General features: G+C 59.0%; 61 protein-coding genes, 1 tRNA gene, 2 pseudogenes and 1 riboswitch (1 of these 65 running past the window's edge). Of the genes and pseudogenes, 15 read left to right on the top strand and 49 right to left on the bottom strand.

Annotated elements, in window-relative coordinates:
* The 11 genes from NUH19_RS12010 to NUH19_RS11960 all read right to left on the bottom strand — a co-directional run.
* Nucleotides 1–447, bottom strand: partial view of a GNAT family N-acetyltransferase gene (locus NUH19_RS12010; RefSeq protein WP_262316789.1) — the start only. The gene continues 768 nt to the left of window position 1, outside the view; the window shows 447 of its 1,215 coding nt (coding positions 1–447); its start codon is at nucleotides 445–447; its stop codon lies off the left edge, out of view.
* Between the two features lie 19 nt (nucleotides 448–466).
* Complete coding sequence (gene recD2 / locus NUH19_RS12005; RefSeq protein ID WP_262316788.1) at nucleotides 467–2,953, bottom strand: SF1B family DNA helicase RecD2; 2,487 nt, start codon at nucleotides 2,951–2,953, stop codon at nucleotides 467–469.
* On the bottom strand, nucleotides 2,946–3,599 hold the full coding sequence (locus NUH19_RS12000; protein ID WP_262316787.1) for a tetratricopeptide repeat protein: 654 nt from the start codon (nucleotides 3,597–3,599) through the stop codon (nucleotides 2,946–2,948). The genes recD2 and NUH19_RS12000 overlap by 8 nt, the downstream gene beginning before the upstream one ends.
* Before the next feature lie 8 nt (nucleotides 3,600–3,607).
* Nucleotides 3,608–4,267 carry a histidine phosphatase family protein gene (locus tag NUH19_RS11995; protein WP_262316786.1) on the bottom strand — a complete coding sequence of 220 codons (660 nt, stop codon included), beginning with the start codon at nucleotides 4,265–4,267 and terminating at the stop codon, nucleotides 3,608–3,610.
* Between the two features lie 93 nt (nucleotides 4,268–4,360).
* Nucleotides 4,361–4,867 (bottom strand): methylated-DNA--[protein]-cysteine S-methyltransferase, encoded by a 507-nt coding sequence (locus NUH19_RS11990; protein WP_262316785.1) that lies wholly within the window; start codon nucleotides 4,865–4,867, stop codon nucleotides 4,361–4,363.
* An 85-nt stretch (nucleotides 4,868–4,952) separates the two neighbouring features.
* Nucleotides 4,953–6,083, bottom strand: a complete 1,131-nt coding sequence (gene mnmA / locus NUH19_RS11985) for a tRNA 2-thiouridine(34) synthase MnmA (protein WP_262316800.1) — start codon at nucleotides 6,081–6,083, stop codon at nucleotides 4,953–4,955.
* A gap of 612 nt (nucleotides 6,084–6,695) precedes the next feature.
* Entirely contained in the window at nucleotides 6,696–7,037 is a 342-nt protein-coding gene (locus NUH19_RS11980; RefSeq protein ID WP_262316784.1) for a DUF1831 domain-containing protein, read from the bottom strand.
* 59 nt (nucleotides 7,038–7,096) lie between these two features.
* Nucleotides 7,097–8,257: a cysteine desulfurase family protein gene (locus tag NUH19_RS11975; protein ID WP_262316783.1), complete on the bottom strand. Its 1,161-nt coding sequence runs from the start codon at nucleotides 8,255–8,257 to the stop codon at nucleotides 7,097–7,099.
* A 23-nt stretch (nucleotides 8,258–8,280) separates the two neighbouring features.
* Nucleotides 8,281–8,976, bottom strand: a complete 696-nt coding sequence (locus NUH19_RS11970) for a 5'-methylthioadenosine/adenosylhomocysteine nucleosidase (protein WP_262316782.1) — start codon at nucleotides 8,974–8,976, stop codon at nucleotides 8,281–8,283.
* Between the two features lie 83 nt (nucleotides 8,977–9,059).
* Nucleotides 9,060–9,329 carry a hypothetical protein gene (locus NUH19_RS11965; RefSeq protein ID WP_262316781.1) on the bottom strand — a complete coding sequence of 90 codons (270 nt, stop codon included), beginning with the start codon at nucleotides 9,327–9,329 and terminating at the stop codon, nucleotides 9,060–9,062.
* Nucleotides 9,322–9,858: an NUDIX domain-containing protein gene (locus NUH19_RS11960; protein WP_262316780.1), complete on the bottom strand. Its 537-nt coding sequence runs from the start codon at nucleotides 9,856–9,858 to the stop codon at nucleotides 9,322–9,324. Before NUH19_RS11960 ends, NUH19_RS11965 begins: the two co-directional genes overlap by 8 nt.
* 149 nt (nucleotides 9,859–10,007) lie before the next feature.
* On the opposite strand from NUH19_RS11960, the gene NUH19_RS11955 reads away from it, so the two are divergent.
* Together NUH19_RS11955 and NUH19_RS11950 are read left to right on the top strand one after the other, a co-directional pair.
* Nucleotides 10,008–10,766 (top strand): 5-bromo-4-chloroindolyl phosphate hydrolysis family protein, encoded by a 759-nt coding sequence (locus tag NUH19_RS11955; RefSeq protein ID WP_262316779.1) that lies wholly within the window; start codon nucleotides 10,008–10,010, stop codon nucleotides 10,764–10,766.
* Nucleotides 10,759–11,937, top strand: coding sequence for a toxic anion resistance protein (locus NUH19_RS11950; RefSeq protein ID WP_262316778.1), 1,179 nt, complete (start codon nucleotides 10,759–10,761; stop codon nucleotides 11,935–11,937). The genes NUH19_RS11955 and NUH19_RS11950 overlap by 8 nt, the downstream gene beginning before the upstream one ends.
* 124 nt (nucleotides 11,938–12,061) lie before the next feature.
* On the opposite strand, the gene NUH19_RS11945 is transcribed toward NUH19_RS11950, so the two are convergent.
* A complete protein-coding gene (locus tag NUH19_RS11945; protein ID WP_262316777.1) occupies nucleotides 12,062–13,489 on the bottom strand; it encodes an MFS transporter in 1,428 nt (475 codons plus the stop codon).
* Nucleotides 13,490–13,671: 182 nt separating this feature from the next.
* On the opposite strand from NUH19_RS11945, the gene NUH19_RS11940 reads away from it, so the two are divergent.
* Nucleotides 13,672–14,565, top strand: coding sequence for a phosphate ABC transporter substrate-binding protein PstS family protein (locus tag NUH19_RS11940; protein ID WP_262316776.1), 894 nt, complete (start codon nucleotides 13,672–13,674; stop codon nucleotides 14,563–14,565).
* A gap of 194 nt (nucleotides 14,566–14,759) precedes the next feature.
* Here the strand turns inward: NUH19_RS11940 and NUH19_RS11935 are convergent, their stop codons facing one another.
* The 19 genes and pseudogenes from NUH19_RS11935 to NUH19_RS11850 form a co-directional block, all read right to left on the bottom strand.
* A complete protein-coding gene (locus NUH19_RS11935; RefSeq protein ID WP_262316775.1) occupies nucleotides 14,760–15,266 on the bottom strand; it encodes a 2'-5' RNA ligase family protein in 507 nt (168 codons plus the stop codon).
* A gap of 49 nt (nucleotides 15,267–15,315) precedes the next feature.
* A complete protein-coding gene (locus tag NUH19_RS11930) occupies nucleotides 15,316–15,516 on the bottom strand; it encodes a cold-shock protein (protein ID WP_262316774.1) in 201 nt (66 codons plus the stop codon).
* Between the two features lies 1 nt (nucleotide 15,517).
* Nucleotides 15,518–18,304, bottom strand: a complete 2,787-nt coding sequence (ileS, locus tag NUH19_RS11925; RefSeq protein WP_262316773.1) for an isoleucine--tRNA ligase — start codon at nucleotides 18,302–18,304, stop codon at nucleotides 15,518–15,520.
* A 244-nt stretch (nucleotides 18,305–18,548) separates the two neighbouring features.
* Entirely contained in the window at nucleotides 18,549–19,247 is a 699-nt protein-coding gene (locus NUH19_RS11920) for a DivIVA domain-containing protein (RefSeq protein WP_262316772.1), read from the bottom strand.
* A 17-nt stretch (nucleotides 19,248–19,264) separates the two neighbouring features.
* Nucleotides 19,265–20,044 (bottom strand): YlmH family RNA-binding protein, encoded by a 780-nt coding sequence (locus tag NUH19_RS11915; RefSeq protein ID WP_262316771.1) that lies wholly within the window; start codon nucleotides 20,042–20,044, stop codon nucleotides 19,265–19,267.
* A complete protein-coding gene (locus NUH19_RS11910; protein WP_262316770.1) occupies nucleotides 20,041–20,316 on the bottom strand; it encodes a YggT family protein in 276 nt (91 codons plus the stop codon). The genes NUH19_RS11915 and NUH19_RS11910 overlap by 4 nt, the downstream gene beginning before the upstream one ends.
* Nucleotides 20,317–20,325: 9 nt before the next feature.
* Nucleotides 20,326–20,799, bottom strand: coding sequence for a cell division protein SepF (locus NUH19_RS11905; protein ID WP_262316769.1), 474 nt, complete (start codon nucleotides 20,797–20,799; stop codon nucleotides 20,326–20,328).
* A gap of 21 nt (nucleotides 20,800–20,820) precedes the next feature.
* Nucleotides 20,821–21,003: pseudogene (locus tag NUH19_RS13215) on the bottom strand (cell division protein FtsZ); the annotation flags it as partial.
* 84 nt (nucleotides 21,004–21,087) lie between these two features.
* A pseudogene (gene ftsZ, locus NUH19_RS11900) lies at nucleotides 21,088–22,038 on the bottom strand (cell division protein FtsZ); the annotation flags it as partial.
* A gap of 27 nt (nucleotides 22,039–22,065) precedes the next feature.
* A complete protein-coding gene (gene ftsA / locus NUH19_RS11895) occupies nucleotides 22,066–23,385 on the bottom strand; it encodes a cell division protein FtsA (protein ID WP_262316767.1) in 1,320 nt (439 codons plus the stop codon).
* Nucleotides 23,386–23,516: 131 nt separating this feature from the next.
* Nucleotides 23,517–24,323, bottom strand: coding sequence for a cell division protein FtsQ/DivIB (locus NUH19_RS11890; protein ID WP_262316766.1), 807 nt, complete (start codon nucleotides 24,321–24,323; stop codon nucleotides 23,517–23,519).
* A 10-nt stretch (nucleotides 24,324–24,333) separates the two neighbouring features.
* A complete protein-coding gene (gene murG, locus NUH19_RS11885; protein WP_262316765.1) occupies nucleotides 24,334–25,416 on the bottom strand; it encodes an undecaprenyldiphospho-muramoylpentapeptide beta-N-acetylglucosaminyltransferase in 1,083 nt (360 codons plus the stop codon).
* A 1-nt stretch (nucleotide 25,417) separates the two neighbouring features.
* The gene (murD, locus tag NUH19_RS11880) at nucleotides 25,418–26,788 is read right to left on the bottom strand and encodes a UDP-N-acetylmuramoyl-L-alanine--D-glutamate ligase (RefSeq protein ID WP_262316764.1); all 1,371 of its coding nucleotides are present in this window, start codon (nucleotides 26,786–26,788) and stop codon (nucleotides 25,418–25,420) included.
* A gap of 19 nt (nucleotides 26,789–26,807) precedes the next feature.
* On the bottom strand, nucleotides 26,808–27,773 hold the full coding sequence (gene mraY, locus NUH19_RS11875; RefSeq protein WP_262316763.1) for a phospho-N-acetylmuramoyl-pentapeptide-transferase: 966 nt from the start codon (nucleotides 27,771–27,773) through the stop codon (nucleotides 26,808–26,810).
* Between the two features lie 12 nt (nucleotides 27,774–27,785).
* Nucleotides 27,786–29,963: a penicillin-binding protein gene (locus NUH19_RS11870; protein WP_262316762.1), complete on the bottom strand. Its 2,178-nt coding sequence runs from the start codon at nucleotides 29,961–29,963 to the stop codon at nucleotides 27,786–27,788.
* The gene (gene ftsL, locus NUH19_RS11865) at nucleotides 29,960–30,358 is read right to left on the bottom strand and encodes a cell division protein FtsL (RefSeq protein WP_262316761.1); all 399 of its coding nucleotides are present in this window, start codon (nucleotides 30,356–30,358) and stop codon (nucleotides 29,960–29,962) included. Before ftsL ends, NUH19_RS11870 begins: the two co-directional genes overlap by 4 nt.
* Nucleotides 30,348–31,307: a 16S rRNA (cytosine(1402)-N(4))-methyltransferase RsmH gene (gene rsmH / locus NUH19_RS11860; protein WP_262316760.1), complete on the bottom strand. Its 960-nt coding sequence runs from the start codon at nucleotides 31,305–31,307 to the stop codon at nucleotides 30,348–30,350. Before rsmH ends, ftsL begins: the two co-directional genes overlap by 11 nt.
* Before the next feature lies 1 nt (nucleotide 31,308).
* Nucleotides 31,309–31,740, bottom strand: coding sequence for a division/cell wall cluster transcriptional repressor MraZ (gene mraZ, locus NUH19_RS11855; RefSeq protein WP_262316759.1), 432 nt, complete (start codon nucleotides 31,738–31,740; stop codon nucleotides 31,309–31,311).
* 239 nt (nucleotides 31,741–31,979) lie between these two features.
* The gene (locus tag NUH19_RS11850; protein ID WP_262316758.1) at nucleotides 31,980–32,303 is read right to left on the bottom strand and encodes a hypothetical protein; all 324 of its coding nucleotides are present in this window, start codon (nucleotides 32,301–32,303) and stop codon (nucleotides 31,980–31,982) included.
* Nucleotides 32,304–32,433: 130 nt separating this feature from the next.
* Between NUH19_RS11850 and NUH19_RS11845 the strand changes: the two genes are divergently transcribed.
* Nucleotides 32,434–32,541 carry a DUF4044 domain-containing protein gene (locus NUH19_RS11845; protein WP_262316757.1) on the top strand — a complete coding sequence of 36 codons (108 nt, stop codon included), beginning with the start codon at nucleotides 32,434–32,436 and terminating at the stop codon, nucleotides 32,539–32,541.
* Nucleotides 32,542–32,597: 56 nt separating this feature from the next.
* Here NUH19_RS11845 and thiT read toward each other — a convergent pair whose 3' ends face one another.
* The 10 genes from thiT to NUH19_RS11795 all read right to left on the bottom strand — a co-directional run bounded on the left by thiT (nucleotide 32,598) and on the right by NUH19_RS11795 (nucleotide 41,395).
* Entirely contained in the window at nucleotides 32,598–33,203 is a 606-nt protein-coding gene (gene thiT / locus NUH19_RS11840) for an energy-coupled thiamine transporter ThiT (RefSeq protein ID WP_262316756.1), read from the bottom strand.
* A gap of 44 nt (nucleotides 33,204–33,247) precedes the next feature.
* A riboswitch (TPP riboswitch) is annotated at nucleotides 33,248–33,344 on the bottom strand.
* 94 nt (nucleotides 33,345–33,438) lie between these two features.
* Nucleotides 33,439–34,875 carry a cardiolipin synthase gene (gene cls / locus NUH19_RS11835; protein ID WP_262316755.1) on the bottom strand — a complete coding sequence of 479 codons (1,437 nt, stop codon included), beginning with the start codon at nucleotides 34,873–34,875 and terminating at the stop codon, nucleotides 33,439–33,441.
* 374 nt (nucleotides 34,876–35,249) lie between these two features.
* Nucleotides 35,250–36,053 carry an amino acid ABC transporter substrate-binding protein gene (locus tag NUH19_RS11830; protein ID WP_262316799.1) on the bottom strand — a complete coding sequence of 268 codons (804 nt, stop codon included), beginning with the start codon at nucleotides 36,051–36,053 and terminating at the stop codon, nucleotides 35,250–35,252.
* Nucleotides 36,053–36,694 (bottom strand): amino acid ABC transporter ATP-binding protein, encoded by a 642-nt coding sequence (locus NUH19_RS11825; RefSeq protein WP_262316754.1) that lies wholly within the window; start codon nucleotides 36,692–36,694, stop codon nucleotides 36,053–36,055. The genes NUH19_RS11830 and NUH19_RS11825 overlap by 1 nt, the downstream gene beginning before the upstream one ends.
* A gap of 19 nt (nucleotides 36,695–36,713) precedes the next feature.
* Nucleotides 36,714–37,391 carry an amino acid ABC transporter permease gene (locus NUH19_RS11820; protein WP_262316753.1) on the bottom strand — a complete coding sequence of 226 codons (678 nt, stop codon included), beginning with the start codon at nucleotides 37,389–37,391 and terminating at the stop codon, nucleotides 36,714–36,716.
* A 464-nt stretch (nucleotides 37,392–37,855) separates the two neighbouring features.
* Nucleotides 37,856–38,653, bottom strand: a complete 798-nt coding sequence (gene minD / locus NUH19_RS11815; RefSeq protein WP_262316752.1) for a septum site-determining protein MinD — start codon at nucleotides 38,651–38,653, stop codon at nucleotides 37,856–37,858.
* The gene (locus NUH19_RS11810; RefSeq protein ID WP_262316751.1) at nucleotides 38,653–39,309 is read right to left on the bottom strand and encodes a septum site-determining protein MinC; all 657 of its coding nucleotides are present in this window, start codon (nucleotides 39,307–39,309) and stop codon (nucleotides 38,653–38,655) included. Before NUH19_RS11810 ends, minD begins: the two co-directional genes overlap by 1 nt.
* Nucleotides 39,310–39,448: 139 nt before the next feature.
* Entirely contained in the window at nucleotides 39,449–39,772 is a 324-nt protein-coding gene (locus NUH19_RS11805) for a hypothetical protein (RefSeq protein ID WP_262316750.1), read from the bottom strand.
* Between the two features lie 201 nt (nucleotides 39,773–39,973).
* On the bottom strand, nucleotides 39,974–40,882 hold the full coding sequence (gene prmA, locus NUH19_RS11800) for a 50S ribosomal protein L11 methyltransferase (protein ID WP_262316749.1): 909 nt from the start codon (nucleotides 40,880–40,882) through the stop codon (nucleotides 39,974–39,976).
* Nucleotides 40,883–40,891: 9 nt separating this feature from the next.
* Entirely contained in the window at nucleotides 40,892–41,395 is a 504-nt protein-coding gene (locus tag NUH19_RS11795) for a DUF3013 family protein (RefSeq protein WP_262316748.1), read from the bottom strand.
* A 159-nt stretch (nucleotides 41,396–41,554) separates the two neighbouring features.
* On the opposite strand from NUH19_RS11795, the gene NUH19_RS11790 reads away from it, so the two are divergent.
* Nucleotides 41,555–41,782: a hypothetical protein gene (locus NUH19_RS11790; protein ID WP_262316747.1), complete on the top strand. Its 228-nt coding sequence runs from the start codon at nucleotides 41,555–41,557 to the stop codon at nucleotides 41,780–41,782.
* 64 nt (nucleotides 41,783–41,846) lie between these two features.
* On the opposite strand, the gene NUH19_RS11785 is transcribed toward NUH19_RS11790, so the two are convergent.
* The 3 genes from NUH19_RS11785 to NUH19_RS11775 form a co-directional block, all read right to left on the bottom strand.
* Entirely contained in the window at nucleotides 41,847–42,257 is a 411-nt protein-coding gene (locus NUH19_RS11785) for a hypothetical protein (RefSeq protein WP_262316746.1), read from the bottom strand.
* A gap of 348 nt (nucleotides 42,258–42,605) precedes the next feature.
* Complete coding sequence (locus NUH19_RS11780; protein WP_262316745.1) at nucleotides 42,606–42,764, bottom strand: hypothetical protein; 159 nt, start codon at nucleotides 42,762–42,764, stop codon at nucleotides 42,606–42,608.
* A complete protein-coding gene (locus NUH19_RS11775) occupies nucleotides 42,761–43,144 on the bottom strand; it encodes a hypothetical protein (RefSeq protein ID WP_262316744.1) in 384 nt (127 codons plus the stop codon). The genes NUH19_RS11780 and NUH19_RS11775 overlap by 4 nt, the downstream gene beginning before the upstream one ends.
* A gap of 116 nt (nucleotides 43,145–43,260) precedes the next feature.
* On the opposite strand from NUH19_RS11775, the gene NUH19_RS11770 reads away from it, so the two are divergent.
* Nucleotides 43,261–43,348: transfer RNA gene (locus NUH19_RS11770), tRNA-Ser, on the top strand.
* Nucleotides 43,349–43,529: 181 nt separating this feature from the next.
* Here NUH19_RS11770 and NUH19_RS11765 read toward each other — a convergent pair.
* From NUH19_RS11765 to NUH19_RS11755, 3 genes are all read right to left on the bottom strand, one after another.
* Nucleotides 43,530–44,648, bottom strand: a complete 1,119-nt coding sequence (locus NUH19_RS11765; protein ID WP_253613430.1) for a tyrosine-type recombinase/integrase — start codon at nucleotides 44,646–44,648, stop codon at nucleotides 43,530–43,532.
* A gap of 98 nt (nucleotides 44,649–44,746) precedes the next feature.
* Complete coding sequence (locus tag NUH19_RS11760) at nucleotides 44,747–45,973, bottom strand: replication initiation factor domain-containing protein (protein WP_253613429.1); 1,227 nt, start codon at nucleotides 45,971–45,973, stop codon at nucleotides 44,747–44,749.
* A gap of 213 nt (nucleotides 45,974–46,186) precedes the next feature.
* Complete coding sequence (locus NUH19_RS11755; protein WP_253613428.1) at nucleotides 46,187–46,387, bottom strand: DUF3173 family protein; 201 nt, start codon at nucleotides 46,385–46,387, stop codon at nucleotides 46,187–46,189.
* A gap of 192 nt (nucleotides 46,388–46,579) precedes the next feature.
* Between NUH19_RS11755 and NUH19_RS11750 the strand changes: the two genes are divergently transcribed.
* The 9 genes from NUH19_RS11750 to NUH19_RS11710 all read left to right on the top strand — a co-directional run bounded on the left by NUH19_RS11750 (nucleotide 46,580) and on the right by NUH19_RS11710 (nucleotide 53,096).
* A complete protein-coding gene (locus tag NUH19_RS11750; protein ID WP_021354117.1) occupies nucleotides 46,580–47,098 on the top strand; it encodes a helix-turn-helix domain-containing protein in 519 nt (172 codons plus the stop codon).
* A gap of 88 nt (nucleotides 47,099–47,186) precedes the next feature.
* Nucleotides 47,187–47,558, top strand: coding sequence for a type II toxin-antitoxin system RelE/ParE family toxin (locus NUH19_RS11745; protein WP_024129350.1), 372 nt, complete (start codon nucleotides 47,187–47,189; stop codon nucleotides 47,556–47,558).
* Nucleotides 47,555–47,875, top strand: a complete 321-nt coding sequence (locus NUH19_RS11740; RefSeq protein WP_021354119.1) for a helix-turn-helix transcriptional regulator — start codon at nucleotides 47,555–47,557, stop codon at nucleotides 47,873–47,875. Before NUH19_RS11745 ends, NUH19_RS11740 begins: the two co-directional genes overlap by 4 nt.
* A gap of 155 nt (nucleotides 47,876–48,030) precedes the next feature.
* A complete protein-coding gene (locus NUH19_RS11735; RefSeq protein WP_262316798.1) occupies nucleotides 48,031–49,053 on the top strand; it encodes an IS30 family transposase in 1,023 nt (340 codons plus the stop codon).
* 209 nt (nucleotides 49,054–49,262) lie between these two features.
* The gene (locus NUH19_RS11730; RefSeq protein ID WP_225047397.1) at nucleotides 49,263–49,550 is read left to right on the top strand and encodes a hypothetical protein; all 288 of its coding nucleotides are present in this window, start codon (nucleotides 49,263–49,265) and stop codon (nucleotides 49,548–49,550) included.
* Between the two features lie 68 nt (nucleotides 49,551–49,618).
* Entirely contained in the window at nucleotides 49,619–50,704 is a 1,086-nt protein-coding gene (locus NUH19_RS11725) for an IS30 family transposase (protein ID WP_155287937.1), read from the top strand.
* A 114-nt stretch (nucleotides 50,705–50,818) separates the two neighbouring features.
* Complete coding sequence (locus NUH19_RS11720; RefSeq protein ID WP_003678450.1) at nucleotides 50,819–51,187, top strand: ArsR/SmtB family transcription factor; 369 nt, start codon at nucleotides 50,819–50,821, stop codon at nucleotides 51,185–51,187.
* A 1-nt stretch (nucleotide 51,188) separates the two neighbouring features.
* Nucleotides 51,189–51,803: a CadD family cadmium resistance transporter gene (locus tag NUH19_RS11715; protein WP_262316742.1), complete on the top strand. Its 615-nt coding sequence runs from the start codon at nucleotides 51,189–51,191 to the stop codon at nucleotides 51,801–51,803.
* Between the two features lie 222 nt (nucleotides 51,804–52,025).
* The gene (locus NUH19_RS11710) at nucleotides 52,026–53,096 is read left to right on the top strand and encodes an IS30 family transposase (protein ID WP_262316797.1); all 1,071 of its coding nucleotides are present in this window, start codon (nucleotides 52,026–52,028) and stop codon (nucleotides 53,094–53,096) included.
* 601 nt (nucleotides 53,097–53,697) lie between these two features.
* Here the strand turns inward: NUH19_RS11710 and NUH19_RS11705 are convergent.
* On the bottom strand, nucleotides 53,698–54,594 hold the full coding sequence (locus NUH19_RS11705; protein ID WP_262316741.1) for an N-acetylmuramoyl-L-alanine amidase: 897 nt from the start codon (nucleotides 54,592–54,594) through the stop codon (nucleotides 53,698–53,700).
* Nucleotides 54,578–54,818: phage holin family protein (locus tag NUH19_RS11700; protein ID WP_262316740.1), on the bottom strand; the 241-nt coding region annotated here is incomplete at its 5' end. The genes NUH19_RS11705 and NUH19_RS11700, both read right to left, overlap by 17 nt.

Below are 54,818 nucleotides of genomic sequence, written 5' to 3'. Positions count from 1 at the left end.
GAAGGTCAGGTGGTCGGACATGATCTCCCAGCCCTTTTTGCGGTAAAAGGGAATGCTGTACGGGTAAAGGTAAGAGATCCACTGCCGGTGGTCGCGCATGTGCCGCAGCCCCAGCTTCACCAAATCGTGCATCAGGCCGTGACCGGCGTATTCGGGGTAGGTGCCGACCCCGGTCAGCCCCGCCATGTCGTAGATGGTGCCGTGAATGTTCACCCGGCACGGGTAAATCGCCAGCTGCGAGATCAGCTCGCCGTCGTGGAACCAGCCGAACACGTCGGATTTCTCCAGCACCGGCCGCTTCGCCCGTTCGAGCTCACCTTCCTCGTAGCCGCCTTCCTCCATGTCCTTGGCGGTCACTTGAAACACATAGGCCAGTAAGTCGTTGAACTGCTCCAGATCCGCCGGGGTGACCTGGCGAATCTCAAGTTCGGAACGTATGTCTGCCATAAAAACCTCTTTCTTCTTGCTACTTGCTTGCGGCTTGCGCGTAAGGGGTGATGCCGGTCATGCCGATCATCGGGTCAATGGTGTTGGCGGCGACCAGCGCCGGGGTCAGGCGGTAGGACGCGGGGGCGGCTGTCGATTCGGCGGTTGTAGCCGGCTGGTCCGGTGCTTTTGTGGGCGCGGCCGCCGCTACGGGGGCAGCCGGCGCTGGTGTCACCGGCGCCGATTCACCTTGCGGGGCGGCCGTTGCGGGTTGCGCGACTAAGGCAGCGGCGGCGGGATTGGCCGCAAGCACCGCCTGGAGCCGCGCCACCAGCGCGGTTTGGCGGTTGTCCGCCACTGCCGACACCGCCAGTTCGAAGGCCCGCGGGTCGCCCATCAGAATCAGGAAGTCCTTGGCCCGGGTAATCGCCGTGTACAACAGGTTGCGCCGCAGCATGCGGCGGCTGCCTAGGGTCAGCGGCAGAATCACCACCGAGAACTCGCTGCCCTGCGCCTTGTGAATCGAGGTCGCGTAGGCCAGGGTCAGCTTGCCCCAGTCACTGCGCTGGTAAGACAGCTCGTTGCCGTCAAAATCCAGCGTCAGCTCGTCGGTTTTGCTGTCGGCCTGCTTGGCCTCGGTGATGCCGACCACCTCGCCAAGCTCGCCGTTGTAGACGTTGGCCTCGGGGTTGTTGACCAGCTGCAGCACCTTGTCGCCGATGCGGTAGACGCCGAACGGCCCGGTGACCTCCTTGGTCCGGGCGTCGCGCCGCGGGTTGAGGATGTCTTGAATCAGCGGGTTGAGCTGGTCGATGCCGGCCACCCCACGGTACATCGGGGCCAGCACCTGCAGTTCGCTTTTGGCGAACTTGCGCGAGGCCTTTTGGACCACCTGCCCCACCGCCGTCGCCAGCTGGTTGGGGGGGCAGAGAATGAAGGAGCGGTCCGGCCGGTTTTGCTGCCAGTCGGCCGGTAGCTTGCCGGCGTTGATCGCATGGGCCAGCGGAATGATCGAGCTTGTCGCGTCTTGGCGGTGAATGTGGCTGAGCTCGAGGCTCGGCAGCGTCCGGCTGCGCAGCAGGTCGGCGAAGACCTGGCCGGGCCCGACACTTGGCAGCTGGTCCTTGTCCCCCACCAGAATCAGGTGGATACCCGGGTGAACCGAGGTCAAAAGCGTCCGGAACAGGTACGTGTCGACCATCGACATCTCATCGACGATCAAAAGCCCGTCCGGCAGGTCCTTGGGCTCAAAGTCCTGGCTGTCAACGGCAAGCCCCAGCAGCCGGTGAATCGTGCTGGCCGGCAGTCCGGTGGTTTCCATCATTCGCTTGGCGGCGCGACCGGTCGGCGCGGCGAGCATGAACGGGAACGGCTCGTCCTTGTACGAATTGGGGTCAAGCGACAGGTCGTGCAGCGCCGCAAAGACGCGAACGATGCCGTTGACCACCGTGGTTTTGCCCGTGCCCGGGCCGCCGGTCAAAAGAAACAGCTGATCTTGCATCGCCGTTTGAATCGCCTGCGTCTGAGTCTCGTCGTACTGGATGCCTGCCGACTTGGCCACGGCCTTGATCGCCTTTTGGATCGCCTTGGACTTGGGGGCCGGCGTGCTTGCGCGAAGCAGCAGCTTCAGCCGGTCGGCGATCACCCGCTCGGCGTCGTACAACCGCTTGGGAAACACGTGCTGGTCCTCGACGAACAGCTCGCCCTTTTGCGTCAGCGAAAGCATCGCGTCTGCGACCTGATCCGGCTGGATGGCGACGTTTCTGGCCCCTTCCAGCATGTTGACGGTGTCCTTCAGCAAGGTTGGCAACAGCGCGTAGGTGTCGCCGGTGCCTTCCGTCAGGCTGGCCAGCACGTCCAAGACCGCCCCGGCCAGGCGCATCGGGGCGTCGGCCGCCACGTTCAGGTGGGCGGCGATTGCGTCGGCGCGTTTGAAGCCGATGCCTTCGACGTCGGCGATCAGCTGGTAAGGGTTCTCCTCAATCACGTGCATCGCGTCGGTGCCGTACAGCTGGTAAATCCGGGCGGCCATGTTGCTGGTGAAGCCCAGGTCGTTGAGGCCGATAATCACCTGCTCCATGCCGAGGTTGGCGGTCAAATTGTCGACCAAAACCGCCTGCTTTTGGGCGTTGAGACCCAGCGGTGCCAGCACCTTTGCGTCCTTGAGAATTTTGTCGATCGCGCCCATGCCCAGGGCGTCAACGATGCGTTCGGCGGTTTTGGCCCCGATGCCCGGGAACTTGTCGGAGCTCAGGTAGTTGATCAGCCCCTGCTTGGAGGTCGGTTTGGCCACCGAGTAGTTGTTGGCGGCGAACTGGCCGCCGTACTTGGGGTGATTGACTAGGCTGCCGACGAAGCCGTAGCTCTCTTCTTCCTTGATGTCGCCGAAGCTGCCGGTGACCACAATCTCTTTTTCCGGCCAGTCGAAGTCCTTTTGGGTGATGCCGACCAGCAGAATCTTGAAGAAATTGCTGGCGTTCTCAAAGAAAATGGCCTTCACCCGCCCGGTCAGGTGACACTCAGTCATGGTTTTGAACCTTCAAGAAGCCGGCGATGTCCCGCACCCGCCCGGCCTGCTCCTGGTAGCCCTTGGGATCGAGCGCCTTGGCCTTCGTCAGCCAGGCGCTGCCGTCGCGCCCGGCGCCGGTTTCGGCCATGCCATAGGTGAACAGCACCTTGGCGTCTTGAACCTGCGCGAACGGCCGCAACAGCGCCGCCGCCTGCTCGAAGACCCCAAGCCCCAGCAGCAGCTCGGCGCAAAGCAGCGCCGCGTCCAGCCGGGTGCGGTCGGCCTCATGCGCCGTCAGCGCAAAGGCCAACGCCCGTTGTGCCTGGCCCATGCGCTGGTAAGACAGCGCCAGCATGTACTGGGCATCGGCCTGCAAGGGTCCTTGGGTCAGCTGAAGGAAGTAGCGAACCGCCAGCTGGTCGTTCTCCTGCGCGTGGGCCAACAGCCCCGCGTCGTAGGTCAGCTCGGCGTCGTTGGGGAATAACCCCAGCGCCTTGACCAAAAGCTGGCTGGCCTGATCGAAGGCCTTGATGCCGATCAGCATCGTCGCCAGGGTGGCGTAGCGCTTGGGGTCGGTCGGCTTCTCATCGATGCGCCGCACCGCCTCTTGAATCGCCGCGTCGTGTTCGCCGCGGTTGAACTGTGCGATCATTTTGTCTGCCATGATTCCTCCTAGATCGTGTCGGTCGGGTCAAGCCGCTTGGTCAAAAAATCCGTGTCGTTCCAGCGAATCAACCGGTAAGGCAGCCGCGGCCGCGCCTCCAGGATGGTCACGCTGGAATTGGTCAGGCCGCCGTCCTTGCGCATGTCGGCAATCGGGGTGCCCAACAGGCTTTGAATCAGTGCCACCAGGGCCGCACCGTGGCTGACGAACAGCAGGTTGGCCGCACCGGTGGCATCGGCCGCCACCGCATCAAACACCACCGGCTGCATCCGCTTGATTAAGGCGGGAAAGCTCTCGCCGCCGATGGCCGTCGGGTCGTAGTCGGCCGGCGCGTGGCGGAAGGCCTGAAGCGCTTGCGGGTACTTCTCCTGCACCGCGGCGAAGGTCATGCCTTCCATCTTCCCCAGGTCGAATTCGCGCATCCCCACCGTGGTGGTCACCGGAATCGTCTGGCCCAGATCGGCCAACAGCACCCGCGCGGTTTCCTGGGCGCGAGGCAAGGGACTCACGTAGGCGTGAGCGAAGGCCACGCCCTGCAAGGCCCCGGCCAGCTGATGAATCTGCTCGTAACTTTCGGGCAGCAAGGGCGAGTCCCCCTTGGCCCCCTGGTAGCGCCCCGCCAGGTTCCATTCCGTCTTTCCGTGTCGCACAAAGTATAACCGCGTCAAACCGTGACCCCCTTAGTGATAACCTTAATTATCGCGATTTCACCGCGGGATTTCAAGGGGCGCCGGCCGCAAACGCCGAAAGCACGCCTTTGCTCACCCCTTGGCCAGCGCGTGACCGCGTACCGCCACGCCCTCAAGCGTCAAAAGCGCGACTTTGCGTTCCAGTCCCCCCGCGTAACCCGTCAGGTCGCCGCTGACGGCAACCACGCGGTGGCACGGGACGAACAGCGACAGCGGGTTGTGCCCCACCGCGTTGCCAACGGCCCGGGGGCTGGTCGAGGCCCCCAACGCCTGCCCCAAGTCGCGGTACGTGATGGTGGTGCCGTAGGGGACCTGTCGCAGCGCCGTCCAAACCGCCTGGCGAAAGGCGGTGCCGCTTGGGTGCAGCGGCACCTCAACGGCCGGCCTGGTGCCGGCGAAGTAGCCGTCGAGCCAGCGCGTGGCCCGGTTCAAAAGCGGCGTGGTCGCGACGCTGGCCTGGGCCAGCGCCACGCCTTGGCCGTAATGCGCCTGACCTTTGAACCAGGCGCCGCACAGCCCCTGGTCGTCGGCCGCCAGCGTCATCGGCCCAAGCGGTGTCTGATAATCGATGCGATTCATAATTGACCTCCGTACGTATGTTTGTCTCCAGTATACCACCCGCCGCCAACAAAAAGACCGCCTCGGCGTGAGGCGGTCTGGTTACTTAGATGTACTGCAGCACCTTGGCGTCGTTGTAGGCCAGATCGATGGTCCCACCGCCCAGGCACTCGGCGCCGTCGTACAGCACCACGGCCTGGCCCGGCGTGATCGCGCGAACCGGCTCGTCGAAGACAATCTTGGCGCGGTCGCCATCCAGCGTGACCGTCACGCCGGTGTCCTTTTGGCGGTAACGGAACTTGGCGGTGCAGTGGAAGCTGGCCGCCGGCGCCGGGCCGGTGAAAAAGCTCATCTGGCTGGCATCCAGGCTGGTGGCCATCAGGGCTGGGTGGTTGAAGCCCTGGCCGACGTACAGCGTGTTGGTCGCAAGGTCCTTACCGACCACGAACCACGGCTCGGAGTTCTGGCTGTTGCCGCCGATGCCCAGGCCGGAGCGCTGGCCGATGGTGTAGTACATCAGCCCGTCGTGGGTCCCCATCTCGACGCCATCCACCGTCATCATCTTGCCGGGCTGCGCCGGCAGGTAGGTGGAAAGGAACTGCTTGAAGTTGCGCTCTCCGATGAAGCAGATGCCGGTGCTGTCCTTCTTGGCCGCGGTGGCCAGGCCGAACTCCTTGGCAATCGCCCGCACCTCGGGCTTTTGCAGGTGGCCGATTGGGAACAGCGACTTCTTCAGCTGGGCCTGAGACAGCTGGCTGAGAAAGTAGGTCTGATCCTTGTTGCCGTCGGCGCCGCGCAGCATGTGAACCACGCCGTTCTCATCGGTGGTGGTCTGGGCGTAATGGCCCATCGCAATGTAATCGGCATCGAGTTCTTCGGCGTAGTCTAAGAAGGCCTTGAACTTAATCTCCTTGTTGCACATCACATCCGGATTCGGAGTGCGGCCGGCCTTGTACTCGTCCAGGAAGTACTGGAACACCCGGTCCCAGTACTCCTTTTCGAAGTTGATCGCGTAGTACGGGATGCCGATTTCGGCGGCCACCTTCGCGACATCCTCGTAGTCGGTCGTCGCGGTGCAGACACCGTTTTCGTCGGTGTCGTCCCAGTTTTTCATGAAGACCCCGACCACGTCGTAGCCCTGCTGCTTGAGTAAAAGCGCGGTGACGGACGAATCCACCCCGCCGGACATCCCCACCACGACGCGCGTGTTGCTATTGTCCAAAAAAATCACCATCATTTCAATCAGATTCTGGAGTTCTCCGATTTGAAGGTCGACAATTCCAGTAGTCACAATTATACCAGTCCGGCCGCGGATTTCAATCCTAACCAAAAGTTAGCAAGTCACGGGACAAAAAGACCCGGCGCGGCCGAAGGCAACGCCGGGCAGGCCGAAGCCACCGCGGGTTGACGCTCGCGGCGGCCTCGGCTATCTTGCTAACTGGTTACAATCTTGCAGGATTGGCCTCGCAGTGGTGCTGCGTTCAAGGCCGCTTGGAACAAGCCACGCGCCGAGCCCCTCCGCAGCTACCTCGCAAGCGAGTAGGAGAGACAGTCAGACTGCGCGTGGGTGGTGGCGCTCGCCCTGGTATTCGGGCCCATCGAGGGGCGCCGTAACGCGAAAACACGTGTGTTGAAAGCCAGGTTCGGCTTGGTATGGGCGGGGGTACTGGAGATGCTTATGCTCCGGCCATTCCCCCTTGGGACAGTGGACGCGCAACGACCAAGGCCTTTGGCCGCCTCCCTGTCCTAGAATAATCATCCACAATCAGTGTAAGCCCTGCCACGGTGAGCGTCAATTTTGAAGCTCACAACCACCAAAAAAAGCCAGCCGCAAGCGGCTGGCCGACGCTCACGCCTCTTCGAGGACGTCGCGCTCAATCAGGTTTTCAATCAAGTACTGGTACTGCTCCACGTTGTCTGCGGTCTTGGCGTCCTTGAAAATGTTCAGGGCCTTCAGGCCGTTGCCGGTGGTGACCCCCATCTGGAAGCCGGACAGGTCCTTGGCCACCGTCACCTTCAGCTTGTTGGCCGCGGTGAACGGTGAGTTGGGATCTAGGCTGCGTTCCAGCTGGAAGTTGCCGTTTTTGGTCTGGACGAAGCCCAGATCCATCAGTGTGTAGCGCTTAATGTTGGCGCCGATTTTGTAGGTTTTGGGGTCGCCTTGGGCCGACCCCGTGCTTGCTAATGCCATTGTCTCTCCCCCTCACTGTCTTCTTCATTCTACCATGGCCGCGCCACGGCGCAAAGCGCTTACTTGGCGGCCTTGGCCCGCAGGCGGGTGACGATTTTGATCAGCGCCTGAATGAACTGGGCGATGTCAAGCGTCGTCGTCGCCTTGCCAAACGAGATGCGAATGGACTCGCCGATGCGGGGACTGTCAGCGCCGTACATCGCGGTCAGGACGTGGGACGGCTCGAGGCTGCCGGCGGTGCAGGCCGACCCCCCTGACACCGCAAACCCGGCCAGGTCGAGGTTGGTCTGCAGCGCGTAGGTCGATACGCCGGGGAACCAGAGGTTGAAGACGTGGTTCAACGCGTCGGCCTGCACCGTGCCGTTGACTTCAAAGGCGACGCCGGCGCCACGCAGCGAGTCCTGAATCTGGTGCTTGAAGCCCAGGTACTTGGCCTGGCGATCCGCCTTTTCCTGTGGGGTGATCAAGCTGACCGCCGCCGCGAACCCGGCGATGGCCGGAATGTTCTCGGTGCCGGCGCGGCGCTTGCCCTCCTGCTCGCCGCCCTTAATGAACGACGGGAAGTTCAGGCCGGCGCGGCGGTACAAGAAGCCGATGCCCTTGGGGCCGTTGATTTTGTGGGCGGATACGCTCAGCAGGTCGACCCCCAGCGCATCGACGTCGATGTCGAGCAACCCATAGGCCTGGGTCGCGTCGGTGTGAAACCAGGCCTGATGCGCGGCCAACCGGGCCCCGATGGCGGCGATTGGCAGGTGGCTGCCGACCTCGTTGTTGCCCATCATCACGGACACCAAGATGGTGCGGTCGTCCAGCGCGGCGTCAAAATCCGCCAGGCTGATCTGGCCGTTGGCGTCAACCGGCAGGTAGGTCACCTCAAAGCCTTCCTTTTCAAGCTGCGCCAGCGGCTTCAAGACGCTGGGGTGCTCGATGGCGGTCGTGATGATGTGGTTGCCCAACGCCTGCCTGGCGTGGGCCACCTGCACGATGGCCGTGTTGTTGGCCTCGGTGGCGCCGCTGGTGAATTGAATGTTATCCGGCAAGGCGTGGATGCTGGCCGCCATGGTCTGCCGCGCCTGATCCAGCACGGTGTGGGCCTGGCGCCCGAACCAGTGGGTGGAGCTGGCGTTGCCAAAATCGTCTTGCATTTGGGCCGTCATCGTCGCGATGACCTGCTTAGCCATCGGCGTCGTGGCGGCATTGTCGAGGTAAATGTGAGCCATGTTCTGCCTTCTTTTGAAATGAGTTACGCGGCCAGCTGGTGGATGTAGGCCAAAAGCATCGCCGCGCTTTGCTTGCCGGCCTCAATGATGAAGTCGTCGAAGTTGACGCTGGCCTCCTCGTTGCCGCCGTCGCTCATCGCGCGAATCACGACGAACGGCACGTGGAACTGGGTGGCCACCTGACCGATCGCGGCGCCTTCCATCTCGGAGGCCAAGGCATCCGGGTAGATGCCGTGGATGCGCTTGATCGCGTCGGTGCTGTTGATGAACTGGTCCCCGGAGACGATCAACCCGACGTGCGTGGTCAAGGCGACGGTTTCGGCGGCCTTGGCGATGGCCTGGACCAGGCTAGCGTCGGCGGTGAACTTTTGCGGCTGATTCGGCAGCTGCCCCGGCAGGTAGCCAAAGGCCGTCGAGTCGACGTCGTGGTAGGCCACGGCGTCAGCAATCACGACGTCGCCGATGTGCAGGCCAGCGCCGATGCCGCCGGCGGAACCGGTGTTAATCACCACATCCGGGTGGTACTGATTGATCAAAACGGCCGTGGTCATCGCGGATTGCACCTTGCCGATGCCGCATTCGACCATCACCACCTCAACGCCTTCGATGGTGCCTTGGTAGTACTGCTGGCTGGCAAACTGCTGGGCCTGTTCGTTGTTCAATCGGGCCCGAAGCGTCCGGATTTCCTCTTCCATCGCACAGATAACGCCTAATTTCATCTTCACTACTCCATTCTCGCCGGCCGGTGGCCGCATATTTACAAGGAACTATTCTACCTTAACCGCCGGGCGGCCGCAAACCGCTACAGCTTGAACAACACCACGGCGACGATGATCAAAAGCACGACCACAATGCCGATCGCCCAGTTCAGCTTCTTTTTGAGGCTGTTGACCTTGGTGTAGGTCACCGCGTCAAAGCGCGTGTTCGGCTCGGCCTTGCGCTTTTTGGCCGTCCGTTGGGCCGCGGCGTAATCACGCTCGGTTTCGCGGCGCTTGACGTCGCGTTCCGCGGCCGCGCTTTCGGCCTTGGCCTGGGCCTCGCGGTAGGCCTTTCTGGTGGGAATATCAGACATGTTGCGCCTCCTTGAGCTGCCAGTGCAGCAAGCCGATCACCGTTTTGGCGTCGCAGATGACGCCTTGGGCCTGAGCCTCAAGCGCCTCGGCCAAAGTCAGCCACTCGCCGGCCACCGCCTCGCCGACGTCTTGCGACCGCTGGTTGGCCGGCCGGTGCAACCCCGTCGCCGAATACAAGGTGATGGTGGCATCCGAGAAGCCGGCGCTTTGGGCCACCCGCGCGAGGTAGTGCCAGTTGGTCGCAGCCAGCTGCGCCTCTTCGTTGAGCTCGCGCTTGGCGGTGGCCAGCGGCGCCTCGCCGGGTTCGATCCGCCCGGCCGGCAGCTCGAGGGTCTCTTGCCCAAGCGGGGTTCGCCACTGTCGCACGAACAAGACGCGCTCGCCGGATTGCGCCAAGACCCCGGCGGCACCGGTGGTGCGAACCACCTCGCGCAAGGCGGGGGTGCCATCGGGCAGTTGAACGGTCAGCCGGTCCAAGTTGAGAATGCGCCCGGTGTAAAGGCGCGTGGTGTGCATTAATTGTTCCATGAGTCGACTCCTTTTCTGTATCTTACCAATCTCTGGGCCAAACGCCAACGCCTTAACCAAATCTAAACGAAAGTCAATCCTAGGGCCGATATTCCCCCTCCGGTTGTATGGTAAACTAAAGGCACGATAACAATTCAGGAAGTGAGCCCGTGAAAAAAAATGACAAACAGATTCGCTGGCTGCGCGTGGGGCTGTGGACCCTCGGCGGCTTCGTCCTCGGCGCCGTCAGCACCCGCCTGTGGCTGGCCGTTTTCGTCGCCGTGGTCTTCGGCTTCGCCCGAATCCTCGGCGAGCTGAGCCGACCGCGCCCGACCGCCCCGGTGGCGACCCCGCCGATGACCGACAAGATGGCGGCGCATTACGCCGACTCCGGTCTCAATGAAAGTGAAATCGACCTGTTTCGCGAGACCATGGACCAGGTGGCCGCACAGATTCGCCAGTTCGAAAACATCGAAAACCGCGTCCCGAAAATCAAGAGCGTCGCGCTCAACCACGATCTGGACAACGTGATGCACGCCTACTTCAAGGCCGTGGTCAAGACGCCCAAGCAACTGGCAAGCGCCGGCCACTTCGTCTACGAGCAGCTGCCCAACCTGGTCAGCATCGCCCAGAAATACGAGGAAATCAGCCACCACGAGGTCAAGACCCAAGACACCTACGACGTGTTGACCACCGCGGCCAACGCCTTGGGCGACCTGGCCGAGGCGGTCAAAGCCGACTACGCCGCCTTCGTCGAGAACGACCTGGATGACCTGGAGGCCTCGGTGGCCCTGGCCAAGCGGCAGATGCAGCCGCGGCTGAACGAATCGACCGTCCTACCGGGCCACCAAGTCGCTGGCAACCTGGCTCCGGGCCACCAAGTCGCTGGCAACCTGGCTAAAGAAGAAATGGAGAAATCGCATGAGTGAAGAACAGCCGCAAACCGACACGCAAAACCTGGTCAATGACTTGTTGAGCCAGCCATTTTCCGCCACTGCCAACCCGGTGGCCAAAAAAGAGGCGCAGGCCGAGACCCCGACCTTGACCCCCGAGCAGGAGGCCCAGGCCAAGGAGCTGGCCAAGCAGCTGGACGTCAAGAGCCAAGACGCGGTGCTGAGCTACGGCGCCGCCGCCCAAAAGCAGCTCGGCAACTTCTCGCAAACCATGCTGGATCAGGTGCAAAGCCAAGACACCGGCGCCGTCGGGGATGCCCTGTCCAGCCTGATGGCCCGGCTCAACGAGGCCAACCCCGACGAGCTGCGAGCCGAAAACAGCAACATTTTCAAGAAGATGTTCGGCAAGGTTCGCCGCTCGATTTTCGAAATCACGGCTAAGTACCAAAAGATCGGCGCCCAAATCGACGCGATTGCCAGCCGCCTGGAAAAAGAGCAGCAGGGCCTCTTGACCGACAACAAGATGCTCGAGGAGCTGTACGGCCAAAACAAGGCCTACTTTGACGCCTTGAACATCTACATCGCCGCGGCCAAGATGAAGCTGCAAGAACTTGAAACCACCACGATTCCGGTGGCGCTCAAGGAAGCCCAAGACTCCGGTGACCAGATGAAGGTCCAAGAGGTCAACGACCTCAAGCAGTTCCAGGCCCGGCTTGAAAAACGCGCCTACGACCTGCAGCTGGCCCGGCAGATCACCCTGCAACAGGCCCCACAGATTCGCCTGATTCAAAACACCAACCAGGCTCTGGCCGAAAAGATTCAAGCCAGCATCAACACCGCGATTCCGCTGTGGAAGAACCAGGTGGCCATCGCCTTAACCCTGCTGCGGCAAAAGGACGCGGTCACCGCCCAGCGCCAGGTCTCCGAAACCACCAACGACCTGCTGAAGAAGAACGCCTCGATGCTCAAGATTTCGGCCATCGAAACGGCCAAGGAAAACGAGCGCGGCGTGGTCGACATCGAAACCTTGACCCAGACCCAAAACGACCTGGTCGAAACGCTCAAGCAGACCCTGCAGATTCAACAGGACGGTCGCGCCAAGCGCAAGGCCGCAGAAGCGGAGCTCTCCAACATGGAAAACGACCTCAAGAACCACCTGCTCGATTACACCTCCGGTCGCATGGGCGGCGGTACCCCGCAGGCCTGACCGCACCAACCGCAAAAAGCGCATGTCCGCCGCCGCTAACGGCGAGAAGACATGCGCTTTTTTTGTGGCCGCGGCGACCACGCAGTCGCACCAGGGGGCGTTGGCGCCGGTCGGGCCGGCCGCCCTAGTTTCTCGTCTGCTGGCGCATCCGGTAGGCCGTCAGCGCCACCGCCACCAAGCAGATTGCCGCGGCAACGGCGAAGGCCACGTGCATCCCTTGAATGAAGTAGTCGGGATGCTGCGGCAGGTAGGTCGTCACCTTCCGGCCGGCGGTGTGGCTCATAGCCCTGAACAACACGGTGGTGGCCGCCGAAATGCCGACCACCATGCCGAGGTTGCGCGCCAGCGCGTTCAACCCGCCGGCGATGCCCAGGTCCTGCGGCGCCACGGCGCTCATCACCACCGTGTTGTTCGGCGACTGGAAGCTGCCGTTGCCAAAGCCCATCACCCCGATCAGCACGATGACCAGGCCCAGCGGCGTCGCCAGGTTCAAGAAGGCGTAACCCAGCTGGCTGATTAAGATCACCAGGAGGCCGACCAGCGTGATTTTGTACGGCCCGATTTTATCCGACAGGCTGCCGGCCAAAGGCGCGACGATGACCTGGACGATTGGGAAAATCATCAGAATGTAGCCGGCCGTCGTCGCCGACAGCCCCCGTGCGTTTTCGAGGTAAAACGGCGAGATAACATTGAAGAAGAAGTTGGTGACAAAAATCAAGAACCCGGCCAGCAGGCTGATGGTGAACTCGGCGTTTTGAAACAGCTTGAACGACACCAACGGCGCCTTGTGCCGCCGCTCGAGGCGGGTGAATAGCCCAAGCGCCAGAATTGCGACAACGAACAGCGCAAGCACCCGCCAGTCGCCAAAGCCCACCACCTGCCCCAGGTTGACGGCGACGAAGAACGGGACAATCACCGCCACGAAGCTGGCGAAGCCGGCCCAGTCGATCGGCGCATGGGACGGCGCGAGGTCTTTGGGCAGCACCCAGTGGCCGACCGCCATGGTCAACAGGCCGATGGGAATGTTGATCCAAAAAATGTAGCCCCAGGGCAGCTGGCCCAGAATCAGGCCGCCGATGCCGGGCCCGGCAATCGAGCCGACCGAGACGAACGAGCCGATCAACCCCAGCGCCTTGCCGCGTTCCTTCATCGGAAAGACCTCGGTGATGATGCCGTTGTTGTTGGCCATGGTCATCGACGCCCCAAGCGCCTGCACCACCCGGGCGGCTAACAGCAGCCCGAAACTGTGGTTGAAGCCGGCCAAAAGCGAGCCGATCGTGAACAGCACGGTGCCGAGGCGAAAGATGCGAATTTTGCCCAGCGTGTCCCCCAGCTTGCCCATCAGCAGCAGCAAGGCGCAGATCACAATCAGGTAGCTGGACACCACCCACTCGGCCTGGTTCATCGGCACTTTGAGGTCCTTGGCCATCACCGGCAGCGCGATGTTGACAATGGAGCCGTCCAGCGTGGACATGATGGTGAACATCCCCACCGCGGTGATGATCCACCAGCGGTTCTTTTGGACGACCGGGTCGTTGACGTAGCTTTGCATGATTGCCTCCCGCAAGATTGATTACTGATTAGTATACGCCGATGTTTTCTGAAAAGCCAAGTGGCAGGGCCGCCATTTTTTACACACTTTACAGAATCGATACGCAACCGATACAGGAAATTGCCCGAATCTTTACGCGCCGCCGGTACAATGAGCCTATCCTAATTGATGGGGGAAAGATAATGAAGAAAACTGGTTTGTTCACTACCTTAGCACTACTGTTCGTCCTGGCCGGCTGCGGCAGCCAAAACGCGCAAGGCGAGGCCAAGAAGTCAACCTCAAGCAGCGCCACCACCTCAACCAAGATCGTGGCGGTCGGTTCCACCGCCCTGCAGCCGCTGGTCGAGGCCGCGGCCCAAAATTACCAGCAGGCGACCCCTGGCGCCGACATCACGGTGCAAGGTGGCGGCTCCGGCGCCGGCCTCAGCCAGGTGGCTAGCGGCACCGTCACCATCGGCAACTCCGACATTTTCGCCCAGGAAAAAGACGGCGTCGACGCCAACGCCTTGGTCGATCACCAGGTCGCCGTGGTCGGCATCGCCCCGGTGGTTCACCCCGGCACCGGCGTGACCAACCTCACCCACCAGCAGCTGCTGGACATCTTCACCGGCAAGGCGACCAACTGGAAGCAAGTCGGTGGTAAGGACCAAAAAATTGTGGTGATCAACCGCGCCCAAGGCTCCGGCACCCGCGCGACCTTCGAAAACCTCGGCCTGAAGACCACCAAGGTCGTCACCACCCAGGAACAAGACTCCAGCGGCACCGTCATGAAGATGGTCAAGCAGACGCCGGGCGCAATCTCCTACCTCGCCTTCTCCGCTATCCAAGACGGCGTCACGCCGGTCGCCCTGGACAACGTCAAACCAACCGACGCCAACGTGACCACCAACAAGTGGGTGATCTGGGCTTACGAGCACATGTACACCAAGGGCTCGCCGAACGCCGCAACCGCCAAGTTCATCAACTACATCCAATCCGCCAAGGTGCAAGACACCCTGGTGAAGAAGATGGGCTACATCCGCGTCACCGCGATGAAGGTGGCCCGGACCCACGACGGCAAGATCGAAGACAAGTAACGACACCGAATGCTGGGCCATAAGTCGCACTTAGCCCAGAGTACAAGGCGGCCACCGCGTGTTTCCCGAACTTAGGAAACGCGTGGTGGCCGCCTTGTGCGCGTGGGCGTTGACATATGGCCCGCACTGTGATGCAACTTTCGTGTTCAATTCGGGCTGGCCGATCTCTGGCCAACCCTTTTCTTGCGTCTCCCCTAGCGAATCGCCCAGCGGGCAAGCTCTTGGTACGGGTCACAGGCAATCAGCACCAGCCTTGGTTCGACCAGCGTCAGCGGCGTGAACCGCGCCGTCAGCCAGATGAGCGCGGCGTTCAGGTTGGCCGGGCCCAAGTGTGAGGCCAGGGCGACGTGAGGCTGCCACCCATCAGGCGCGTAACGCGATGTCGGCGCTGCGTCGCCCAGCGCGTTGGCCAGCCGGTTCGCCGCAACTAAGCCCGGGGTCCACAGCGGCGCCGCGTACACTACCGCAGGGATGAACGCCCCGAGACTGGCCAGCCGCACCGGCCCGACCGCAAACTGACCCACCGCAGCCGCGACGCGTGCCTGCACCGCCGCCCCGCCTGCGGCGCTGAAGGCGGCCAGCGTCAGGTGCGGCGGCACCCCCGCGGGCTGTCCAATCAGCTGTCCGATCCCGGCGCGCCAGGCGACCAGGGTCTGGGCCGCGTGGTCTTCGAACTGTAGAATCAGGGCGAATTCGGTCATTGAGTCCTCCGATGGCAAACGGCCACCGCGTGTGCGATGACCGTTCGGCTTAATTCTTGACTTGAACGTTGGCTGCCTGCGGACCGCGCGGGCCCTCGACAATCACAAAGTCCACGACGTCGCCGGGGTGCAGCGTCTTGTAGCCCCCGCCGAGAATGGCGGAGAAGTGGACGAACACATCCGGCTGGTTCTCGACTTCGATGAAGCCGAACCCCTTGTCCTCGTTAAAGTTTTTCACGCGTCCCTGCATGTTACGCCTCGAATCCTTCGGCCACTGCCTCCGGGAAGTTTTCGGACACGATCTTGGCGCAGCGTGCGCACAGCGTCGGGAAGTGCGGGTCCTGGCCCACCGTCTCGGTGGTCATGCGGCAGCGCGCGCAGACCTCGCCCTGGGCGTGCTCGACCAAGACGGCCACGTCGTCGAAGGTGACGGCGTCTTCCGGCACCGCGGCCCCAACAGGTGCCACGGTGAAGGCGCTAGTGATCAGAAGCTGCATCACGTTGGCGTCAAGCCCCGCCAGCAGGTCGCGCACCGCCTGGTTCGGGTAGACCGTCACGCTGGCCTCCAGCGACTTGCCGATGACCTTGGCGTCGCGGGCGGTTTCAAGCGCCTTTTGCACGTTGGTCCGGAAGACCATGAACCCGCGCCACTGCGCGAGCAACGCGTCCGAGCCGACGAAGTGCTGAGCCACGGGCATCTCGCTCAAGGCGGCGTATTGGGCCGACTGGTGCAGGTACGGCCAGATTTCCTCCGCGGTGTGCGGCAAAATCGGGGTCAGCAGCTGCGTCAAGGCAACCAAGGCCTGGTACATCACCGTCTGCATCCGGCGGCGCAGCAGCGAATCCGCGCCTTCGATGTACACGACGTCCTTGGCGAAGTCGAGGTAAAAGGCCGACAGGTCGTTGACCAAGAAGCTCGAAATCATCTTGTCGACGGTGGCAAAGTCGTAGCGGTCGTAAGCCGCCTTCACCGCTTCGATCACCTGGTTCAGCCGCACGGCCAGGTACTGATCGACGCTGCCGAGGTTCTCATAGGCCACGGTGTTGGCCGCCGGATCGAAGTCGCTGGTGTTGGCGATCATGAAGCGCAGCGTGTTTCTGATCTTGCGGTAAGCATCGCTGGCCTGGGCGAAGTTGTCCATGGACACGCGAACGTCGGAGCTTGAGTCGACGGTGGCGACCCACAGGCGGATGATTTCGGCACCGTACTGCTTCTCCACCACGTCCGGTGCGATGGTGTTGCCCAGGCTCTTGCTCATCTTGCGCCCTTCGCTGTCAAGCGTGAAGCCCTGAGAGAGCACCTGCTTGTAAGGCGCCTTGCCGTGAGCCGCGACGCTGGTGATCAGGCTTGAGTTGAACCAGCCGCGGTACTGATCGGAGCCTTCCAGGTACAGGTCGGCCGGGTAGGTCAGCTCGGGCCGTGCCTCGCAGACGCCGGCCCAGCTGGAGCCAGAGTCGAACCAGACATCCATGATGTCGGTTTCCTTGGTGAATTCACCGTGCGGCGAGTGGGCATTCGTATAACCCTCAGGCAACAGGTCCTTGGCCTCACGCTGCGACCAGACGATCGAGCCGTACTGGCCGAACAGGTCGGCGACGTGGTCGATGGTGGCCTTTTCCAGAATCGGGGTGCCGTCTTCGGCGTAGAAAATCGGCAGCGGGACGCCCCAGGCACGTTGCCGGGAAATCACCCAGTCGCCGCGGTCCTTGATCATGTTGTGCAGGCGGGTCTTGCCCCAGGCCGGCGAGAAGCTGGCGGTGTCGATGGCGGCAAGAATCTGATCGCGAATCGCGTCGATGGAGGCGAACCACTGGGTCGTGGCCCGGAAAATCACTGGCTTCTTGGTTCGCCAGTCGTGCGGGTAGCTGTGGGTGAAGAAGTCGAGCTTCAGCAGGCTGCCGTTAGCCTTCAAGGCTGCGGTGACCAGCGGGTTGGCCTTGTCGTAGAACACACCGGTGAAGCCCGGGGCGTCTTCGGTCATGAAGCCCTTCTCGTCGACGACGGACAGCACCGGCAGGTCGTACTTCACGCCGCACTTGTAGTCGTCTTCACCATGGCCCGGCGCGGTGTGGACCAGCCCGGTCCCGGCGTCCAGCGTGACGTGGTCGCCCAAGACCACCAGGCTGGTGCGGTCGTACAGCGGGTGCTGGCCGGTCATGTACTCAAGCTGCGTCCCCTTCAAGGTCTGCAGCACGGTGACGTTCTGCCAGCCAAGCGTCGCCTGAATCTTGGTCAACAGCTCACTTGCCACGACGTACTTCTTGCCGTCGGCGTTGACCTGAACGTATTCGAAACGGGGGTTGACGGCGATGCCTTCGTTGGCCGGAATGGTCCAAGGCGTCGTGGTCCAGATGATGAAGCTGGTGTCTTGATCCAGCAGCCCCTTCCCGTCCACGACCTTGAAGGCGACGAACATCGACGGTGACTTGACGTCGTGGTACTCGATTTCGGCCTCGGCCAGGGTGGATTCCGAGGACCAAGACCAGTACACCGGCTTCAGGCCGTGGTAGATGTAGCCCTTTTCGGCCATCTGCCCGAAGACGCGAATCTCTTGCGCCTCGAACTCCGGCTGCAAGGTGATGTACGGGTGGTCCCAGTCGCCCAGCACCCCGAGGCGCTTGAAGTCGGTGCGTTGCTTTTCGATTTCCTTCATCGCGAACTGGCGGCACAGCTCGCGGTACTCGGCCCAAGACATTTCCTTGCGGTGAACGCCTTTTTTGGCCAGCTGCTGCTCGATCGGCAGGCCGTGCGTGTCCCAGCCGGGCACGTAAGGGGCCCGGAAGCCGCTCATCGACTTGTAGCGAACGATGATGTCCTTGGAAATCTTGTTCAAGGCGTGGCCCATGTGAATGTTCCCGTTGGCAAACGGTGGCCCGTCGTGCAGCACGAAGCTCGGCTTGCCGGCGTTGAGCTTTTGGCGCAGCTGGTACAGGTGGTTCTCCTCCCAAGCCGCCTGCATCTGCGGTTCCTTGGTCGGCAGCCCGGCTCGCATCTTGAAGTCGGTCTTGCCCAGGTTCAGCGTATCTTTGACTTTCATAGTCTCCTCCTAAAAATGTCCGGCGGCACAAAAAAAGATTCTCTCCGAATAGGACGAGAATCTCGTGGTACCACCTAGGTTCGGGTCGCAATGACCCCTCAATGCCCGATAACGGTGGTGACCGGTGCGGCCTACATCTCGACTGCACAACTGCGAACTGATACCAAGACGCGCTTGTGGCTCGGGCTTCCACCGTCCCCGATTCGCTGACCTGCCGCCACGCCTGGCTTGTGTTCTGACGTTACTATTCCGCGTCCGGGTTCTCAGGTGCCGGCGTCGCTTCCGCATCGTCCGACGCCGCTGCGTCATCGGTTGGGAACACGATTTCGGTGTACTTGGTCTGCCCGTCGCTTTCTTCACTTGCCTCTGAGTTTACTGAATCCTGGGGGGTGTTGTCAAGCGGTGCCGGTGCGTTGGCCGGATCGAGGTACTCCGCGGCCTCGGTGGTGCTGGCCAGCAGTTCCTTCCACTCCGGGCTCTTGACGACTTCCAGCTGGCTTTCAAGCATCACCTGCAGGCGCTGGCGGAAGACGCGAGTCTGGCGCTTCAGGTCCTCGGTTTGCACCGTGATGGTCTTGGCCTTGTCGGTCGCATCGCCGAGGATGTGGTTGGCCTTGTCGGTCGCATCCGTCAGGAGGTTTTGCGCGTTCTTTTCGGCCTGCTGGGTGATCAGTTCGGCCTCTTGATCCGCGTTCTTCTTGACCTTGTCGGCGGCCTCCTGGGCCACGATGATCGACTGGTTCAGCGCATCCTTGAGGTCGGTGAAGTACTTGATCTTGTCTTGCGTCTCCGCCAGGCTCTTTTCAAGCTCCTCGTTGTGCTTGATTGCGGCGCTGTAATCCTTGATGATCTGCGCCAGAAAATCGTTGACCTCGTCTTTGTCGTAACCGCGCATGCGGCTGGCGAATTCCTTGTTGTGAATGTCTAATGGACTGAGTGCCATAGAAGTTCCTCCCCTACTCATTTGTGAATGATCTCAACGTCGAGCTTTTGCTTGCCTTTCTTGGTGACACCCAACAGTGCCCGCACCCGGACCCGCCCAAAACCCCGCACCGACACGATGTCGGCCACGCTGATGGCCGCATCCGGCGCCGTAGTTTCGGCAAAGTTCAGCCGCACCTTATCAGTGTCAACCAGGTGCTTGGCCCGGGCTCGCGACAGGTTGAAGGCGTGGCCGACCAGGCTGTCCAGCCGCAAGCCGGACATGGTGAGGCTCGCCGCCTCCCAGTCCGTCACCGGTGTCACCAGGTCGCCCAAGTCGATGGGAATCAGCCGCACCGCAATCTTACCGATGCGCGTGATGTTGGTCGCCACCCACTCTGACATACTGGCGGTGGTCACAATCTGCCAGTGGCCGGCCGCCGTCAGAATATCACCGAACTGGGCCCGGGCGATGCCCGAGTTGGCGAGGGTGCCAAGCACCTGGCTGTGATGCAGCTCGGCGAACTTTTGCGGGTACTTGATTTCCATGGCGGCCAAGGCGTAATCCTCAGGCGCCGGTTCGAAGTAGTCAGGCGCAATCAGCGCCCGGCGCCGCTCCGCTTGCGCGATGCCGCCGAACAAGTGCAGCTTGACGCTGTCCGACCGGGCGATCAAAGTCTCTGCGATGTAGGCCTGGCGCGGATCCAAAAAGTCGGTCAGCACCGGCCGGTACTCGGTCGTCGCGGTCTCAATCTGCTCCAACACCGTTGCGATGAACGGCGCCTCATCTTTTCTGAAGTGCTGATCTAAGTCGCTCACAGTGCCGTCACCAAGAGCCCGAACAGCTGCCCAAGCAGGCGCTGAACGAAGCCAAGCACGAAGAACGCGAGCAGCGGCGAGAAGTCCATACCGGCAAAAATCGGCAGGAAGCGAAACAGCCGCAGGTAAGGCTCGCACAACCGGGCCAACAGCCGCCCCAGCGCCGATTCACGGGCCCCGGGGAACCAAGACATCAGCACGTACACCACCAAGGCGAGCATGTAGGCCTCAAGCGCCCAGCTCAAGACGCGATAAAGCCAGAAAATGAACATAGGCACCTCCTAGGGGGTTGCCAGGTCGAAGTCGGCGTCTTGGCCGACCGTGTCGGCCAGACTGCCGTCGATCTGGAAGTTCGCCGGTGTGACCAGGAAAATCATCTCGCCGATGCGCTTGATCTCGCCGTTGATGGCAAAGACGGTGCCGGTCAGAAAGTCGACAATGCGGGTCGCATCGGCCGGTGTGATGCGGTCGAAGTTGACCACCACCGCGCGGTTGTTCAGCAGGTGGTTGCCGATTTCCTTGGCGTCCGAGTAGATGCGGGGCTCGTACACCACAATTTTGGCCGCCTTGGTCGCCGGGTCGCTCATCGCGACCACCTTGTTACCGCGAAACGGTGCCGTGACCGGCCGCGTGTTAGCGCCGTCGGTCGCCGCACTTGGCGTTGGCTGAGCCGTGGCCGGCTCGGGCTGCTCGGTGTCTTCGGGGTCCATGGCGAAGAACTGATTGAATTTGGAAGAAATTTTTTCAAAGGCCATCGCCTTCACCTCCGTTCGGGATTACTGGCGGCGAAACCGGAAGAATGGCGGCTGGTCGTCGCCTTTGTCCCCGTCGTCTGCCTGCGGCTGGCTTTCGAAGATGTCAAAATCCTTCTTCTCGGCCTTATCCAGATTCTGTTCGGCCGGCGCCTGGCGCTGGCTCGGTTCGCGGCGCAGGTCCCAGTTGCCGAAGGGATCGTCGGCCGGCTTGGCCGCTGGCTTGCTGGCCGGAGCGGCCGGGCGGCTAGCAGCACCGCGGCTGCCGCGACTCTGCTCAACGGCGGCCTCGTCGATGCCGGTGGCAATGACGGTCACCACGACCTCATCGCCGAGCTCCTCGTTAATCGAGGTCCCGAAGATGATGTTGACGTCGTTGGTCGCGGCCTGGGCCACGATCTCGCTGGCGTCTTGGGCCTCAAACAAGGACAGGTCCGGACCACCGGTGATGTTCAACAGCACCTGCTTGGCGCCGTCGATCGACACCTCGAGCAGTGGGCTGGAAATCGCCTTCTTGGTGGCCTCGATGGTGCGGTTCTCGCCGGTGGCGGAGCCGATGCCCATCAACGCGCTGCCCTGGTTGGCCATGACGGTCTTGACATCGGCGAAGTCCAAGTTGACGTAGCCGGGGCTGGTGATCAGGTCGGAAATCCCCTGAACGCCTTGGCGCAACACGTTGTCGGCGGCGTGGAAAGCCTCAAGCATCGGGGTCTTCTTGTCGACGATTTCAAGCAACCGGTTGTTGGCGATGATCACCAGCGTGTCGACCACGTCCTTGAGCTGCGAAATGCCTTCGCTGGCGTTCTTGGCGCGGCGCGGGCCCTCGAAGGTGAACGGCCGCGTCACAACGCCGACCGTCAACGCGCCGAGGTCCTTGGCAATCTTGGCCACCACCGGGGCAGCCCCGGTGCCGGTGCCACCGCCCATGCCGCAGGTGACAAAAATCATATCGGCGCCTTCAAGCGCCTGCTGAATCGCCTCTTCGGACTCTTCGGCCGCCTTTTGGCCGATGTCGGCCGTGGCGCCGGCGCCGAGCCCGCGGGTGAGCTTCGGACCGATCTGAATCTTGGTTTCGGCGTTGGAGTTGGCCAGCGCCTGAACATCCGTGTTGGCCGCGATAAACTCCACGCCTTTGACGTCTTCTGCAATCATGCGGTTGACCGCGTTGCCGCCGGCGCCACCGACCCCGATGACCTTGATCACTGCCCCGGTGTCGTTTTGTGCATCAAGTGAGAATTCCATTGTCGTTCCTCCTAGGAAAATCTTTTATTATTCGAAGAAATTGCCGAAGAAGCGACGCAGTGCAGAAGGCTTCTTCTCTTTGGGCGTAGTGGCCTCCGGCTCCGTTGTCGGGGCCGGGGTGGTGGCCAGCTTGGTCACTGTCTCTTGGGCCACCTGACCCGCAATCGGGGTCGGCAGCACGGCGGCGACCAGAATGTCGATGTCGGTCATCTTGGCGGCCGCGGTGATGAGCCCCAGCGCCTGGGTGAACGCCGGGTGGCGCAGCCCCATCTCGTCCGGCATGAAGCGCTTGACGGCCAGGGCCTGGTCGCGACCCTGCCCCAGCACATCCTGGGCCAGCTCGATGATGCCGGGCAAGGCGGTGGTGCCACCGGTGATGACGACCCCGCCGGGCAGGTCCAGCGCATTGGCCTGGGCCAACGCGCTGTGTAGCCGGTCAAAGATCTGGGTCAGCCGCGCCTCGATGATCTCGGCAAGGTACTTCTCGGAGATCATCGCCGGCTCGGTTTTGCCGACCACCGTGACCGGGAAGCGGTTGCCCTCGGCGGCCGCCAGCGAATCGGCGGTACCGTAGTCGCGCTTGAGCTTCTCGGCGTCCTTGAAGTCGGTGTTCAAAACCTGCGAGATGTCCTTGGTGACGTACTCGCCCCCCTCGGGATCCACGGCGGTGAACTTCAGCTTGTGGTCGTGAATCACCGCGGCGGTGGTTTGCCCACCACCCAAGTCAATCAAAACGGTGCCGAAGTCCTGCTCGCCGTCGCTCAGGGCCACCTGCGCCGCCGCCAGCGGGGCGACGACCATGCAGCGAATGGTCAGGCCGGCCTTTTCGATGGCCTTTTTGGTGTTATGTAAAACAGTCTTAGGCACCGTGAACAGCAGCCCGTGCATCTCCAAGCGAACCCCCACCATGTTGCGCGGGTCCTTGATGCCGTCGAAGCCATCCACGATGAATTCCGTTGGCGAAAGCGAGAGAATTTCGCGTTCGGGCGGCAGGTTCCGCACCAAGGCGGCCGCCGCGACGGCTCGCACATCCGCGTCCTGAATCTCCTTGGACTGGTCGCCAACCGCAATCATGCCGGTCACCGGCTCAATCTGCAAGGCGTTGGCCGGCACCCCAGCCACCACCGAAGAGATCTTGATCGATGCCTTCTCCTCCGCCTGGGCCACGGCGCCTTTGATCGCGCCGGCCACCTTGTCGATGTCGACGATCACGCCGCGGGAGAGCCCTTCCGAGCGCTGACTCCCCACCCCGATCACGTTCAATGCGCCTTGCACAGACTCGGCCACAATGACCTTGATCGACGTCGTCCCGATATCAAGACCAACGTATAAGTCGCGATTTCCCATGTCGACCGAACCTCCTTTGCCAATCGTAATTATTCTATGATAAACATGACTAGTCCAAGTTTACCACAGGGGCCTAGACTTCGTACCCCGTCAATTCAGCAAACCCAATGAAAATTTGAATATTATGCATTTCATTTTGAATAAGGGGTGAAAAACGCCCCGACTTCCAAGTCAACGGTGCCTTTTTGCTTCACCTGCGCCACTATCGCGGGGTAATAACTGATTTTCTTCGCAACGGTTCGCGAGTCAGCCACCACGGTGTTGCCGTCGGTCATGGTCATCGTGATCTGGTAGGGGTTGCCCCCACCGCGCGTCGCCTTGACCTCGCTGACCGTTCGCCGCACCGCGCCGGGGAACTTGCGAACCGCGATGGCCATCGCCGCCGCGTCCTTTTTCCCAAAGGCGCTAAACACCGGGTAATTATCCAGCGGCGTGGTGGTGCTAGTCGACATCTCCGCGCCGTTCTCCAAAATCATGCGGTAGCGCCCTTTTTGCAGGACGTACCCCACCGGCGCGTACTCCAAGACGTGGAAGGTGACGCGGTTGAACCCGGCCACGCTCACCGAGGCCGCCTGAAGCTCCGGCACCCGTTGCTTGATGCCGCTCAGCACCTGCCGGCGGTGGACCAAGAGGCCCAGCACCAGCTTGGTTTCGTCCAGCCGGCTGGCATCGATGACGGTTTGAATCGGCACGTTGCGTGTTCCGGTCACGGACACGGTCGCGACCTTGGCGATCGGCGACACCATGTAGCCCAAAAACGCCAGGAGGAGCAGGAGCGGCGTCAAAATCAGCGCCAGGTTGCGATTGCGGTGCCGGGCTCGCAGCCGCTGCACGGTCGGCAGCTTCAGCTTGGCCGGATGCTTGTTGCTTCGCGCCTGCTTGGCCTGGTAGGCCTCCCACGGCGTAAGCGGATCTTGAGTTGGCTTTTGTCTGCCCACGCCGAACACCTCACTTCATGACAGATTGCAGCACTGCAACCAGCGCGTCGCCGGCCGTCGGGGTGCCAAGCGCCTTGGCCGCCTTGGCCATTTGCAACAGCCGCGGATCGTCTTGCATCAGCTCGATGATCGTGTCGGCGAACTGCGCGTCAAGCTCCGGCTCAGTCACCACCAGCGCCGCCCCCTTGACCGCCAGCGCCTGGGCGTTGACGAACTGGTGGTTGTGCGTGACGTTGGGACTTGGAATCAGGACGCTGGGCAGCCCCAGGGCGGTCAGCTCCGCCAGGCTGGTGGCGCCGGAGCGACCGATCACCAGGCTGATGTCCGGCAGGATGCTCGGCATGTCGTCGACGTAAGGCACCACCGCCACGTTGGTGGAAAGCGGCGGCAGCTGGGCCTTGATGCGGTCGTAGTGAACGCTGCCGGTCACAAACAGGGTCTGAAAATCCGCCTGACCGAACGCTGGCAGCGCCGAAAGCGCCGCCTGGTTGATTTTCGGCGCCCCGCGGGAGCCGCCGAAGATCAGAAGTGTCCGGCGCTTAGGGTCGAGACCGAAATCGGCCAGCCGGTCGTTGGGCAACAGCCCGGCCACCTGCTGGGCCCGGGGATTGCCGGTCACGACGACCTTCTTAGCCGGGAAGCTGGCGGCCACCTCGGGAAAGGTGATCGCAATCTTGGTGACAAAATGCGCCAGGAACTTGTTGGTCACGCCGGCCACCGAGTTTTGCTCGTGGATCACGGTTGGAATGTGCAGCTGCGTCGCCGCAAACAGCACCCCGGCCGAGACGTAGCCGCCGGTGCCGACCACGACGTCGGGCTTAAAGTCGCGCAGCAGGCGCCGCGCCTTTTTGAGCGAGCCCAAAAAGAGGCTGACGGTGCGAACGTTCTCGAGCGTCAAGCGGCGCTTGAACCCCTGCAGGCTCAGCGTCTCGAAGGGAATGCCGGCCTTTGGCACGATGCGGCTTTCCAGCCCTTTGGCCGTCCCAACGTACAACACCGCGTCAAGCTGGCCGGTGGCCTTCAGCCGCTCGATCAAGGCCAGTGCCGGATAGATATGGCCGCCGGTGCCGCCACCGGAAATCATCAGGCGCATCTCATTTCTCCTTTTCTGCGTATTGCTCGACCGCCGCGATGAACAGATCGCCGCGGGTCTCGAAGTTCGGGTACTGATCCCAGCTGGCCGCGGCCGGCGAGAGCAAAATCACATCACCGGGCTCGCTGGCAGCAAAGGCCAGCGGCACCGCGGTCTGCACGTCTTGGGTCGCCTCGACCGGAACGCCGGCCGCCTTGGCGACGTCGATCAGCTGCTGGGTGGTTTCGCCAAAGACAATCATCTTGCGAACGTGGGCCTTGACCAGCGGAATCAGCCCGGCCAAGGACAGCTTGCGGTCAAGCCCCCCCGCCAACAGCACCTCGGGCTGCTTGAAGGCCTCGATTGCCACCGTGGCCGCCTCGACGTTGGTGGCCTTGGAGTCGTTGTAAACCTTGCGGCCGTCAACGGTGGCCACGTACTGGATGCGGTGGCGAACGCCGGTGAAGCGGGTCAAAACCGCCCGGATGGCGTCATCCGAAACACCGGACAGCTTGGCCGCAGCGATGGCGGCCAGTGCGTTTTCGATGTTGTGCTCGCCGGGAATCTGCATCAGGTCGGCCGCCATGATGGCGTGGCCGTCAAAGCACAACTGCCCATCCTCAAGCGTCGCCCGGGCGCCGTCAGCGCCAAGGCGGGAGAATGGCACGATGGTGGCCGCACTCTTTTTGGCCAGCTCGTGCATCTCAGGCAGGTCCCAGTTCATGATGAAGTAGTCGTCAGGCGTCTGGTTTTGGGTGATGTGCATCTTGGCCGCGACGTAATGGGCGCGGTCGCCGTGGTAATCCAGGTGAGCCTCGTAGATGTTGGTCAACACCGCGATGTGCGGGTGCAGCGTCCGGGTGCCGACCAGCTGAAAGCTCGACAGCTCAGCGACGATGGTGTCGTCGGGGCCGGCCTTTTGCGCGACGCCGGACACCGGAATGCCGATGTTGCCGGCGTCGTAAGCGTGACCCTTAGCGCGGTCTTCGTTGAGCATCAGGCCGATTAAAGTCGTCGTCGTGGTCTTGCCGTTACTGCCGGTGATGCCGATCCAGTTGGCATCGGAGACCTGAAAGGCCAGCTCCGGCTCGGTGATGATCGGGATGTTCAGTGCCTGGGCACGTTGGACCATCGGGTTGGAGTAAGGAATCCCCGGATTCTTGACCATCAGGGCGAAGTCCTCGTCCAAAAGCGCCACCGGGTGGCTCCCGGTGATCACGCGAATGCCTTCGGCCAACAGCGCCTGGGCGTCCTTGTTGTCGTCGAAGTCCTTCTTGTCGTTGACAGTAACCAAGGCACCGAGGCGGTGCAGGAGCTTGGCGGCGTTCACACCGCTTTTGGCCAGGCCCAAAACCAGGACCTTCTTGTTTTGATACGAGGTGATCTGTTTCATGATTAAACTGATCTTCTTTCTACATGAATAGGAGCAGGTACAGGCCGCCGGCAACCGCGCCGGTCAGCCAAAAGACGATGTCGATGCGCCACTCGGACCAGCCGGACATCTCAAAGCTGTGGTGAATCGGCGTCATCTTGAAGACGCGCCGGTGGAAGAAGTGGTGAACGAACACCTGGATCATCACGCTGGCGGTTTCGCAGACGAACACGATTCCAATCAAAAGCAGCGACCACGGCCGGTTCAGCAGTAAGGCGACCACCGCCAGCATCCCGCCCAAGGCCAGGCTGCCGACGTCGCCCATGAAAATCTGGGCCGGCTTGTGGTTGTACAGCAGAAACCCGATCATCGCGCCGATGGTGACCAGGCAGAGAATCAAGACGTCGGTGCGGGCTTCCTGGACGGCGATGATCGCGTAGGTCCCAAAGGCCACCACGTTCAGCCCGGCACACAGGCCGTCGATGCCGTCGCTGAGGTTGACGGCGTTGGAGAAGCCGACCAGCCACACCACCGCGAAGACGACGTAGACCCAGGCGACGTTGAGGCTGCCGACGAACGGCAGCGCCAGCGTGTGGGGAAAGCCCTCGTGAAAGTACGCGAGCAAAAACACCGCGGCGCCGACAATCTGGCCCAGGAGCTTCTGCCAGGCCTTGAGCCCGAGGTTGCGCTTCATGGCCACCTTGATGAAATCATCGAAGAAGCCCAAGGCGCCGTAAAGCACCAGAATGAACAGGCCGATGAGCAGGCTCAGGGTCAGCTGCCCCTGCCACCAGCCGGCAAACAACGCGCTGGCGACGATGGCGATCACCAAGATCAGGCCGCCCATGGTCGGGGTGCCGTTCTTTTTGGCGTGCCACTTGGGGCCAATCTCGCGAATCGTCTGGCCTTCCTTGCGCATCCGCTGGTAGCCGATGAACAGCGGCAACAAGATCACCGTGATGGCAAAGGCGGCCACCATCGGGATCAACATCTCTGTGAATTGCATTATCCTACCCCATTACTTAGTTTTGGCGAAAGTGACGGTCACGGCCTCATCGCCCAGCAGCGCCCCGCTGGCCAGGCTTTGATGGGTTGCGTAACCCGTGCCGCTCAGTTTGAATTTTTTACCAGTCAATTGCGCTAATTTTAACACATCGCTCTTGGACCAGCCAGACACGTCCGGCATGGTCATCGCGCCGTTGGTCAAAAGCAGCACCCGGGCCCCGGTCAACGCCGCGGTCTTGGCCTGCGGCAGCTGCGCGACCACGCGGTTGCCGGTGCCGACCACCGCAGCGGCGAGCTTGGCCTTGGTCACCGTGGTTTGGGCGGTGGCGACGCGCTGGTTGGTGACCGCCGGCACGGTGGCCCTGCTGGCCGCTCCGCTGGCGGCGGTGCTGGCATCAAGCGCCAGGGCCCGCTTCAACAGCGGCTGGAAAATCTGGTTGATCTTGGTGGCAATCGGCGTTTCCACGTTTTTTTGCGACTGCTGTAAGGTGACGTACACGATGTACTTGGGCGAGCTCGCCGGGGCAATCGCCATCACGCTGTGCAGCGCGTTGTCGCCGGCCGTGACGTAGCCCTTGCCATCGGCCCGGGGAATCTGCGCCGTCCCGGTTTTCATCGCCAGATCCACGCCCTTGATGGCGTATGGCACCCCGGTCCCGTTCTTGTCGGAGACCACCTTCTTCATCGCATCCAGCACCGCCGCCGCCGTGGTCGCCTTGATCGGCTGACCGACGACGCGGCGCTTGTAGTTGGTCACCTTGCCGGTCTTGGAGACCGTCTGCTTAATCAGTCGCGGCTGAATCATGGTGCCGCCGTTGGCGATGGCGGTGGTGGCCTGAAGCATCTGCATCACGTTGACCGAAATCCCCTGACCAAAGGAGATGTTCAGCCGCTGCAGTGGGTTTTTGAGGGAGTAGGTGCCGGCGTTTTCGTTGGGCAGCGCCACCCCGGTTGCCTCGGCGAAGTGGAAGGCCTTGAGGTACTTGGCCTCGTTGGCCTCGCCCAGCTCCTGTTCGATGCGCACCATCCCAGTGTTGCTCGACCGCGTGAAGGCCTCGCTCAGGGGAATGGACCCCCAGCCGACCCCGTCGTTCCAGTCGGCGACGGTGCCACCAGCCACCTTGATGCGCCCGGACTTGTAGTACTCGTTGGGTTGGTAGGTGCCGGCGTCGATGGCGCTGGCCAGCGTGACGATTTTCATCACCGACCCCGGCTCGTAGACGTCTTCGACCAAGGCGTTGCGCCAGGTCGTCAGGCCCTCTCTGGTGCTTGGGTCGAAGGTCGGCCGCGAGCTTGCGGCCAGGATTTCGCCGGTTTTGGCGTTCATCAGGACCGCGTTGAGCACCTTGGGCCGGTAAGCGGTGGCCACCTTGGTCATTAGGGTCTCCAGGTACGACTGCAAGCTGGCATCAAGTGTCGTGGTGACGGAGCCGCCGTTCACGGCGCGTTGGATCTTGGTCTTGGCCTGCGGCAGCTTGAAGCCGTAGACGTCGTACTGGGAGCTGGTGTAGCCGTTGGTGCCCGTCAGGAGCTTGTCGAACTGCTTTTCAAGCCCCATCACCCCGAGCAGCGGGTTGGCGGTGTTGGACTGCGGCGTCGCCAACCCGATGGTGTAGCTGGCAAAATCCCCGTTGGGGTACAGGCGCGACGGGCTGTCGGTGAAACCGATGCCAGATAGGTGCTGCGCCTCGATTTGCTTTTTGATGGCCAGCGACAGCCCGGACCCCGCCTTGCCGAACTCGACCTGGTAGGGATTGCCCTTGGGGTTCAAGTAGGTCAACAGCTGCTTGACCGTCAGCGGCAGGTACTTGGCCAAAACCGCCGCGGTGTGCGGCTTGTCGGTGACGTACAGCTTCTTTTTGCCGTCCACATTGGGCTTGCCATCGGTGGTTTTGGTGCTGACCACGGCGTAAAGGGTGTAGGTGTTGGCGTCTTCGGCAATCACGCTGCCGTGGCGGTCGTAGATGGTGCCGCGCTTGGCGGTCAGCACCGAATCGCGGTGGTACTGCTGGACGCGGTAGGCCTTGAGGTCCTTGGAATCGACCGTGCCGCCCAGCGCCACATACGCAAAACGACAAACGAACCCAAGCCCCACCAAAGCCGTCACCGCAATCAGCAGAATGCCGAAAAGCTTGCGGTTGCGTTCAGGATGTCTCGCATTCGTTTGTCGTTTGGGAGTCATGTTTTTCATTTATTCGTCACACGCTTGATGTTGCCCTCGATCACGGTGAAGCCGTGGGCCTTGGCAAAGTTCTCGAGGCGGCTGGAGTTGGACAGCTCCCCCACCGTCTGCTTGGCGTCGGCGACACCTTGCTGCTGGACGGTGGTTTCGCGCTGCACGGTTTGAAAGCTCCGGTTCAGCCCCGCCAGCTGCATCTGAGTGGCCAAGTAGCCCATGGCGAAAATCACCACGGCCACCCCGCAGACGCAGGTCAACAGGCGTTCAAGCGGGCTGAGGGCCAGGTGACGGCGTGGCTTCGCCTGCGGCTTTGGCGCAGGCGCCGGGGTTGGCACCGCGGCCGGCTTGGGGGCCGGCCGGAACGCGGGTTGCGCGTAATCGAGCTGTCTTGCGGTGTTATCCTGCATCAACGTCGCCTTCCTTCATCACTTTTTCAATCACGCGCAGCTTGGCGCTGTGGGCCCGGTGGTTCGCCGCAAGCTCCGCGGCACCGGGCAGAATCGGCTTGCGGTTGGGCAAACGAAAGTCCGGGGCGAGCCCCGCCGGCACCACCGGCAGGTCGCGCGGCAGGTCCGGCAGCGTGGTGGCCTCGCGAAACATGGTCTTGACCAGCCGGTCTTCAAGCGACTGGAACGTGATCACGCTGATGCGACCGCCCGGAGCCAGCAGGCGCAAGGCCTGGGTCAGCGAGTCCTCAAGCGCCGACAGCTCATCGTTGACCGCGATGCGAACCGCCTGAAACACCCGCTTAGCGGGGTGACCGCCGGTGCGACGCGCCGCGGCCGGGATGCCGGCCTTGATCAGCTCAACCAGCTCGAAGGTGGTCTCGATCGGCTTTTCCGCCCGCGCCCGTTCGATCTGCCGGGCAATCGGCTTGGCGAACTTCTCCTCACCGTAGCGGCTGAAGATTCGCACGAGCTCCTGAAAGGACCACTCGTTGATCACCACCCGGGCAGACAAGGCCTGGCTTTGGTCCATGCGCATGTCAAGCGGGGCATCGAAGCGGTAGCTGAAGCCCCGCTTGGAGTCGTCGAACTGCGGCGACGACACGCCGAGGTCGTACAAAATGCCATCGACGGTCGTCAGGCCACTGGCCCCCAAAGCCGTCTCAAGCTGACGAAAGTTCTTATGTATGAGGTGTAGATTGGCCCGGTCGCCCAGGGTGGCCTGGACCGCCGTGATGGCGGCGGCGTCTTGGTCGAAGGCGTAAAGCTGACCCGTGGTCAGCTGACTCAAAATGCGCTTGGTGTGACCGCCGCGGCCGAGGGTGCAATCGACGTAGGTGCCGGCCGGCTTGATGGCCAAGGCATCGGTCGCCTCCTGGAGCAGGACGGTTTCGTGTTTGAATTCTGTCATATTAAAGTCCAAAGTCCATTAGATTTTCGGAAATGTCGTCGAAGTTGTCCTCGGCGTCGGCCGCAAAGCTGGCCCACTTGTCGTCGCTCCAGATTTCAATGCGGTTGGCCACCCCCACCAGCGTGCAGCCTTTGGCGAGGCCGGCGTGTTCGATCAAGGGCTTGGGAATGTTGATGCGGCCCTGGCGATCCAGCTCGCACTCGGTGGCCGCCGAGTAGAGAAAGCGGGTGAAGGTTCGCGCGTCCTTCTTGGTCAAGGGCAGCGTGGCGACCTTCTCTTGCAGCTTCTCCCACTCGGCCTCAGGGTAGCCGAACAGGCAGCCGTCCATGCCGCGGGTGAGCACAAAACTCGCACCCAGCTGCTCGCGAAACTTGGCCGGAATGATCAGCCGGCCCTTCGCATCGATGCTGTGATGAAACTCACCCATCAACATGGCGACACCTCCCCTGATATTGTTATTTTCAGTCTACCACATCCCCCCACAATCCACCACCAAACTCCCCAAAATGGCCGCACGAAACTGTTGTTCGCCCATTGTTTGGCGCGGCGGCACAAAAAAACCTTGCGCCGCCAAGCAGCGCAAGGTCGTTATTCTGAAAGACGAGTGGGGACTCAGCCCATTTAATGCGAATTGGGCCACCCGGTGGGGCCAAGGTGGGGACCAAAACCGCCTCAGCGGAAAATCAGGGCCGCTACCCACCACGCGGTGGTGGCGAGCAGCCAGGTGCGGCTCAGCCAGTGGGCGTAAACCGGCACGATCAGGTCGTAGTCCCGGGCGACGCGGTCGATCACCAGCAGAATGGCGATCGCCACCGCGCAAAACAGTGCCAGCCAGATCTGGTTGGGCGCGGCCTGAGTGCGAGCCGCCCACAGCCCCAGCAGGTTGAAGCCGGTGGCGGTGAAGTAAAACAGGTTGTTCGAAAAGCGAAAGACCATGCTGGCCAGCACGAAGGCCCAGCCGACCAGTGGCAAAATGTAGATCAGCAGCGGTTGCATGTCGCCCTCCCAGACTGCCTTCACCGCCAACGCGACGGCGAAAGCCATTTCTTCCTATCTTACCAGATTTTGATTTGCCCCACGCCCCAAAAACGGGTAAACTGAGAAAAAAGACAAAGGTGGTGGGACCGTGAAGCAGAAGAAAACCAAGTTTTGGTACATTACCCACATCGCCGCTTGGGCCATGCTGATTGTCACCGTTTTCGGCGCTATCGCGATGGCATTCTCCGCGATGTAACCGCGTCACACCAACCAAAAAGGTCCTGCCTCGACTCGAGGCAGGACCTTTTTGCGTTAAGCGGCGTGACCCAGGCCAACCGTTCGCTTCGGCAGGAACAGCTGCTTGACGCTGGTGACCAGAACCGAGATGACGATCAGCCCCAACAGACCGGACGCGATGGCCGAACCGCCGTTAATCACCAGCGAGTACAGCCAAGCCGGCATCCCCTTGGGTGCGTATGAGCCCCAAAACACCCAGCCGGCCAGGAAGTGGCAGAAGTACTTGGCTAGGGTGCCCAGCAAAATGCCACCCCAGGCGTAAAGGAACACGCGGCGCAGTTGGCCGCCCTTCAAGGCCGCCTGCAGCCGCCCGGCAAAGACGCCGCCGAGCCCGGCCACGCCGAACGCGATTGGGTACTCCAGCACCCCTTGGACCACGTTCAGGAACGACCCTTCGCTAAAGCCGATCAGCAAGAGGTCCAAGACCCCCCAGGTCAACCCCGCGGCCATGCCGGCGCCGGGGCCGCGCCGAAGTGCCAAGACGGTGACGGGAATGATGCCGTAGCTCATTTCCACCGACGAAATGCCGGTTTTGTGCGGCACGTACTCCAGCGCCATCGCGAACGCCGCAATCACGGCGATTTCAACCAGGATCAACAACTTGTCAGAATTCTTAGACAACAAAAAGACCTCCTAGGTGATTTCCCTACCACAAAGAAGGTCGACAAGTCGACGTTCACAATCCCTACGCTCGTATTAACGAACAGGTTCGAAGGGTCTGGGTTTCCCCACTCTCAGCCAATGGCTCCCCTTTGTGACGGTTCCTCACAGATTTAATTGACTTCTTAATAGTAGCATCTGCCGCTAAAAATGCAAATTTTAGCCTATCTGAAAACGCATCCGCTTTAGTCGTCAATCACAGAATCGGGGCCAAAAGCCGCGACAGCTCCTCGGCCAGCCGGGTGCGGCGCGGCTTGACCTTGGCCATCGCGTGGGTGTAGCGCAACGACGCCGCACAGTCCTTGGTGAACTGGGCGGCCGCCGCCTTGGCGAGGTCGGTCGAATAGACAAAGGCGGCGATTTCGAAGTTCAGGCTGAAGCTTCGGATGTCCAGGTTCGCCGTGCCGGTGACCAGGTACCGGCCGTCGACCACCATCACCTTGTTGTGCAAGAAGCCGGCCTGGTAAAAGTAGACCTGGGCCCCCACCCGCACCAGCCGGTCAAGGTAAAACCGCGTCGCCTTGGCCATCAGCGGCTGAGCCGTCACCCGCGGGACCATGATTCGCACGTCGATGCCGGCGTTGATGGCAATGGTCAGCGCATCCAGCAGGCTTTCGTCCGGCACGAAGTAGGGGCTTTGCAGCCACACGCTGTGCTTGGCCATCGCAATCAGTCGTAGGTACCCCAGCTTGATTGCCTCAAGCGGCTGCTCGGGGCCACCGGACACGATTTGGAGCGTGACCTGCCCGTTCGCCCGAGGCTTTGGGAAGTAGGTGTCGGCCATCGCCACTCGTTGGGCCTTGGCCGCGGTGTTCCAGTCCATCAGAAATCGCGCCTGCAGCACGGCCACGGCCGAGCCACGCAGGGCAAGGGCCGTGTCGCGCGTGATTGCGACGCGCTTGGGCGAGCTGCCGATGTCAAAACCGCCGAGAAAGCCGAGGGAACCGTCAATCACCGCCAGTTTGCGGTGGTTGCGGAAGTTGATGCGCGGGTTGGCCCGGGCCAGCCGCCCGGCGATGAACGGTGTCACCTGGCCGCCGGCATCGCGCAGCGGCTGCCAGAACGCCTGGGTCAGCCGGTGGGAGCCGAAGGGGTCGTACAAAATCCGCACCAAGACGCCGGCCGCGGCCCTTTGGGTTAGCAGATCGCGCAACGCCTGGCCGGTCGCATCCGGCTCGATGGTGTAGGCCTCGATGTGAACGTGTTGCCGCGCCGCCCGAACCGCGGTGAACAGGCGGTCGTTGAAGGCCGGCCGAGTGGTGATGAGCGTCGCCTGGTTCAGCGTCGTGACCAGCGCCCCGTCGGCCTGCAGCAGCGTTCGCACCAGCTCCGGCACCCCGGCCTCGGCGGTGGCGCGACCGATCAGCCCCGCCCCTAGCGCCACCGCCTCCTGCTGAGCCGCTACCGCGCGGTCGATACCCAGCCGCTGCTGGTTCAACAGCGCGTTGAGCTTGCTGGACGCAATTTTGCGTCCGAACAGCCAGTACAGCCCAAATCCCGCCACCGGAATCAACAGCAGAACCAACAGCCAGCCCCAGGTGGCGGAAATGTCTCTAGGCTGGCGCAAAACCGTCACCATGGCCAATCCGGCGTTCAGCGCCACGATGCCCCCTAACACCAACCCAATCCACATCCCACTCACCTCCGTTTGGCTTCATTATACACGACGGCCTGACTTTTGGCGCCGGCTTCGGGTCAACCGCCACCGGCGAGTCACCTGTCGAGACGCTGGGCCGCCTGAAAAGCGCCCAGCTGCCCTACCGAGACCCTGGTTGCCGGTGAAGGACTCGGCTGGCCTGCGAAGACCGGGCTGCCTGCGAAGGCGCAGGGCTGCCTGACGAAGACCCGGGCCGCCTCGCGAAGACCCGGGCTGTCTCGCGAAGACCTGGGCTGCCTGCGAGGGCGCAGGGCTGCCTGCGAAGACCCGGGCTGCCTGGCGAAGACTCGGGCTGCCTTTGAGACGCAGCAGCGCCGCCCTTGTTCGGGCGGCGCTGCTGGTTGTGCTGATCACTGCTGGACGGCGCCAAACCACTTCTTTTGAAGCTTGGCCACCGTGCCGTTTTGCTTCAAGACCTTGAAGCCGGCATTGATTTTCTCCCGCAAGACGGTGTCGGACTTGCGCATCCCCACCGCGAAGGCCTCGGCGTCAAAGTCGCCGGTCAGGATGCGGTAGGCCTTGGGGTCGGATTGGTGAGCGACGTAGTACCGCGCGTAGACCTCGTCCATGAAGATGCCCTGGATGCGCCCGGCGTTCAGATCCAAGAACGCTTCATTAAAGGTGTCGTACAAAACCGGCGTCTGGTTTTTGATGTAGCGTTTCAAGAGCTTGGGTTGCCCGTCAAGCGCCGCCGCTCCGCTGGAGCCGGTTTGAACCCCCAGGGACTTGCCGGCCATGTCGCTGAGCTTGGTCACGTTGTCTTTGACCTTGGTCACCAGAATTTGGTGGTTGACCAGGTAGTCATCCGAAAAGGCCACCTGCTTCTTGCGTTCCGGCGTGACCGAGTACCCGTTCCAGATCAGATCGATGGTCTGATTCTTCATCTCGGTTTCCTTCATCGACCACTCGATCGGCTGAAAGTCGGCCTTCACGCCGTACAGCTTGAACACGGCCTTGGCCAGGTCGATGTCGTAGCCGGCCAGCTGCCCGTTCTTTTGGCGAAAACCCATCGGGACGAAGGTGTCATCCAGGCCGATCACCACCTTCTTGTCCTGCTTGATGCGCGGCCAGGATTCGGCCGCCTTAGTCCTGGCACAGCCGGCGGCCAGCCCGACGGCCAGCACCAGCACCAGGAAGGTCCACAGACGCTTCATCATTGGGCGTCACCTCCGAACTTCGCGACCGTGAAGGTGGTGTCGGCCACGCTTTGGGCAAAGGCCATGTCGTGGGTCACCACCACCTGGGTCATCCCCTGGGCCTTCACGCTGTTAATCAGGTTCGCCACGCTTTGGCGCAGGTTGGGGTCAAGTGCCGAGGTCGGCTCATCGTACAGCAGAATTTGCGGGTTCAAGGCCAGCGCCCGGGCGATGGCCACGCGCTGCTTTTGGCCGCCGGACAAGGCATCCGGGTAGGCCTGGGCCTGATCGCTCAGGTCAAGCTGGGCCAACAGCGCCTGGGCCTTCGCCTCGGCCTGAGCCACGGCTTGGCCCTGAAGCGTCGGCGCCAGCGTGATGTTGCGCAGGACCGTCAAGTTGGGGAACAGCTCAAAGCCTTGAAAGACGACCCCGATCACGCCTTCCTTGCGCAGCTTGGCCGGCGTGGTCGCCTGACCGTTCCACAGGAAGGTCCCGCCATCCGCCGCGGTGAGGCCGGCGATGATGCGCAGCAGCGTGGTTTTGCCGGCCCCCGAAGGCCCGACAATCGCCAGCGTTTTTTGGTCCTCGATGGTCAAAGACAGGTTGTTCAAAATGGTGGTATCGTTGTAGATTTTGGTAATATCGACGAGTTCTAGCATGTTTGTGTCCTCCTTGGCGCTACTTGAAGTAGGCGAACGACTTTTCGATGCGACGCTGCAGGAACGTCAGCACCAGGGTCATCAGCAGGTAAATCACCCCGACTAAGACCAGCGGCAGCAGGGTTACGTCGCGAGCGGTCGCGATGTTGCCGGCTCGCAGCAGATCGCCCAGCCCGATGACGTAAACCAGGCTGGAGTCTTTGACCAGGTTGATTACCTCGTTGCCCATCGACGGCAGCACGATTTTGAGGACCTGGGGGATCACCACGTAGCGCAAAGTCTGCCAGCGCGTCAGGTTCAACACCGTGGCGGCCTCGAACTGGCCGGTGGCCACGGCGCCAAAGCCGCCGCGGTAGATCTCGGCGAAGTAGGCCGCGTAGTTCAGGACGAAGGCGAAGATGGCGGCGTTGAAGCGGTCGAACACCACGCCGATCAGCGGCAGGCCGTAGAAGACAAAGATCAGCTGCAGCAGAAGCGGGGTGCCGCGAAACAGCCAGACATAGGCCTCGATGATCGCCTTCAGAACCTTGAAGGCCCATTTTTTGAGCCAGAACTCACCGGGTTGATCCCGATGAATCAGGCCGACCGACAGGACCATGCCCAAGGGAATGGACCCGATTAAAGTGAGGGCGAAAACGCCCAGCGTCATCTTGGTGCCGGCAAGCAGTGCCGGTAAAATCGAGATCATGTAAGCCATGGTAATTCCTCCTAAGTGTGTGTCGTGGTCGGCCGGACCGTTCATTCTCAGCTGCGGAAAGGGACAAAAAAACGCCCGCTCATCCATAATGGATAAGAGGACGCGTCTGCGTGGTGCCACCTCACTTCGTCGGCTCGTCACCGAACCGACCTCGGGTGGTCAAAAAGCTTGGGCACCAAAAAGCGCCCCCACACAGCATCTGCTGTATGAGGGCGCAATCGCGCGGTACCACCTCATGCTCGCCGACTTGTCACCAAGGCGGCCTCACATGGTCTTTTTGACCACAGCGATAACGAGCTCAACCGTTCCGGCCTACTGACTTCAACCGGACGCTCGTGGATGTGAGGGGCAAGGATCGGCATCCGGCTTTCACCACTCCGGACTCGCTTGGGCGTTTCACTTGCACCATTTCCACTCAACGTTTTGAATGATTGATTAAAGAATACTCACCGGATTGCCACTTGTCAACCCTGCCGGTGAAATAATCTTGACCAGAACCCGACCTTCTTGGTCTCGAGGTTCATCAGCGGCACCGACTCACCCAACAGGCGCCGGGCGATGTTGCGGTAGCCCAGGCTGGCCGAGTCGTCCGGGTCCATCACCACGGTTTCGCCCTTGTTGGAGCTGGCGATCACCGCATCGTCGTCGACGATGATGCCCAAGAGGTCGATGCCCAGGTGCTTGGTGATCTCGTCGACATCCATCGCGCGACCATCGGCCATCATGTGCGAGCGGATGCGGTTGATCACTAGCCGCGGCGGGAACACCATGTCGCGCTGCTCCAGGAGGCCGACGATGCGATCCGCGTCGCTGACCGCGCTGATCTCGGGGGTGGTGACGACAATCGCCCCATCGGCCCCTTCCACGGCGTTGCGGAAGCCTTGCTCGATGCCGGCCGGTGAATCCAGAATTAGCCAGTCAAACTCCGGGCGCAGCTCGTCGACAATGGCCTGGACCTGCTCCGGCGTCAGCGCGTCTTTCTCCGCGTTTTGCGCCGCCGGCAGCACGTACAGCAGGTCGTCGAAGCGCTTGTCCTTGATCAGCGCCTGGTGGAGCTTCGCGCGGCCGGTGGTCACATCGACGATGTCGTAGATGATGCGGTTGGACAGGCCCAAGACCACGTCCAGGTTGCGCAGGCCGATGTCCAGGTCCAGCAGGCAGACGCGCTTGCCCAAAAGCGCCAGCGCCGTGCCGATGTTGGCCGTGGTCGTGGTTTTGCCGACCCCGCCCTTGCCCGAAGTCACCACTAATGCGTTTCCCATCACAATTCCTCCAGTTTCCGGAAAATTCGGGGCCGCAGCTGTGGCAGCTTGGCCAGCTCACCGTGCTCCAGAATGTGCAGATCGTTGATGTAGCTGGTCGTCTGCGAACCGTACGTGTTCTTATCGATGATTTCAACCGTATCGGCGATGCGAATCTGACCGGCCTGGCTGATGTCGCCGGCGATCACCGCATCCTGGTCGCCGTTGGCCCCGGCGATCAACAGTCCGGCCACGGGCCCCATGACGAAAATGCTGCCGGTCGCCTTCAGCGTCCCGGAGCGGTGCAGGGTGCCGACGAACAGCACGTCGCCCTCCACGCTTTCGACCTGACCCGAGCGGATGATGCCGCCAATCAGGTGAACGCTTTGGGTGGCGACTCGGGCGAACAACGGTGCCACCAAGTCGACTTCGGCATGCACGGTTTTGACCGTGAAGCGCGGGAACTGGTCGAACACCGCCTGAATCGCCGCCAGCGCCGCGTCGTCGAGCCGCCGCTGACCGGTCTCAAGGGCAAAATCCACGTCGCCTTCCGGTGTGTCGGTTGCCAGCCGCGCCAACAGCGTCTGCAACTCCGCCGTGATGGCCGTGATCCCGGCCCAATCCGCAAGCTGAAGCTCAAACCCCGCCTTGCGCCCCTTCAATGTGACTGCGTCCACGTTTCCACCTCGTTTTCTCCGCCGGTTGCGGCGGAGCCTTTCTTTCATTATCGCACAAAGCCCCAAGTGAGACAAAAGCGTTTTGCCGCCACGCTTGGCCTCCCGCACAAAAATAACCGCTGCTAGGCGGCGGTTATGCTCACTCCTTGGCCAGACTCAGCATCGTGATGAGCCAGTAAATTGGCATGAACCAGTAATTGTAATCGGCGAAGCGAAACCAGACCATGAAGCCGAACAACACCGGCAGGCACAGGCTGTACCACCAAGGCAGGTGGCCCTTGCTCAGCCAGCGGCCGATCAAGGCGGCCAGGAGCATGTTGATTACAATGAACAAGAGTGCAAGGCGGTAGGCCACCCGCACATGCGCCAGCGTAAACAGCCAGGGCAAGGCCATGGTCGCCAGCAGGCTTAACACGATGATGCGGCCACGATAGGAGCGTAGCCAGGCAAAGATTGTCGTCATTTAGTTGTCTCCCTGCAAGTCGCAAAGCGCATCCAGAGCGCTTCACCAGTCTAGTGCGGTGTCACCACCGCCGTCGCCGCCGGGCCAGTTGTCGGCCAGGCGGCGTCACTTTCTCCCAGTGTAGCACTTTCTCGGCACTCAATCAGCCGCAGATTCACGGTTGGCCCAATTCTTTGCGCTAATTTCAGAAAATCCGGTAGCTCACGCGGTTGGTCGCGTCGCGCTGAGCGCATACCAGTCCCCGCGGCGCAGCCGGGTCGTCACGGTCAGACCGCAGTCGGCCAGCGCCGCTTCAACCACCTCCAGCTTGTCGTGGAAGATCCCACTCAAAAGCAGCGTCCCGCCAGGTGCCAGCCGGGCCGGCACCTGAGGAATCAGCGGCAGCAAGACCTCCGCCAAGATGTTGGCGACAATCAGATCCGCCTGGGTGGTCACCCCGGCCAGCAGGTCGTTGGCCGCAACCGTGATGCCGGTGACTGCCGGGTTCAACGCCAGGTTCTTGGCCGCGTTTTGCACCGCTGCGTCGTCGACGTCAAGCGCCAGGACCGAGGCGACCCCGAGTAGCCGCCCGGCCAAGGCCAGCACCCCGGAGCCGGTGCCGACGTCGATCATGGTCTCCCCGCCTCGCACCGTGGCCTCAAGCAGCGTCAACATCGCCGCGGTCGTCGGGTGGTTGCCGGTGCCAAAGGCCATGTCGGGATCCAGCCGCATAATCAGCTCACCCGGCTGCTGCGGCGCGTAATCCAGCCAGTCCGGCACAATGGTCAGGTAACGGGTCACCCGCAGTGGCTGGTAGTAGGCCTTCCAGTTGTCGGCCCAATCGGCCTCGGCGATCCTGGCCACGTGCAGCTTCGCGCTACCGGCCGGCAACCCGAACTCGGGCAACCTGGCCACCTGGTCGGCCAGCGTCACGGCCAAGGCCTTGGGGTCGGTGGCCGCCGGGAAGTAGCCGGTGACCGAAGCGCCGGTGTGGGCCGGCGTCAAGCCGGCGGCCGTCGCGTCTGCGGCGTCTTCAATCGAAAGACCCAAGGCGCCTTGGGCCATCATGAACTCGCCGACCGCATCCACGGCCGCGCTGCTGGTCTCAATGGTGACGGCTAAGTAATCCATGGGGCCCTCCTAGTACTTCGGGTACGGCAGGAAGGTCGCCTTGGTGGCCGCCGGCTGCTCGGCGTAGGCCGCGTCGAACTTGGCCTGATCAAAGTGCAGCGCGAAGGTCTCCGCATCGGAGGTCCCGTCGACAAAATCAAACAGGTCGCTTTGGCCATCGTCCAGCAGGGTCTGCAAGTAGCCGAACAACGCGTCGACTTTGGCCTGTTCGATGCCCTTCTTGCCGGCAAAGCCGATCACGGTCAGGTAGTTGTCGGCGTAATCGGCCCCGTTGAGCCGCGTCGAATCGAAAAACAGTATGGCGTCGGCGTAATCGACCTCGCCGCCTTCATCCACGGTCTGGCCATCTTGGTCTTCAACCTCATAGCCGGCCGCCGCGTCGACGTACATCGTCAACTCGACTTCAAGCACATGCGCTTCCTTGTCCCAGTTAAGATCCAAGTCGCCGTCGAAATCCAGGGCGTCCATCTTGTCGCCGATGTAATCCAGCATGTTTTGTTCTGTCTTGGCCATTTTGCCATCCTCCAATTATTGACGTGTCTCCGTTGGCGCGGCCGTGCCGCACTCCGCCCTTCATCTTATCGTAATTCGTCGAAAACGAAAAGTGAAACCGCCGCGACTATCCAGTATAATCGAGGCAGCAACCGAAGTCGCTGCATTGGAGGTGATCGAATGCCTGAATCACGCAACCTGAAGGCGACCATCGCAGACGCCGCCGACACGGTGGTGGCCGCCCATTACACCGAGGTTCAGCTCAGGGAACGCGCGGCCGCCTGGCAAAAGGCGGCCCCCAACGCCACGCTGGCGGAGCAAACCGCCTTCATGCTGGCGGAGACCCGTGCCTTCACCGAGGAGCTGCTCGCCGCGGTGTTGACCCAGCTGGCCGAAAAACAAGCCTAGACGGCACCACACAACAAAGCGACCCCGCCAATACCGGCAGGGTCGCTTTGTTGTGTGGTGCCGCCTAGCTTGCAGCAACCTGAATGTGTGAGAAGGCCTGATCGATGGCGTCTCTGGCCTGCTTTTGGGTGGTGAGTCCGGCGTTGAACAGGCTGGCGTCCAGCTTGTCGGGCTCGATGGCCATGAGCGTCAGCAAGACCCCGTTGCGAATCCCCTGCAGCCCCTCGATCAGCCGGCGGTTGAACTCCTCGTAGCCGCGTGGCGCCGTCACCTTCGCGCATTGGTCGACGAAGCGGTTGTAGCGCAGGATGTTCTTGCTGAGGTACAGGTGCAGGCGCTCGAAGCTTTCACTGGCGTAGCAATTTCCCTTTTCAATGTTCTTGCACGTGTGGAAGTATTCCTTGAACACTGTTTCAAAAACTAATAAGCGCTCGAGCTCCTGGTTCACACATTGAACGTACTGGTCTGTTTGCATCGGCGGGCCTCCTTGCTCACTCATTAACTTGTTAACTTACAAGGTTCAGTTTAACGCTTACAATTCTAATCGTCAATATAATTTGCCAAAAATAATTTAAACCTGTGTGTTATGTAATAAATCATGTACGGGACCCGTTTTTATAACAGCGGTTATTTAACTTCGACCGTCCAAGTGCCGTTATTAAGCGGTTCTTACAATCGACCGGGCAATGCCAGTCGTCTTCATAATAAATACATTTTAGAAATATAATTAGGTTAATGGCAAGAACCATTCGTTTGCCATTTCACGTTGCGCCGGCAACCAAAAAGCCCCACCCAAGCTAACGCTTGGGTGGGACCTAACGGATCAGGGTTTCGGTTTTGTCTTCTTCTTCAGGTCCTTGAAGGCGTCTTGAACGCGCTGGAAGTGCCCGTGATCCTCACGGGCGGCCTTGACCATCTGCGCGAAGTCGTACTGAACCGGGGGCTCCTCTTTTTTGGCCTTATTTTTCTTGAACCAACTCATCGACTTTCCCCCTCAGTGGTCGGCCCCGGCGCCCAGCGGTAGCCCATGATCAGGCCGACCCCCAAGGCGTGAACCGCCAAAATGATTAACGTGTAATTAGGGACCAGCGCGTAAGCGATGAAGGCCCACAGGCACAGTGTGTTCCCCACCATCAGCCGCGGCCGGCGCAGCGACCGCAAAAAGCCCAGCAGGTGCAAGGCGCCGCCAATCAGGCTCAGCCACCACCACCGCGGCTCCCAGGTCAGAAGCTGCCGGGCGACTCCGGCGGGGCTGAGGCCCCCGGACCAGGTTTGAATGACGGCCGCGACCAGCACCGCGGCCGCAAATAGCATGTACACGACGCTGAACAGCGCCAAGATCTTGACGACGGAACGTCTCACGGTCTCCACTCCCTAGTTCGAATACCTCCAGTATACTCAGTCGCGGCGCAAAAATAAAATCGCGAAAGGCGCTTTGCAAAAAACGCAAGATTTGCTATACTGGTATTCGTTGTTACGGAGAGTTGGCAGAGTGGTAATGCAACGGACTCGAAATCCGTCGAACCGGCTAATACCGGCGCACGAGTTCGAATCTCGTACTCTCCTGAATAAACGTTGATTTAACAGCGTTCCGCAGCCTTTCTGGGTTGCGGTTTTTTTGTTGCTTTCAAACACTTGTTTGGACCAAAATCGACCTTCCAGTACCAGTGCAGTACCAGTTGAAAAAATCGGGCCGCCGGTTTGGGCGGTAAACGTGTCCGGAATTTCATGTGATTAGACCTTTCTTTTAGAAGAATTTGTCGAGGGCATCGGCAGTTTCGCGTTGCTTGTTTGGGAAAAGATGCCCGTAAGTGTCAATCGTTGTGACGATGCTGGCATGCCCCAGTCGTTCCTTGATGATCGTGTACTCTGTTTCTTGATCAATCAGCAAGGCGACGTGCGAGTGCCGGAAATCGTGAATACGAATCTGCTTCATCGTGGGATCACGTTTGCAGATACGTTTATAGCGCATGCGGATCGTGTGCTTGTTGCGGCGTATCAGCGTTGCTTGGAACATCGGCGTATCTTCGCTCCAGTCGAGGGCTAAGTCGTGCTTAAAGAGTTCCTGTTGCTGTTCACGCCACTGCAGGAGCAAGGCGATCATGCCTTGGTTGAGGCTGATGCGGCGATTACTAGCCTTGGACTTCGGCGGGGTGATGATATCCACGCCGCCACGTCGAAACACGGACTTGCTGACAGTCAGTTCCTTGCGTTTGAAGTCGAGATCCGACCAGTCCAGCGCGCAAAGTTCGCCGACCCGCAGGCCAGAAAAGAACAGCAACGAGAATAACACGTACCAGTCGAATTCTTCTGGCAGGTGAATCAGCTTTGTAAACGCGTGAAATTCATCTGGCGTGTAGAATTCCATTTTCTTGCGTTCGATTTTAAGCTTCTTCACGCCAATACAAGGATTTTCGACGATCACTTTTTCCTCAACTGCGATGTCGAGAATCAGTTTCAATTCAATCAAGGTCTTGTTGTTGGTGTTATTGCTCAAATCGCGTTCCTCGGTGAGCCATTCTTGAAAGTCGCGAATATGCTCGCTGGTCAGGCGCTTAATATCTGCATTGACGAAGAACGTCTGGATATAGCGCTTATACACGGCACGCTGGGACTGCAAGTAGGACGGCTTGATGTGGATCTTCACGCGGTTCACGTAACGCTCGAACAACTCGTCGAAGGTGACGGTTTCTTGATTGAACAGCCGGTCGACGCTAGTACGCATCATCTCCTTTTCAACTTTGCGGGCGGCCGCCATTGAATGAATGCCTTGCTTCTTCTTGCGGCGACGCTTGCCAGTGACTGGATCAGTGCCAAAGGAGACACTGACAACGTAGGTGCCATTAGGTGCTTGGGTAATACTCATTTCATACCTCCAAATAATTGAAGGCACGCTTGCTTTGGTCGTTGACCATGATATACTTGGCTTGTCTAGGGCAAAGTACCGGGTGCGTGCAATCACGTTCATTCGTTGCTTTGTTTTTTTTCGTTGTCATGTTGCGCTTGTTCGAGCACCTCCTTGAGTAATGTTTTTTGTTGCGGAGAAAATTCGGCTGCATTGATCATGTCTGCAATCATATCGGTGCCATTGAGTGAATCGACTTGCTGAACCATTTTCAGACTGGGCGCAACCTGTTTTTTCAACCAGTTTAGCACGCTGTCCAACGTGATCGGTTCGGGCTGCATGGCGAGCTTCAAGTGATTGCGGTTGTCACCGATAAAAGTTTGCCAATCTGGGTCCAGCGGACAATCGGCCAATTTCTTTGAGCCTTGTGGTGTTACGACCCGCAAGTAATGGTTGATGATCCCGAAGACGACCGTTTCGGCGTCTTGGCAGGCCAGCAGTTCCTTCATGGCTTTTTGAGCACGCTGGTCGCGAAGTCGGACTTCAAACCGGTTGAGGATTGGAGAATCCTCTGGATAGTCGATTTTGTTTTTGAAATATTGCTCGATGTCCTTTTGATAGCCAATCATTTGCACCAAACTTTGTGGTGAACCGAATTGAACGGTTTTTCCGACGCGGCCTTTCTTAATGGTTTCGATTGCGCCTTTACTCTTGAACAAGCTCACTAGTTCTTCTTTTTCGACTTTTTGAATCAGGTGGGGAATGTCGATAATCCCGACGGTATCATTGATGGCGAAGTCAACCCGTTTGTAGATCCCAGTTAGGTCATCGCAGGCCTGAAAAAAGTCGAACCAAGTCAGCCCATCTCGGACAAGCACTGCTTCTAGTTGACGGCAACCAGAGCCATGCATCTCAATCATTGTTCCCAGATAGGCATTCGGGCCGCCCACGCGGGTACTCATGATTGAAATATCGCCACGCTGAATCGTGTAGTCGAACCCATAAAATGCCTTTTCAGTTAAGGAGAAGAAGTCCCTGTTCATTGGAAACAGCTTCTTGAACACATACTCGGCGTCTTGCGTATTGAACCGCACCCGCACGTAATCGACTAAGATAAACATCGAATCACGATTGGTCAGGCCAAGGAGCGCGTGGCCTAGGCGTCGTTGCATTTCTTCGGTTAACGTAGCGCGTCCATTTAACAGCCGATTGACATAGGAGCGCGTCATGCCTAATTGCGCCGCAAGTTGCGTTTGACTGATACCGGCATCAATCATCTGTTGGCGAAATTCCACCAACCAGCCGTGTCCAGTATGATCACGGCCATTCATCATTGTTTTGTCCATTGCTCACCTCGTGTGCTCTGATTTCGCCGTCTGCGAACAGCCGATTGCCGTGCATAGCGGTGAATCGCCTGTGTTTTCTGCCTCGTTTCGGATTGTTGTTGTCATTTTGTGCCCCCCTGTTAGAATACGGGGGCTTGGGCGGCCGGCTAACGCCGACCGCCGCCGCTCGCGCTAGCGGCTTTCGCGCTGCACGCCGCGCGCGGCGGCGTGGTGTTACGTGACCATTGCCAGATCTTCAAATGGATTGAAGCCTATCAGACTGACGATGGCGTGGAGTGGGACTTGGCCGCACTTGCGGTTTGCATAGAAGCAATGACCGTCTGCAACCAGGTTCAGCTTGCATTGATGGATAATCTGTCCGGCTTTGTAACCGGAAAATCCTAGCTGCATGAGCATCTTCTTATCGACTAACATATAATCACCTCTTTTGGTTTGAATTTAACAGGTATGGGTTTATAATCTGCTATGGCTGAATCATACCATCCTCCAAGAAACTTATCAACCTTTTTGGGTAAGTTACAAACAGGTTTCGTTTAATTATTCCTTGACACTTTCAATGGGTTTCATTAAGCTTCAAGTAAGGCTACAAAAAGGAGAAATCAACTCATGTTCGGAAAAAGTGAAGAAGGTATCGACAAGAAGCTCGCTAGAAATATTAAGCGTATTCGTATGGAACGCGGCATGACGCAAAAAGACCTTGCTGATGCAATGGGTAGCATTGAGCAAAGCGTGTCTAAGTTTGAGCGGGCAATTTCGGCACCGTCTGCCAAAGCGATTATGCAGCTGTGTGAGGCGTTGCAAGTGACGCCTAACGACTTGTATCTCAACGATGCCGACTGGCGCAGCTGGCAGTCAGAGAAGCTTGAACACCAAGACCATTCCGTTAACGGTTTGGTCGATCACGTCGAAATGGTTCAAAAGATGTTTGCGGAGGCAGAACTGGCCCGCAAAGCCGGAGATGAGAAGCTAGAGCGTGCTACTCTAGATCAAATCATTCAGATGTACATGTGGACCAATGACCATTTCCGTGATGTCGCGCATTTACTTGATCGGCGGTATGTGACCGAGTACCTCGACAAGATGGAAAAGGAAACTCGTGAATCGATCATCGACAGTCAAAAATAGCACTCTTGAGATTTACAGTATATAATCTGATTTGCTATAACGCGGTCACATATTTGTTAATCGGTTCAATATATGGTAAAATCTAATTATGGAAAAGCCAAAGTTTAGACCTTACAAGCGGCCGAACGGCCACATGGAATTCATTGAATTTCTTGATTCGCTGCCCCTCAAGGAACGAGCAAAATTACAGTTAGCCATCCATACTACGGAAGAACTCGGCTTACAAGAAGCAGCTCAACGGTTGCTGGTCAAGAAACTCACAACCAATTTATATGAGTTGCGTTCGCGGCAAGGAAAAACCTATCAGCGCGGTTTGTATTTTCACGTATTTGGCAGTGATTATGTCATCACCCACGGCTTCTCGAAGAAGACAAACAAGACGCCACAGCGAGAAATTGATCATGCAATCGACCTACGAGCTGAGTTCTATCAAACCTACAAGGAGGAAGACGACAAATGAGTAAAGACATGCACGAATTCACGATGGAACACACCGGTGATCTCGACGCCTACTTCGCGGAAATGATGAAAGATTCCTCGTACCGTGAAGTCTACAATGAAGAAAAAAACAAAATGGCAAGTGCAATGGCGCTGCTCGAAGCGCGCGAGGAAGCTGGTTTATCCCAACAGAAGCTGGCGGACAAGTCCGGTGTTCCTAAGACAACAATCGTTCGTATTGAAAATGGTAACAACACTTCCATCGATACGTTAACCAAGCTTGCCAATGCGCTGGGTCGTCCGCTCAACCTGACGATTGGCCCAGCGAGCATGGCATAAAATCTAGCTTAATTTGATTGACGGCACCAACGTCATAAACTTCCCCGGTTTAAAATCGAAGTGCACCACCTGATAAAGTAGACCAATTTGCAAAAAAAAGCCATGAAGACCTATTCTTGTTAGCGACTAAACAATACAAGAAAGAAGGAATCTTCATGACCCACTCTCAGGGTACCACCACTCGTTCTTATCACCAACTAACTTCCGCTGAAAGAGGCCAAATTGAAGTGCTGCATGCGCAGGGTAAGACGCTTAATGCCATCGCGAGTGATTTGCACCGCAGTCGAAGTACAATCAGCCGCGAGGTGCGGCGGGGAAGTGTTGATCAGATGGATTCTCACCGCCAAATCCATCCAACCTATTTTGCTGATGCGGCACAACGCAGGCACGAAGAGGTTCGCCTTAACAGCCATGCGAAGGGCTTGCTAGAACGATGTGACTACTTCTTCAAAACGCTGGTCAAGTGTCTTAAACAACGCCCTCGCATTCACAGCGTTGATAGCTTCGTACATGACTTCCAGATGCGTTATCCGCGCTTGAGATGTCCCTCAACACCGACGGTTTATCGGTATATTGACTCAGGTCTGCTCCCAATCACCAACCTAGATTTACCCGTCAAGTTACGGCGTCGCATCAAGCGACCAGGATTGCGCCACGCTCGCACTAACAAGCATAAGCTCGGTGAGTCGATTGAGAATCGGCCAAAGGCCGTTGACGACCGTCTAGGAGTCGGCCACTGGGAGGGCGACCTGGTCAAGGGAAAGCGAGTTGAAAGTGAACCAGCACTGATGACGTTGACAGAGCGGTCCTCCCGTACTGAGATAATCGTTAAGCTACCTGACTACCACGCTGAGACCTGCCGTCGGGCGCTTCAGGAGACAATCGATTCTTATGGGGCCAGGGAGTTCGATACCATTACGTTCGACAATGGTTCAGAGTTCTCGGCTTTGGCTCGCGTGACTGGCACAAAGATTTACTTTGCTCATCCGTACTCACCCTGGGAGCGTGGATCAAATGAGAATGCTAATGGCCTTCTACGTGAGTATTTCCCAAAAGGAAAGTCATTCAAGAACGTAACCCTTGATGAGATCCAGGCAGCACAGTCGGCGTTGAATCATCGCCCAAGGCGCTCACTGGGCTGGTTGCGTCCTTGCGACTATTACCCCAATATGGCATAAGCTATACCACTAACAAGAATTGGTTATAAAGTGTTGCACTTGATTTGACAATTGAGGAACGTCATAAACTTACGATTGCGGCGTCCCTGTTTGGCAGACGCTTGAGGCCAGGGATTAGGAGAGATGGTAAAACCATCTTGAGCATTCGCTGGCTTTTTTGCGCAGACAGTTCATCAGCAACATCAAACCAGAGTATTGGGGTATGGAAAATGGAAAAGAATGCATTATTACAGCGGGCACTAACGTTTCAAAAGAACTGGCTTCCCTTAGTGGAACAGGGACATGTGACCGAACGGCAGCATGATCGTGAATTTATGGCCGATTTTTATGAGGTTTTTGGAATCTCACGTTCTGTTAGTCGTGCTGGATATGAATGGCGAGTAAAAATTGACGGACACGATAAACGGATTGACTCGCTACTACCAAAACTGCTGATTATTGAAATCCCGCGTTTTAGAATCAAGTTAGCCACCATCGCCTCAAATTTGAGACGATAAAAAACACCAAGACAAAAGTCCTGTTATCATTGAAGCTACCATACAAACAATGAAAGAAGGATGTCTTGCTGCAAGACCAGCTTATCACGCCTCACGTTAAAGGTCACCACCTAACCCCATCTGAGCGTGGAGAAATCGCAGTTCTCCACGCGCAAGAAAAGTCCAATCGAAAGATTGCCGACCGCCTCGGTATCAATCGCCAAACCATCGCCAACGAAATTGCTCGCGGGCAGACTGACCAGGTCGAGAAGGTCAACGGCAAGCTGCACTACTATAGTGTTTACAGTCCTGAAACTGCCCAGATACGTTATCAGGAAAACCGCCAGCGCTGCCGTCGTCCGCTTAAGCTCTCGAAGGTCCAGGACTTCATTACCTACTTTACAAGCCACTTTCAAGAGGATAGCTGGTCACCTGACGCGGCCGTTGGCCGCGCTAGGGCAGAGGGGCTATATTTGCCCGACGAAATGGTTTGTACTGCGACGCTTTACAACTATATCGACGCTCAGCTACTGGAGGTGCGAAATATTGATCTGCTTGAGAAGCCTAGTAGACGTGTGAAGCATAAGGCCAACCACAAGTTCCAACGCATGCTGACGGGTCGCAGTATTGACGACAGGCCAAAGCGTGTGGACTCTCGTAGAGAGTTCGGCAATTTCGAGCTAGACACCATAGTTGGTAAGCGCAATGGCCAGGAGAGTGTACTGATGACACTGATTGAGCGCAAAACCCGCTTCCAGTTCGTGCGCCTGATTGATGGTCGTGATGCGGACTCGGTTAACTATGCCATGCGCGCTATCGTCAAGGACCACGGGGACATCATCAAGACCGTCACGGCGGACAACGGTTCAGAGTTCGCAGACTTGTCATTCGTACTCGACGGAGTCGCTGACGTATACTACGCCCATCCTTATCGCTCCAGCGAGCGCGGCACCAACGAAGCCCATAACCGGATGCTGCGACGGGACTTCCCCAAGGGCCTGTCTCTAGATACCGTAGGCCCTCAGGAGGTGGCCGAGGCCGGACGTAAGATCAACGACCTCCCACGTCACATCCTGAAGTACCAGACCCCCACAGAACGATTCGTGGCGGAATCCGCTCAGGTCCGACGCCGGGCGGCTAAAGCGTCGACGCCGACTAACTCACCAACTTCATAGATAACAGGCTTTCATACGCCGGATCGGGCCAGGTGGCTAACTTGTTCTTGCAATTTGCGGTACAACACTATTACATGATATAATGTAATAGATTAATAAACGAGGAGTGATCTAATGATACAAGTAGACTGTTGTCCGGGTAAACCAGATTTGGCTGATCGGGCATTGTTAAATGAGAATCAAGCCGCTGACATTGCTTTACTTTTTAAAGTACTCGCAAATAATACGCGGCTAAGAATTTTACATTGCTTAACGCGTGAACCAGATATGGCCGTTAGTGAGATTGCTACATCACTAAATATGAAGGTCCAAGCCATCTCAAACCAGTTACAACGTCTAGTAGATCAAAAGATAGTTAAAGCGAAGCGTAATGGCAACTTCATTGAATATCAGATCATTGATGAATGTACGGCAATTTTATTAGAACGGGCATGGTGTTTAGCTGAAGATGCCGGAAAAATCAATGCTGGTGGGGGAAAATAAAATGATCAGGACAATTATAACGAGTATTATTCTTTATACATCAACTGCAATCGACTTATTAGTTATTTTAATGTTACTTTTTTCAAAATATCGTTCAACAAAGCATCGCCGACAAATTTATATTGGTCAGTTCTTAGGCTCATATACGCTCATTGGAATTAGTTTGTTTTTTGCATTTATTCTCCATTACGTACCCGCCAAATGGTTACTAGGTTTTTTAGGGTTGATTCCCATTGCCTTTGGAATCAAATATATATTTAGCAAAGAAGATGAAGCCGCAGAAGTTGATCAGAAAATTGAAGCGCGTAAAAATAAGAATTTAATTGCAACGGTGGCTTTAATTACGGTAGCTTCTTGTGGTGCGGATAATATTGGCCTTTTTGTTCCTTACTTCGTATCATTATCACTGGTACAGCTAATCGTAACGCTGCTTGTTTTTACCATTTGTATTTATTTTTTAGTTTTCCTTGGTGATAAGTTCTCACAAGTGAATTTTGTAAAGAACTTTCTTGATCGTTTTGGTGATTGGATCATGGCCATTATTTATATTGGTTTAGGCATCATGATCATTCTTGAAAGTGACACTATTAGGCATATTATGCAGCTATTATTTTAATTAAGCAGTAGTCGATATTTTTTATCATTCATTGATCATCTTCTTTTGAAGGTGATTTTTTTGCGTTTGGTGATAAGCATTGATGGTATTGATTTTATTGCCCGCGTTTTACAATCAAGTTAGCCACTATCGTTAGCACTCAGACAAAACAAAAAACACCAAGTCGATATGACCTGTTATCATTAAAGTTCCTACACAATTAATGAAAGAGGTATCGTCTTGATGCAAGAACAGAATATCATGTCTCACACCAAAGGTCACCATCTGACTGCTTTCGAACGTGGAAAAATCGCTGCACTTCATGGAGAGGAGAAGTCAAATCGAGAAATTGCACGCATACTTGGTATCTGCCGGCAAACCGTCGCCAACGAGCTAAACCGAGGCCAGATCGATCAGGTTCAGAAGATCAATGGCAAGCGTGTGTATCGCACTGAATACAGCGCTGAGACAGCCCAGCTTCGCTACGAAGAGAACCGGCGGCGATGCCACAGACCTCTCAAGCTCGTCCAAGCCGCTGACTTCATCGCTCACTTCACAGAACACTTCAAACAAGACGGCTGGTCCCCAGACGCCGTGGTTGGCCGAGCCAAGGAAAAGAAGCTCTATCGACCCGAGGAGATGGTTTGCACGGCGACGCTGTACAGCTACATTGATGCTCAGCTCCTGGAGATCAAGAATATTGATCTGCTGGAGAAGACCAGCCACCACATCAAGCACAAGGCCAACACCAAGCATAAACGCCTGCTTACTGGACGCAGTATCGATGAGCGCCCCAAACGTGTGGATAGTCGCCGTGAGTTCGGCCACTTCGAGTTAGATACAGTGGTGGGTAAGCGTGATGGTCAAGAGAGTGTCATTATGACGTTCATCGAACGCAAGTCCCGTTTCCAGTTCATGCGTCTGATTGATGGCCGCGACGCCGACTCCGTAAACTACGCCATGCGCGGTATCGTTGCGGAGTACGGCGACGTCATTAAAACAATTACTGCCGACAATGGCTCTGAGTTTGCCGACCTAGACTCGGTGCTCGATGGCGTGGCCACCGTGTACTATGCGCATCCATACCGTTCCAGCGAGCGCGGCACCAACGAGGTCCACAATAAGATGGTTCGGCGAGACTTTCCCAAAGGTGAATCCCTAGACGCTGTCAGCCCACAAGCTGTCGCCGAAACTCAAGATCGGCTCAACCGCCTCCCTCGTCGCCAACTCAAATATCGCACGACCGAGGAAGTCTTCATCGCTGAGCGCGCCCGAGCTCAGCGACGAGCTGCCAAGGTAGTCGTAGCCAGCTAACTCAACTCATCAAAGATAACAGTTCATCTCACGGTGTCGTGCCATGGGGTGGCTAACTTGTTCTTGCAATTTGCGTTTCAATTTGAAGATTGTTGCTGAATAATAATGTTTAGCCATACAAAAAGGCCGCCAACTAGTGACGACCAACCAAGTATATTGGCGTGCCAATTCAGTACCACTTCATCCAAATTCAGCCGATTTCAACCGTTTCAATCGTACCAAGAATGCCGTTAAATCAACAATCCGACGTCATTCAAACCGTCAGATTACAACTCGAAATCCGTCGAACCGGTAATACCGGCGCGCAGGTTCAAATCCTGTACTCTCCTTTCATAGCATTTTTATAGACTCGTTTGAACCCCGTAAAGCCTGATATAAAGGCATTTCGGGGTTTTTGTTTTCGCTTGAATTTGTATGTTTTGAAAAGTTTTGTGGGCAATTTGTGGGCAAATGCGGGCGGCGCAACCGCCGTGGTGACGGGGCTTTCGGTGCTTCGCGATACACAAAATCAGTAGTAATTGCAACAAATTTTGAAAGTATTTTTCCATTTTGGTCAAAAAAAAATAAGCCCACCCCCGAAGGAGTGAGCCAAATTGATGAGCTAGAAAGGCTTGCGCCCGGCGTTGAGCTGCCGTTGCATGTATATGACCAGCTGCGAGTGTACGGAGATGCTCCCGTCCACCGGCGTGCCAGCCTTGCTCTGCATGGCCTTGATGGTGGCAGGCCCGAGCAGGCCGTCATCCTTGAGGCCCATCGATCGCTGGATAGCGGCGATAAGCAGGCTGCCGGCCGGGTTGACCTTTTCGTACTTGAATCCGGTCACGGCACCCTTGAAGCACGCCCACGGGTACTGGCCGGACACGATGCCGTCGGCCGTGGTCTTGTAGATCACTTGCAGCCGCTTGGTCGTGGCCGCTCCCCAGTCGCCGTCTACCGCGAGCTTCGTGCTGGTGGTCTTCTTGGCTTTGCTGGTCGCTGCCGCGGACGCCTTCCCAGCCTTCAAGTCCTTGGCAAGCTGTGCCTTGCTGATGCCGATGGACTGCAGATACGCGTACGGGTCGGTGTGGTCACTGCCGCCGTACGTCCGCGAGCACCAGTAGTGGCTCTTGATGCCGTTTGTCTTGTCGGTACTATCCAGGGTCAGAGGCACGCCGTACTTCTTAGCCATGGTGACGGCCAATTCAACCCAGTTCGCGTACGCCTTCAATGCACGCGCCCTGTCCTTGAACTGACACAATTCCAGCTGGACGGGCGCCAACCGGTTGACGTTGCCAGCGCCCCAGGCAACCAGCCCAGGAGTGCCGACCTGATAGGCGCCCTTGTCGTCGACGCCGAAGTGAACGAAGGTTTCTTCACTCCGCCAGACGCGGTGCTCGTAGGTCGCCATCTGCTTGGCCGTGGCTTCATAGTCGGCGGTCGCGTGCAGCACGATGATGTGACCTGTGGTCTTTGCGGTTCCCGGGGTGATGGCAAAACTCTTGTCAATCTTCACTGTCATTGGTATCCTCCTCATTCGCAGCGTCTCCATCTGCGCCGGGTTGCCCAGCGGGACCAATTGGGCCTGCCGAGCCCCTATCACTCTTCGGCTCGGTGTACGTCAGTGCCTGCATGCTATCCGATACCCCAGCCGTGGTCGGGTCATTGATCGCTGACCACGCTGATCCCAGCATCATTGCCACAACATATGGGTTGCTGAATGCTCGCCATAACAGGTCAAAAAAC

The sequence above is a fragment of the Lacticaseibacillus parakribbianus genome, from assembly GCF_025490915.1.
Classification (GTDB): domain Bacteria; phylum Bacillota; class Bacilli; order Lactobacillales; family Lactobacillaceae; genus Lacticaseibacillus; species Lacticaseibacillus parakribbianus.
This window is presented reverse-complemented; position numbering and strand designations above follow the sequence as displayed.

Coding starts and splice junctions, on each gene's coding strand:
- recD2 (WP_262316788.1), bottom strand. CDS start 2,953: ATGACTGAGTGTCACCTGACCGGGCGGGTGAAGGCCATTTTCTTTGAG.
- NUH19_RS12000 (WP_262316787.1), bottom strand. CDS start 3,599: ATGGCAGACAAAATGATCGCACAGTTCAACCGCGGCGAACACGACGCG.
- NUH19_RS11990 (WP_262316785.1), bottom strand. CDS start 4,867: ATGAATCGCATCGATTATCAGACACCGCTTGGGCCGATGACGCTGGCG.
- mnmA (WP_262316800.1), bottom strand. CDS start 6,083: ATGATGGTGATTTTTTTGGACAATAGCAACACGCGCGTCGTGGTGGGG.
- NUH19_RS11980 (WP_262316784.1), bottom strand. CDS start 7,037: ATGGCATTAGCAAGCACGGGGTCGGCCCAAGGCGACCCCAAAACCTAC.
- NUH19_RS11975 (WP_262316783.1), bottom strand. CDS start 8,257: ATGGCTCACATTTACCTCGACAATGCCGCCACGACGCCGATGGCTAAG.
- NUH19_RS11970 (WP_262316782.1), bottom strand. CDS start 8,976: ATGAAATTAGGCGTTATCTGTGCGATGGAAGAGGAAATCCGGACGCTT.
- NUH19_RS11965 (WP_262316781.1), bottom strand. CDS start 9,329: ATGTCTGATATTCCCACCAGAAAGGCCTACCGCGAGGCCCAGGCCAAG.
- NUH19_RS11960 (WP_262316780.1), bottom strand. CDS start 9,858: ATGGAACAATTAATGCACACCACGCGCCTTTACACCGGGCGCATTCTC.
- NUH19_RS11950 (WP_262316778.1), top strand. CDS start 10,759: ATGAGTGAAGAACAGCCGCAAACCGACACGCAAAACCTGGTCAATGAC.
- NUH19_RS11945 (WP_262316777.1), bottom strand. CDS start 13,489: ATGCAAAGCTACGTCAACGACCCGGTCGTCCAAAAGAACCGCTGGTGG.
- NUH19_RS11940 (WP_262316776.1), top strand. CDS start 13,672: ATGAAGAAAACTGGTTTGTTCACTACCTTAGCACTACTGTTCGTCCTG.
- NUH19_RS11935 (WP_262316775.1), bottom strand. CDS start 15,266: ATGACCGAATTCGCCCTGATTCTACAGTTCGAAGACCACGCGGCCCAG.
- NUH19_RS11930 (WP_262316774.1), bottom strand. CDS start 15,516: ATGCAGGGACGCGTGAAAAACTTTAACGAGGACAAGGGGTTCGGCTTC.
- ileS (WP_262316773.1), bottom strand. CDS start 18,304: ATGAAAGTCAAAGATACGCTGAACCTGGGCAAGACCGACTTCAAGATG.
- NUH19_RS11920 (WP_262316772.1), bottom strand. CDS start 19,247: ATGGCACTCAGTCCATTAGACATTCACAACAAGGAATTCGCCAGCCGC.
- NUH19_RS11910 (WP_262316770.1), bottom strand. CDS start 20,316: ATGTTCATTTTCTGGCTTTATCGCGTCTTGAGCTGGGCGCTTGAGGCC.
- NUH19_RS11905 (WP_262316769.1), bottom strand. CDS start 20,799: ATGGCCTTTGAAAAAATTTCTTCCAAATTCAATCAGTTCTTCGCCATG.
- ftsA (WP_262316767.1), bottom strand. CDS start 23,385: ATGGGAAATCGCGACTTATACGTTGGTCTTGATATCGGGACGACGTCG.
- murG (WP_262316765.1), bottom strand. CDS start 25,416: ATGCGCCTGATGATTTCCGGTGGCGGCACCGGCGGCCATATCTATCCG.
- murD (WP_262316764.1), bottom strand. CDS start 26,788: ATGAAACAGATCACCTCGTATCAAAACAAGAAGGTCCTGGTTTTGGGC.
- mraY (WP_262316763.1), bottom strand. CDS start 27,773: ATGCAATTCACAGAGATGTTGATCCCGATGGTGGCCGCCTTTGCCATC.
- NUH19_RS11870 (WP_262316762.1), bottom strand. CDS start 29,963: ATGAAAAACATGACTCCCAAACGACAAACGAATGCGAGACATCCTGAA.
- ftsL (WP_262316761.1), bottom strand. CDS start 30,358: ATGCAGGATAACACCGCAAGACAGCTCGATTACGCGCAACCCGCGTTC.
- rsmH (WP_262316760.1), bottom strand. CDS start 31,307: ATGACAGAATTCAAACACGAAACCGTCCTGCTCCAGGAGGCGACCGAT.
- mraZ (WP_262316759.1), bottom strand. CDS start 31,740: ATGTTGATGGGTGAGTTTCATCACAGCATCGATGCGAAGGGCCGGCTG.
- NUH19_RS11850 (WP_262316758.1), bottom strand. CDS start 32,303: ATGCAACCGCTGCTGATCTACATTTTGCCACTGGTCGGCTGGGCCTTC.
- cls (WP_262316755.1), bottom strand. CDS start 34,875: ATGTGGATTGGGTTGGTGTTAGGGGGCATCGTGGCGCTGAACGCCGGA.
- NUH19_RS11830 (WP_262316799.1), bottom strand. CDS start 36,053: ATGAAGCGTCTGTGGACCTTCCTGGTGCTGGTGCTGGCCGTCGGGCTG.
- NUH19_RS11825 (WP_262316754.1), bottom strand. CDS start 36,694: ATGCTAGAACTCGTCGATATTACCAAAATCTACAACGATACCACCATT.
- NUH19_RS11820 (WP_262316753.1), bottom strand. CDS start 37,391: ATGGCTTACATGATCTCGATTTTACCGGCACTGCTTGCCGGCACCAAG.
- minD (WP_262316752.1), bottom strand. CDS start 38,653: ATGGGAAACGCATTAGTGGTGACTTCGGGCAAGGGCGGGGTCGGCAAA.
- NUH19_RS11805 (WP_262316750.1), bottom strand. CDS start 39,772: ATGACGACAATCTTTGCCTGGCTACGCTCCTATCGTGGCCGCATCATC.
- prmA (WP_262316749.1), bottom strand. CDS start 40,882: ATGGATTACTTAGCCGTCACCATTGAGACCAGCAGCGCGGCCGTGGAT.
- NUH19_RS11795 (WP_262316748.1), bottom strand. CDS start 41,395: ATGGCCAAGACAGAACAAAACATGCTGGATTACATCGGCGACAAGATG.
- NUH19_RS11790 (WP_262316747.1), top strand. CDS start 41,555: ATGCCTGAATCACGCAACCTGAAGGCGACCATCGCAGACGCCGCCGAC.
- NUH19_RS11785 (WP_262316746.1), bottom strand. CDS start 42,257: ATGCAAACAGACCAGTACGTTCAATGTGTGAACCAGGAGCTCGAGCGC.
- NUH19_RS11780 (WP_262316745.1), bottom strand. CDS start 42,764: ATGAGTTGGTTCAAGAAAAATAAGGCCAAAAAAGAGGAGCCCCCGGTT.
- NUH19_RS11765 (WP_253613430.1), bottom strand. CDS start 44,648: ATGAGTATTACCCAAGCACCTAATGGCACCTACGTTGTCAGTGTCTCC.
- NUH19_RS11760 (WP_253613429.1), bottom strand. CDS start 45,973: ATGGACAAAACAATGATGAATGGCCGTGATCATACTGGACACGGCTGG.
- NUH19_RS11755 (WP_253613428.1), bottom strand. CDS start 46,387: ATGTTAGTCGATAAGAAGATGCTCATGCAGCTAGGATTTTCCGGTTAC.
- NUH19_RS11750 (WP_021354117.1), top strand. CDS start 46,580: ATGTTCGGAAAAAGTGAAGAAGGTATCGACAAGAAGCTCGCTAGAAAT.
- NUH19_RS11745 (WP_024129350.1), top strand. CDS start 47,187: ATGGAAAAGCCAAAGTTTAGACCTTACAAGCGGCCGAACGGCCACATG.
- NUH19_RS11740 (WP_021354119.1), top strand. CDS start 47,555: ATGAGTAAAGACATGCACGAATTCACGATGGAACACACCGGTGATCTC.
- NUH19_RS11735 (WP_262316798.1), top strand. CDS start 48,031: ATGACCCACTCTCAGGGTACCACCACTCGTTCTTATCACCAACTAACT.
- NUH19_RS11730 (WP_225047397.1), top strand. CDS start 49,263: ATGGAAAAGAATGCATTATTACAGCGGGCACTAACGTTTCAAAAGAAC.
- NUH19_RS11720 (WP_003678450.1), top strand. CDS start 50,819: ATGATACAAGTAGACTGTTGTCCGGGTAAACCAGATTTGGCTGATCGG.
- NUH19_RS11715 (WP_262316742.1), top strand. CDS start 51,189: ATGATCAGGACAATTATAACGAGTATTATTCTTTATACATCAACTGCA.
- NUH19_RS11710 (WP_262316797.1), top strand. CDS start 52,026: ATGCAAGAACAGAATATCATGTCTCACACCAAAGGTCACCATCTGACT.
- NUH19_RS11705 (WP_262316741.1), bottom strand. CDS start 54,594: ATGACAGTGAAGATTGACAAGAGTTTTGCCATCACCCCGGGAACCGCA.